The organism is Pseudoalteromonas sp. 1CM17D, assembly GCF_023161805.1.
In the GTDB taxonomy this organism is placed as follows: Bacteria; Pseudomonadota; Gammaproteobacteria; order Enterobacterales; family Alteromonadaceae; genus Pseudoalteromonas; species Pseudoalteromonas atlantica.
Window position 1 is genome coordinate 230,687 of sequence record NZ_JALNTP010000005.1, and the last position, 57,671, is coordinate 288,357.

Annotated in this window: 48 protein-coding genes (2 of these 48 running past the window's edge); 22 read left to right on the top strand and 26 right to left on the bottom strand. The window is 41.9% G+C overall.

The annotated features are described in order from the left end of the window. Nucleotides 1-1,165 carry the 3' portion of a glucan biosynthesis protein gene (locus MSC25_RS11350; protein ID WP_248443463.1) on the top strand. It extends 374 nt beyond the left edge of the window, so only the last 1,165 of its 1,539 coding nucleotides appear in the window; its start codon lies beyond the left edge, outside the window; the stop codon is at nucleotides 1,163-1,165. Nucleotides 1,166-1,877: 712 nt separating this feature from the next. Continuing rightward, nucleotides 1,878-2,429: a YrbL family protein gene (locus tag MSC25_RS11355; protein WP_064387085.1), complete on the top strand. Its 552-nt coding sequence runs from the start codon at nucleotides 1,878-1,880 to the stop codon at nucleotides 2,427-2,429. A 110-nt stretch (nucleotides 2,430-2,539) separates the two neighbouring features. Here the strand turns inward: MSC25_RS11355 and MSC25_RS11360 are convergent, their stop codons facing one another. The 7 genes from MSC25_RS11360 to MSC25_RS11390 form a co-directional block, all read right to left on the bottom strand. Further along, nucleotides 2,540-3,826 (bottom strand): allantoate amidohydrolase, encoded by a 1,287-nt coding sequence (locus MSC25_RS11360; RefSeq protein WP_248443465.1) that lies wholly within the window; start codon nucleotides 3,824-3,826, stop codon nucleotides 2,540-2,542. 14 nt (nucleotides 3,827-3,840) lie between these two features. Continuing rightward, entirely contained in the window at nucleotides 3,841-5,070 is a 1,230-nt protein-coding gene (locus MSC25_RS11365) for an alanine--glyoxylate aminotransferase family protein (RefSeq protein ID WP_004587084.1), read from the bottom strand. Between the two features lie 3 nt (nucleotides 5,071-5,073). After that, a complete protein-coding gene (locus tag MSC25_RS11370) occupies nucleotides 5,074-5,898 on the bottom strand; it encodes a sulfite exporter TauE/SafE family protein (protein ID WP_248443466.1) in 825 nt (274 codons plus the stop codon). Then, nucleotides 5,895-7,469: a gamma-glutamyltransferase gene (locus tag MSC25_RS11375; RefSeq protein ID WP_248443467.1), complete on the bottom strand. Its 1,575-nt coding sequence runs from the start codon at nucleotides 7,467-7,469 to the stop codon at nucleotides 5,895-5,897. Before MSC25_RS11375 ends, MSC25_RS11370 begins: the two co-directional genes overlap by 4 nt. Further along, nucleotides 7,466-8,674, bottom strand: a complete 1,209-nt coding sequence (locus tag MSC25_RS11380; protein ID WP_248443468.1) for an amidase family protein — start codon at nucleotides 8,672-8,674, stop codon at nucleotides 7,466-7,468. The genes MSC25_RS11375 and MSC25_RS11380 overlap by 4 nt, the downstream gene beginning before the upstream one ends. A gap of 346 nt (nucleotides 8,675-9,020) precedes the next feature. Beyond that, complete coding sequence (locus tag MSC25_RS11385; protein WP_054981718.1) at nucleotides 9,021-9,503, bottom strand: putative 4-hydroxy-4-methyl-2-oxoglutarate aldolase; 483 nt, start codon at nucleotides 9,501-9,503, stop codon at nucleotides 9,021-9,023. A 3-nt stretch (nucleotides 9,504-9,506) separates the two neighbouring features. Next, nucleotides 9,507-10,160 (bottom strand): TetR/AcrR family transcriptional regulator, encoded by a 654-nt coding sequence (locus tag MSC25_RS11390; RefSeq protein ID WP_248443469.1) that lies wholly within the window; start codon nucleotides 10,158-10,160, stop codon nucleotides 9,507-9,509. Nucleotides 10,161-10,335: 175 nt separating this feature from the next. On the opposite strand from MSC25_RS11390, the gene yddG reads away from it, so the two are divergent. After that, on the top strand, nucleotides 10,336-11,256 hold the full coding sequence (yddG, locus tag MSC25_RS11395) for an aromatic amino acid DMT transporter YddG (RefSeq protein WP_248443492.1): 921 nt from the start codon (nucleotides 10,336-10,338) through the stop codon (nucleotides 11,254-11,256). A gap of 19 nt (nucleotides 11,257-11,275) precedes the next feature. Here the strand turns inward: yddG and MSC25_RS11400 are convergent, their stop codons facing one another. The 3 genes from MSC25_RS11400 to MSC25_RS11410 form a co-directional block, all read right to left on the bottom strand. Further along, nucleotides 11,276-12,142, bottom strand: a complete 867-nt coding sequence (locus MSC25_RS11400; protein WP_248443470.1) for an alpha/beta fold hydrolase — start codon at nucleotides 12,140-12,142, stop codon at nucleotides 11,276-11,278. 393 nt (nucleotides 12,143-12,535) lie between these two features. Beyond that, entirely contained in the window at nucleotides 12,536-13,030 is a 495-nt protein-coding gene (locus MSC25_RS11405; protein ID WP_248443471.1) for an ankyrin repeat domain-containing protein, read from the bottom strand. 67 nt (nucleotides 13,031-13,097) lie between these two features. After that, the gene (locus tag MSC25_RS11410) at nucleotides 13,098-14,636 is read right to left on the bottom strand and encodes a catalase (protein ID WP_282448117.1); all 1,539 of its coding nucleotides are present in this window, start codon (nucleotides 14,634-14,636) and stop codon (nucleotides 13,098-13,100) included. A gap of 373 nt (nucleotides 14,637-15,009) precedes the next feature. On the opposite strand from MSC25_RS11410, the gene MSC25_RS11415 reads away from it, so the two are divergent. From MSC25_RS11415 to MSC25_RS11450, 8 genes are all read left to right on the top strand, one after another. After that, nucleotides 15,010-15,681, top strand: a complete 672-nt coding sequence (locus MSC25_RS11415; protein WP_029772306.1) for an HAD family hydrolase — start codon at nucleotides 15,010-15,012, stop codon at nucleotides 15,679-15,681. A gap of 382 nt (nucleotides 15,682-16,063) precedes the next feature. Further along, complete coding sequence (locus MSC25_RS11420; protein WP_029772305.1) at nucleotides 16,064-17,785, top strand: hypothetical protein; 1,722 nt, start codon at nucleotides 16,064-16,066, stop codon at nucleotides 17,783-17,785. A 36-nt stretch (nucleotides 17,786-17,821) separates the two neighbouring features. Beyond that, nucleotides 17,822-19,345, top strand: a complete 1,524-nt coding sequence (locus tag MSC25_RS11425; protein ID WP_024032787.1) for a mannitol dehydrogenase family protein — start codon at nucleotides 17,822-17,824, stop codon at nucleotides 19,343-19,345. Nucleotides 19,346-19,347: 2 nt separating this feature from the next. Then, the gene (locus MSC25_RS11430) at nucleotides 19,348-20,265 is read left to right on the top strand and encodes a carbohydrate kinase (RefSeq protein ID WP_024032786.1); all 918 of its coding nucleotides are present in this window, start codon (nucleotides 19,348-19,350) and stop codon (nucleotides 20,263-20,265) included. A 636-nt stretch (nucleotides 20,266-20,901) separates the two neighbouring features. Next, entirely contained in the window at nucleotides 20,902-22,368 is a 1,467-nt protein-coding gene (locus MSC25_RS11435; RefSeq protein WP_004589533.1) for a carbon starvation CstA family protein, read from the top strand. Nucleotides 22,369-22,459: 91 nt separating this feature from the next. Further along, nucleotides 22,460-23,152: a cupin domain-containing protein gene (locus MSC25_RS11440; protein WP_096042796.1), complete on the top strand. Its 693-nt coding sequence runs from the start codon at nucleotides 22,460-22,462 to the stop codon at nucleotides 23,150-23,152. 225 nt (nucleotides 23,153-23,377) lie between these two features. Continuing rightward, nucleotides 23,378-23,758, top strand: a complete 381-nt coding sequence (locus MSC25_RS11445) for an STAS/SEC14 domain-containing protein (RefSeq protein ID WP_004589535.1) — start codon at nucleotides 23,378-23,380, stop codon at nucleotides 23,756-23,758. 154 nt (nucleotides 23,759-23,912) lie between these two features. Next, nucleotides 23,913-24,365, top strand: coding sequence for a nuclear transport factor 2 family protein (locus MSC25_RS11450; protein ID WP_096042797.1), 453 nt, complete (start codon nucleotides 23,913-23,915; stop codon nucleotides 24,363-24,365). A 42-nt stretch (nucleotides 24,366-24,407) separates the two neighbouring features. On the opposite strand, the gene MSC25_RS11455 is transcribed toward MSC25_RS11450, so the two are convergent. The 3 genes from MSC25_RS11455 to MSC25_RS11465 all read right to left on the bottom strand — a co-directional run bounded on the left by MSC25_RS11455 (nucleotide 24,408) and on the right by MSC25_RS11465 (nucleotide 29,239). Next, nucleotides 24,408-25,355, bottom strand: coding sequence for a carbohydrate kinase (locus MSC25_RS11455; protein WP_096042798.1), 948 nt, complete (start codon nucleotides 25,353-25,355; stop codon nucleotides 24,408-24,410). A gap of 112 nt (nucleotides 25,356-25,467) precedes the next feature. Continuing rightward, nucleotides 25,468-27,858, bottom strand: coding sequence for a TonB-dependent receptor (locus MSC25_RS11460; protein ID WP_004589538.1), 2,391 nt, complete (start codon nucleotides 27,856-27,858; stop codon nucleotides 25,468-25,470). Between the two features lie 163 nt (nucleotides 27,859-28,021). Then, nucleotides 28,022-29,239: an MFS transporter gene (locus MSC25_RS11465; protein ID WP_248443473.1), complete on the bottom strand. Its 1,218-nt coding sequence runs from the start codon at nucleotides 29,237-29,239 to the stop codon at nucleotides 28,022-28,024. A 173-nt stretch (nucleotides 29,240-29,412) separates the two neighbouring features. Here MSC25_RS11465 and gtfA point away from each other — a divergent pair, with 173 nt between their 5' ends. After that, complete coding sequence (gene gtfA / locus MSC25_RS11470; protein ID WP_248443474.1) at nucleotides 29,413-30,885, top strand: sucrose phosphorylase; 1,473 nt, start codon at nucleotides 29,413-29,415, stop codon at nucleotides 30,883-30,885. 73 nt (nucleotides 30,886-30,958) lie between these two features. Here the strand turns inward: gtfA and MSC25_RS11475 are convergent, their stop codons facing one another. Both MSC25_RS11475 and MSC25_RS11480 read right to left on the bottom strand, forming a co-directional pair. Beyond that, a complete protein-coding gene (locus tag MSC25_RS11475; protein WP_248443475.1) occupies nucleotides 30,959-31,990 on the bottom strand; it encodes a LacI family DNA-binding transcriptional regulator in 1,032 nt (343 codons plus the stop codon). Between the two features lie 79 nt (nucleotides 31,991-32,069). Next, nucleotides 32,070-32,966: an AraC family transcriptional regulator gene (locus MSC25_RS11480; protein WP_248443476.1), complete on the bottom strand. Its 897-nt coding sequence runs from the start codon at nucleotides 32,964-32,966 to the stop codon at nucleotides 32,070-32,072. 172 nt (nucleotides 32,967-33,138) lie between these two features. On the opposite strand from MSC25_RS11480, the gene MSC25_RS11485 reads away from it, so the two are divergent. The 6 genes from MSC25_RS11485 to MSC25_RS11510 all read left to right on the top strand — a co-directional run bounded on the left by MSC25_RS11485 (nucleotide 33,139) and on the right by MSC25_RS11510 (nucleotide 38,355). Beyond that, nucleotides 33,139-34,659 (top strand): aldehyde dehydrogenase family protein, encoded by a 1,521-nt coding sequence (locus MSC25_RS11485; protein WP_248443477.1) that lies wholly within the window; start codon nucleotides 33,139-33,141, stop codon nucleotides 34,657-34,659. A gap of 436 nt (nucleotides 34,660-35,095) precedes the next feature. Next, the gene (locus MSC25_RS11490) at nucleotides 35,096-35,362 is read left to right on the top strand and encodes a hypothetical protein (RefSeq protein ID WP_007991272.1); all 267 of its coding nucleotides are present in this window, start codon (nucleotides 35,096-35,098) and stop codon (nucleotides 35,360-35,362) included. 154 nt (nucleotides 35,363-35,516) lie between these two features. After that, nucleotides 35,517-36,005, top strand: a complete 489-nt coding sequence (locus tag MSC25_RS11495; protein WP_121638351.1) for a hypothetical protein — start codon at nucleotides 35,517-35,519, stop codon at nucleotides 36,003-36,005. Next, nucleotides 35,995-36,807: a zinc chelation protein SecC gene (locus tag MSC25_RS11500; RefSeq protein WP_121638352.1), complete on the top strand. Its 813-nt coding sequence runs from the start codon at nucleotides 35,995-35,997 to the stop codon at nucleotides 36,805-36,807. The genes MSC25_RS11495 and MSC25_RS11500 overlap by 11 nt, the downstream gene beginning before the upstream one ends. 75 nt (nucleotides 36,808-36,882) lie before the next feature. Beyond that, nucleotides 36,883-37,248, top strand: coding sequence for a hypothetical protein (locus MSC25_RS11505; RefSeq protein ID WP_029773055.1), 366 nt, complete (start codon nucleotides 36,883-36,885; stop codon nucleotides 37,246-37,248). Between the two features lie 594 nt (nucleotides 37,249-37,842). Continuing rightward, nucleotides 37,843-38,355, top strand: coding sequence for a YetF domain-containing protein (locus MSC25_RS11510; RefSeq protein WP_121638353.1), 513 nt, complete (start codon nucleotides 37,843-37,845; stop codon nucleotides 38,353-38,355). Nucleotides 38,356-38,715: 360 nt separating this feature from the next. Here MSC25_RS11510 and MSC25_RS11515 read toward each other — a convergent pair whose 3' ends face one another. The 10 genes from MSC25_RS11515 to MSC25_RS11560 form a co-directional block, all read right to left on the bottom strand. Beyond that, nucleotides 38,716-41,649, bottom strand: a complete 2,934-nt coding sequence (locus MSC25_RS11515) for a TonB-dependent receptor (RefSeq protein WP_054981730.1) — start codon at nucleotides 41,647-41,649, stop codon at nucleotides 38,716-38,718. A 66-nt stretch (nucleotides 41,650-41,715) separates the two neighbouring features. Next, a complete protein-coding gene (locus MSC25_RS11520; RefSeq protein ID WP_248443478.1) occupies nucleotides 41,716-44,376 on the bottom strand; it encodes a glycoside hydrolase family 16 protein in 2,661 nt (886 codons plus the stop codon). Nucleotides 44,377-44,970: 594 nt separating this feature from the next. After that, on the bottom strand, nucleotides 44,971-45,762 hold the full coding sequence (locus MSC25_RS11525) for a sterol desaturase family protein (RefSeq protein WP_248443479.1): 792 nt from the start codon (nucleotides 45,760-45,762) through the stop codon (nucleotides 44,971-44,973). Further along, on the bottom strand, nucleotides 45,755-46,399 hold the full coding sequence (locus tag MSC25_RS11530) for a CDP-alcohol phosphatidyltransferase family protein (RefSeq protein ID WP_248443480.1): 645 nt from the start codon (nucleotides 46,397-46,399) through the stop codon (nucleotides 45,755-45,757). The genes MSC25_RS11525 and MSC25_RS11530 overlap by 8 nt, the downstream gene beginning before the upstream one ends. A gap of 27 nt (nucleotides 46,400-46,426) precedes the next feature. Then, nucleotides 46,427-47,065 (bottom strand): ATP-binding cassette domain-containing protein, encoded by a 639-nt coding sequence (locus MSC25_RS11535; protein ID WP_004589582.1) that lies wholly within the window; start codon nucleotides 47,063-47,065, stop codon nucleotides 46,427-46,429. A gap of 22 nt (nucleotides 47,066-47,087) precedes the next feature. Further along, nucleotides 47,088-48,842 carry an ABC transporter permease subunit gene (locus MSC25_RS11540; protein WP_248443481.1) on the bottom strand — a complete coding sequence of 585 codons (1,755 nt, stop codon included), beginning with the start codon at nucleotides 48,840-48,842 and terminating at the stop codon, nucleotides 47,088-47,090. Further along, entirely contained in the window at nucleotides 48,839-50,116 is a 1,278-nt protein-coding gene (locus tag MSC25_RS11545) for an ABC transporter substrate-binding protein (protein WP_248443482.1), read from the bottom strand. Before MSC25_RS11545 ends, MSC25_RS11540 begins: the two co-directional genes overlap by 4 nt. Continuing rightward, on the bottom strand, nucleotides 50,103-50,921 hold the full coding sequence (locus MSC25_RS11550) for a DUF547 domain-containing protein (RefSeq protein ID WP_248443483.1): 819 nt from the start codon (nucleotides 50,919-50,921) through the stop codon (nucleotides 50,103-50,105). The genes MSC25_RS11545 and MSC25_RS11550 overlap by 14 nt, the downstream gene beginning before the upstream one ends. Before the next feature lies 1 nt (nucleotide 50,922). Next, nucleotides 50,923-53,076 carry a bifunctional TVP38/TMEM64 family protein/FAD-dependent oxidoreductase gene (locus MSC25_RS11555; RefSeq protein WP_248443484.1) on the bottom strand — a complete coding sequence of 718 codons (2,154 nt, stop codon included), beginning with the start codon at nucleotides 53,074-53,076 and terminating at the stop codon, nucleotides 50,923-50,925. Nucleotides 53,077-53,092: 16 nt separating this feature from the next. Beyond that, on the bottom strand, nucleotides 53,093-55,447 hold the full coding sequence (locus MSC25_RS11560; RefSeq protein ID WP_248443486.1) for a TonB-dependent receptor: 2,355 nt from the start codon (nucleotides 55,445-55,447) through the stop codon (nucleotides 53,093-53,095). 348 nt (nucleotides 55,448-55,795) lie between these two features. On the opposite strand from MSC25_RS11560, the gene MSC25_RS11565 reads away from it, so the two are divergent. Beyond that, nucleotides 55,796-56,209, top strand: coding sequence for a hypothetical protein (locus MSC25_RS11565; protein WP_004589588.1), 414 nt, complete (start codon nucleotides 55,796-55,798; stop codon nucleotides 56,207-56,209). Nucleotides 56,210-56,294: 85 nt separating this feature from the next. Here the strand turns inward: MSC25_RS11565 and MSC25_RS11570 are convergent, their stop codons facing one another. After that, nucleotides 56,295-56,720, bottom strand: a complete 426-nt coding sequence (locus MSC25_RS11570) for a hemerythrin domain-containing protein (protein ID WP_004589589.1) — start codon at nucleotides 56,718-56,720, stop codon at nucleotides 56,295-56,297. Between the two features lie 316 nt (nucleotides 56,721-57,036). Here MSC25_RS11570 and MSC25_RS11575 point away from each other — a divergent pair, with 316 nt between their 5' ends. The 3 genes in view from MSC25_RS11575 to MSC25_RS11585 are tightly spaced (at most 57 nt apart) and all read left to right on the top strand, a layout consistent with a single transcriptional unit that may run on beyond the window. After that, the gene (locus tag MSC25_RS11575) at nucleotides 57,037-57,288 is read left to right on the top strand and encodes a hypothetical protein (RefSeq protein ID WP_248443487.1); all 252 of its coding nucleotides are present in this window, start codon (nucleotides 57,037-57,039) and stop codon (nucleotides 57,286-57,288) included. Between the two features lie 57 nt (nucleotides 57,289-57,345). After that, nucleotides 57,346-57,603 carry a hypothetical protein gene (locus MSC25_RS11580; RefSeq protein WP_248443488.1) on the top strand — a complete coding sequence of 86 codons (258 nt, stop codon included), beginning with the start codon at nucleotides 57,346-57,348 and terminating at the stop codon, nucleotides 57,601-57,603. A 26-nt stretch (nucleotides 57,604-57,629) separates the two neighbouring features. Beyond that, nucleotides 57,630-57,671: the 5' portion of a DUF6500 family protein gene (locus tag MSC25_RS11585; protein WP_064387059.1), read on the top strand. It continues 177 nt past the right edge of the window; the window shows 42 of its 219 coding nt (coding positions 1-42); it begins with the start codon at nucleotides 57,630-57,632; its stop codon lies off the right edge, out of view.

Genomic DNA, 57,671 nt, shown 5'->3' on the forward strand with positions numbered 1-57,671 from the left:
TGCCCACGACCTGCCAGAAGGGTTTGGGTTTGCAGGCTTTAGAATTATGCGCCCCGATATAAAACCAGATTGGATATCGTTTTTGGGGGCGTCTTATTTTAGAACTGATGGCCCTCAGGGGCAATATGGGTTGTCGGCTCGTGGTATTGCAATTAATACCGGTATGAGTGAGCCAGAAGAATTTCCACGCTTTTCGGCATTTTGGTTAGGCCCTGCAGAAAATAAAGGTGAGAGCATGTCTGTGTGGGCATTGCTTGAGGGGCCCTCTGTTACAGGTGCTTATCGGTTTGGTTTAAGTAAAGACAACAAAGAGGCCAAAGGGCATGTTACTTCTGTAAGTGCTAATTTGTATATGCGCGCCGATGTAGAGCGCTTAGGTATAGCGCCGCTAACCAGCATGTACTGGTACTCAGAAAAAGATAAAACGGTAGCGAAAGACTGGCGCCCAGAAATTCACGACAGCGATGGCTTAGCTATTCATACTGGGTCGGGCCAGTATATTTGGCGACCGTTAAATAATCCGCAGTCGGTGTCGACCAATAGCTTTATTGATGAAAACCCTAAAGGCTTTGGCTTAATCCAAAGGGATCGTGACTTTAATAACTACCAAGACGACGGCGTGTTTTACAATAAGCGTTCATCAGCGTGGATAAAGCCTACGGGCGATTGGGGGAGAGGCGCTGTGCAGCTAATCGAAATCCCAACTAAAGATGAAACGTTTGATAACATTGTTGCCTATTGGGTGCCTGAAAAAGAGGTACGTAAAGGCGATGAGTTTACCTTTTCTTATGATATTGAGTGGCGTCCACTCGATCCAAAATCAAAAAACCTAGCAAGTGTTGTTAATACTCGCCAAGGACAGGGCGGAATTCCTGGCCAGCCTATTCCTGAGGGCGTAAACAAAATGGTGATTGATTTTGAAGGCCCAGTATTTAAAGGCCTAGATAGAGAAAGTGGCATAAAGCCTATTGTTGAAGCCAGTAACGGCGAAATACTTGAGCCAATTGGTGCTTACCCAATAGTGGGGACCAACCAATGGCGATTAGCGTTTGACTACAAACAGAGCAATAACGACCCCGTAAGTATACGCGCGTATTTGGTTGATAGAAACGAAGAGGCGATAACCGAAACATGGGTAAGTGATGCAAAAGTAACGATTGAGTAACTAAGCTAAGGTTTAACAGGCTTAAGTAAAACAAATGGCTATATAGTTGTGCGGTATATAGCCATTAACATTCAAACCTTAGTAAGTATGTTGAATGGCGAAATAGACGAGAGATTACTTTCGATGCTTAAGTTTAGTCCAGCCAATTTTGATAATTACTACAGCAGAAATTATTAGCATTATTGAAAAAGTTTGTTGACCAAAAGCTTGAAAAACAAGCCATGCTGCAATAGTTATTAGTATGCAACCTATTAAAAATAAAATGTTTTTTAACATCCTATGGTCTCCATTCCCAAAATATCAAAGTATACGTATTCGTTTTTTATTAAGCTAATTATGAATGCTTATTATTAGGTCGAAGCGCGCTAATTAACAAATGTATGGCTGCATACACTTTTGGTTTATTTAATTATAACCCAGCCTAGTGTGATACTTATTTCGTAAGGCTATTTTAGTCGCTTGTATACCCACTGCTTTCTTAATTTACCTTGATAAACCCTAATTTATAGTTAAAATGGCCGGCTTATTTAACGAATGTGCCTACTTTATTACTGACATAGTAATAAAAGCTGCATTAATAGATGTAAATACTAAGCGTGCAATTTAAGGCGTGTTATTTACCTCGTTTTATACCAATCCTCAAAACAGGTTACTTAATTAAGCGAATTGGTATTTGTAAATTTACGTTAGGACGAAAATTGGTTTGATCTCATTGAACGACGATTTAATTGTAGGTAAAGGGGCGCATAGAACGTGTTACAGGCACCCTGAGGCACATAATTTATGTATAAAAGTAAGCCATGAAGGGTTTTCGCAGGAGCAAGACCAAGAGCTGGCTTATTATAAGCGACTTAGTAACCGAAATATTCAGTGGCAGTTGTTAGCGCGATACCATGGTACGGTACACACCAATATTGGCACAGGGTATGTGTTTGATTTAGTGATTGATGCAAATAATCAGCCGGCTAAAACGCTGGAATATTATTTAAATCAGCCAAATAGTGAAGCATTAGCTGAGCCACTATTAAATTTAAAAGATTATTTATTACACAATTTAGTGATCACCAAAGAAATAAAACCACGCAATATAGCGTGTGTTAATAATAACGGCACCATTGAGCGGTGTGTTGTTGTTGATGATATTGGTAATACTGAGTTTTTTCCTATTAGTAATTACGTGAGCTCATCGGCTAAGCGTAAAATAAATAGAAAATGGCAGCGCTTTGAAGCGAGTTTAAATGAGCTTGGTTTAAGCCTTAATTAAGTTTTAAACACCGACTTTAAATACTGGCTTTAATTAATAACCACAGCCTCGTTTAATACGCAGGGCTAAGCTAACAGCACATAACCTACCCTGCGCTTAATAACCGTTAGTTACTTTTCTAACTCTTTTACATACAGCATGAGTGCGCTGTACATTACGCTAAGGGCTTTTGTTACATCCTCATCAATAACAGCTTCTGCGGGGTGATGGCTTATCCCGCCTGGGCTGCGTATAAATAGCATGCCCACAGGGCAAATAGGGGCAATAGCCATGGCATCGTGCCCAGCGCCAGAGGCAAGTGAAGGCGAGGCTTGGTTATTCAATTTACAGGCACTGCTAAACAATTGCTGAATTTGAGTGTCGCACGCTACGGCGTCGGCCGCATGTGTCCATTGCCAATCAAGCGTTAAATTACGCGATGTTGCAATTTGATCGGCGCGGGTATGTATTGCATTAAGTAATACTGCTAGGTCGGCATCATTTTGTGCGCGTGCATCTAGGCTTATAGTCGTTTTACCGGCAATAACATTTGTAGCGCCTGGGCGAGCATGAATTTGCCCTACGGTGGCTACTTCACCATTACTCGCGTTTTTTGCTAGCTGCTCTATGGCAAGGGTAAGCTCGGCGCAGCCAACTAACGAATCTTGGCGTAAGTTCATTGGTGTAGTGCCTGCATGGCCGCTTTGGCCTGTTAGGGTGATCATAGCGCGTTTGGCGCCAGCAATAGCGGTTACTACGCCTAGCGCCTGGTTTACCGATTCAAGCACTGGGCCTTGCTCTATGTGGGTTTCCCAATAACCGAGTAATTCGTTTTTGTTAAGGGCGGCTTTAGCGTAATCATCAGGGGTTAGGCCAAAATCAAGCATGGCTTGGCGCATACTAATGCCGTTTGTATCTTGTATATTTAACCACTGGGGGTCAAACTCGTTCGCCAGTGCTTTTGAGCCAATTAACGTGGTGGCAAAGCGAGTGCCTTCTTCATCACAAAAGCCCACTACATCTAAATGAAATGGTAAATCAAGCTTAAGCGTGTGTGCAAGGGCGGCTACTTCAATACCTAGTAATACCCCTAAAATACCATCAAATGCACCGGCGTTTGGTACGGTGTCTAGGTGTGAGCCAATAATTAAACGTTTAGCGTTTGGGTTAGATGATGCTAAGCGCCCCCATAAATTGCCGACTTCGTCTTGCCACGATTGCATGCCCGCCTCAGCCATCCACGTTGCAGTTACACGGTTACACTCTTTGTGCTCTTTAGATAAATACACACGGTGAATGCCACCTTGCATTTGCGATAGGCCACTGAGCGTTTTACAGCGCAATAACGCGCGCGCGGCAAATTTATTAGCCAGCTCACTGTTTAATAATGGCTCATGGAGGGGGCTTGCAATCGTCATGCTAAATCCTTTTTTTATTTATAATGGGCTAGGGCGGCAATAGCGGCTTCGCCTTTAGGGCCTTTATAGCCGTTGGCGTGTAAGCAGGCATCTAGGCTTGCCAATGTTTGTAATACGGCATCTTTACGGGCGTTGTAACCCATGGTGCCAATACGCCAAATTTTGCCATGCAGCGGGCCAAACGAGGTGCCTATTTCAATACCAAAGTCGGTTAGCATTTGTCCGCGTACGTGGTCAGCATTAATGCCCTCGGGTATATAAACACCCACTACGTTGTTCATTTTATGGTTTAAGTCGCCAAATACGTTTAAGCCCAGCGCTTGAATACCCGTTAGCATGGCATCGCCGTGTAACTTGTGGCGGGCAACGCAGTTATCTACGCCTTCTTCAATAACAATGCGAGCACATTCTGATGCGCAATACAGCATGCTGGTGGCTTCGGTGTGGTGGTTAAGGCGCTCTTCGCCCCAGTAATTCATGATCATGCCTAAATCAAAATAGTTTGAGCGTACAAATGGCTCGGTGCCGTCGGTATGCTGCGCGGTACGAATACCCGCTTCTACTTTTTTGCGTTTTTGGATCCAATCGGCGCATTTATCGCTCAGTGTTAAAGGGGCAGAGCCAGACGGGCCACCTAAACATTTTTGCAAACCAACCGAAAGCGCATCGAGTTTCCACTCATCGGCGGGTAAATCGTTACCTACAATCGATGCGGTGGCATCGCAGTAAAATAATACGTCGTGTTTTTGGCAAATATCGCCAATGTGTTCAAGGGGTTGGTTCATGGTTGTAGAGGTATCGCCCTGTACCATAGCAAGTACATGGGGTTTTACATCAACAATGGCTTTTTCTATTTGTTCGGGGGTAAATACCTCGCCCCACGGAACTTCTATGGTGTGTACTTTTGCGCCTACGCGCTCGGCTATTTCAGCAAGCAAGTGGCCAAAGCGGCCCATAATGGGCACCAGTACTTTATCGCCTGGGCGTAAAATAGAGCATAAAACGGCTTCTATGCCTGCGCGCGATGTACCATCAACTAACATGGTCCATTCGTTTTTGGTTTTAAAAATTTCGCGATAGCGGGCCATGGTTTCGTTCATAAAACCGGTCATTACTGGGTCGTATTGGCCAATTAGCTGCGCCGACATAGCACGTAGCACGCGTGGATCTGCGTTTATTGGGCCTGGGCCCATGAGTAATCGCTGTGGCGGATTTAAAGTTTGAATTTGCGTGTCGCTAAACATGTTTTAGGCTCCCAGAGTCTGAATAAGCATACGAATGCCCGTTATCATTAATACAACGGCAAAGGCGCGTTTTAATTGTTTTTGATCTAGCTTGCTACCAATTTTTACGCCAATAGGGGCAAACAAAATAGTAAGCGGAATAATAAGTATAAAAGCAGGTAGGTTTACAAGGCCCCACGTGCCAAGCGGCGCATCGGTGGGTGTAGTACCAATACTTAATAAAGTAATAACGCCCGGTAACGCGATTAATAAGCCAAATACAGCAGCGGTGCCAACGGCAACATGAGCACGTACATTAAACGCGTTTAGTATGGGTACGCCAATAGTACCGCCACCTATGCCAATCATTACCGATAAACCACCGACAATACTTGCCATAATGCCTTGGCCAAATTTACCTGGTAAATTACTAACTAGGGCAGGCGCGCCGGCTCTAAATAACATGTTTAAACTTACTAAAATGGCAATACAGGCAAACATAAGTACCAACGCATTACCGCGTATAGAATGAGCTAAGTAGCTACATATCACGGCCATTACCAAAATAAACGGGGCCCAGTATTTAATTAAAGCAAGGTCGATATTGCCCTTGGCATGGTGCGAGCGAATCGACGAAATAGAAGTAGGCACTATGGTGGCAAGCGATGTCGCTGTGGCTATCATCATGGCCGACTCAGGGCTTACGCCAAAGCCTTGCAGTAAAAAGTACAGCACAGGCACAATTACTATGCCGCCGCCTACACCAAATAGGCCTGCTAAAATACCTGCAAAAATACCGGTTGCTATTAAGGCCGCTATAATTGGCCATTGATTTATTATTTCTGTCATTGTGTTCCTGCTGTAGTTACTGTTGCGCGACCATCTGAACGAGGATCGGTGGCTGCTTCAAGGCTGGTAGGCGTATCTAAAATGGCACCTGCATGACCCATCATTTCATTGTTATTATCAACGCTTACCCAGTCGTGGTCACGTTGATTTAATTCATGTTTAACTTGAATTACTAAGCTTTGCTCTACCTTTAAATTTGTGCTTGTATCGCCCCAGGTGCGCCCTAATAACCAACGCGGATCGCTTACTGCTTGGGTAATTGATTTATTACGCCATGCGTAACCACTAAATACAGCAGCTTGTGTTTGTGGTTGGCCTTCGCCGCCCATGGTGCCGTAGGCAAGGCGCCTACCATCGTCAAATTTTGCTAAAGCAGGGTTGAGTGTATGAGCCGGTTTTTTATGCGCTTTTAAGGCATTGGCATCGTTGCTATTTAAACTAAAACTTAAACCGCGGTTATTCCACACAAAGCCGCCTTCGCTCATCAAAATGCCGCTGCCAAATTCCCAGTAAACACTTTGAATAAAGCTTACTAGTTGGCCGTTTTTATCCCGTGCGGCCATCCAAACGGTATCGCCTGGCTCTGCATTAAATGGCCATTGCTTGGCTTGGCTCATATCTATATTGCTGGCAAGCGCATTTAAGCGCTCATCATTTAGTGCGTTTTTATAATCATCGCCAAGCGCGTCTGGGTCGGCCCAAAGTGTAGGGCGGTGAGTAAAGCTTTGTTTGGTTGCCTCAACAATTAAGTGCATCCAATCAGCCTCTGTTTTAGCTAAATGTTTTAGTTTATTAACAGCGCCAATTATTTGCAGAGAATGCACGCCTTGCGTGGGGGCGGGTAAGTTATAACACTGTATTCCCGATAAATTAGCACTGAGCGGCGTTACTAAATCGGCCTGGGTATTGGCAATATCAGCGCGTGTAATTGTACTGCCTGCGGCAGCTAAATCGTTTGCAAACGACTCTGCTAAAGGGCCTTGGTAAAAGGCGTTTAAGCCATGCTCGGCTAAGTGCTCAAAGGTACTGGCAAGTTTTGGGTTTTTAAAATGTTGGCCCGCTTGCAACGGTTTACCATTAGGTATGTAAAGTTCTTTAAAGGCAGCGTTAGTGTTTGAAGCGGTGGCAAGCTTTTCGCAGCCTGCTTGCAAGCTTTTAGATACTGTAAAGCCTTCGCGCGCGAGCTTTATGGCTGGGGCTAAAATAGTACTTAGCGAAAGAGCTGCGTGCTCATCTACCGCAAGGGCTTTTTGCCAGCCGCGAAGTGTTGCAGCCTGAGTAAGCGCGCTTAAACCGCCGCGCTCTGGTATGTGTGGCTCATTGCTGTAGGCGCTTATATCGTTTGGAGCGCGCCCGCAGGCATCAATGGCAGTGGGTATACTTTGGTTTGGGTTATCAATAAGCCAAAAACTGTCGCCGCCAATTGAGTTCATATGCGGATATACCACGCTAATCGCAGCCGCTGCCGCTACCATGGCTTCGGTGGCTGTACCGCCTTGTTTTAGTATTAAGGTGCCTGCCTCGGTTGCTGCAAAATGCGGGGCAGTAAAGGCAATGTTGTGTGTGCTCATGCAAGTGTGTCCTGTTTAAAGTGGGCAGCTAATTGTTGTACGCAGGCAAGTAGGCTTTTATCGTTGCCGTGGCTCATCATTAATGAAAACCCATACGGGTGGCCATTTTCTAAATTAGCCAATGGTAAGTGTACTTGCGCCGAGCGGCTCAAGCCCGCAATGGCCGATAAGGTAATTATTTGCATACGTAAGGCGCTTGTGTCGGCGCCCAATTTAGGTGCAGTTGTGGGTGTGGTTGGCAAAAATAAACAGCTGTTTGTGTTTAGGTTTTTAGCGATTAGTGTTTGCCACTGGGTTTGTACATTTAGTGCTTCTTGCTCTTCTTGGGCGGTTAGGGCAAGCGCCATGTTAAAACGTGCCGCAATTGCCGGAGCAAACTGGGGAAGTTGCCCTGGCAATTGAAGCCAATCTTTATGCGTTTTTGCGATTGCTCGCCCTTGCAGTATTCTAAAGCTGTCAGCCAGTTCGCTTAATAAGCTGCTGTTAGGCAGTTCAAATTCTTTATGGTGTTTAAAATAAGGTTTGGTTTTTTCAAGCAATTGTTTAAGTGGGGCTTGTAAAACAGGGTCAACCAGCTCAAATAATGGCTCGCAATTAACTAAAGTATCAACGTTATTAATAGCTTGATTTGGTAACAGTACATTGCCTACATCGCTTAGCAGCTCTGCATTTTGCGTAAGCCAGCCAATGGTATCAAATTGAGGCGCTAGCGGTATTAGGCCATCTTTTTCAATTACGTTATGGCTTGGCCTTATACCAAATAAGCCACAATAACTTGCCGGTATCCTTATAGAGCCACCAGTATCAGTGCCTAAGCCAATATCGGCTAGTTTAGCCGCCACAGCTGCTGCCGAGCCCATGCTTGAGCCGCCACTTGCATGGCCTTTAAGTTTTGGGTTTTGTGCTGCACCATAGTGAATGTTATTGCCCTCTAAGCTGTAGGCCAGCTCATCGGTATGGGTAAAGCCTGTGAAGCGACAACCCTCATTCATTAGTTTGTTTACGGCACTTGCTGTTTGCTGTGCAGGTTTTGCTGCTTTAAACCAGCTTGGGTTACCTGCGCTGTTGCGCTCGCCTTTAACAGCAAATACATCTTTTACCGCAAGGCGTTTATTTACAAGTGTGCCGTGGGTTTGTGTTTGCCATGCGTTAGGGCCATGGTCACAAAAAATACCGGTAAAATTATTATGTGTTTTGGTACTCATATCACCACTCGTAATAAAGTAAATCTGACCAACTGGTTATAATCAGATTTAGAGTGATTAAAAAGACGAATTAGTTATTATTATTTTTCAGCCCACTGCGTAACATCTTATTTTTATTTTACAGAGCCTGATCCGCTTTTTAATCGGTTAGCTATTATATTGCCTAAAAGCTAAGCAAAAGCAATGCCAAATGCAATAAAGTTGTCCGCTCGGTCAGGTTTTATTTGGTTTGTATAGGGTTTAGCAGATATTTATAAAAATATAAGTATTAAAGAAGGCGTAATTTAGAGGTGAAAACACACCAAGTTGGTGCGTGATTGCACCAACTTGGTTGCAAATATGGCGTTTATAGTAATGCGTTAGGGCTAATAATTAAGCCATTTACATCGGCGTATAGCCAATCGTTAGGGTTAATTGTGGTACTAAGCATGGTCACTGTTTGGTTTTTATCTCCAAAGCCACGCTTTAATGTACTGCGCGGGGTTGAGCCCAGTGCCATAACCGGTAAATCCATTGTGGCAAGTATTTCAATGTCGCGGCAACAGCCGTTAATAATCACGCCTTCCCAGCCGTTTTTTAACGCGCGCTCCGCCATAATATCGCCTATAAAAGCAAAGCGTTTGCTAGCAAAGCCGTCAATAACCAGTACTTTACCCTTGCCGTTTTCATGCAGTATGTCGGCGGCAAACGAGTTATCGTCTGGGCAGGTAACGGTAACTGCTTGGCCACTAAACGTGGTTTTTTTTCCAAAGTGGCGCAGGCCGCTGTCGGCGACTTGTACGCTATTGCGGTGATCGTCAAATAAGTCTGGGGTGGTAAAATTATCCATGGGTTAAGCCTCACTGTGCTCAGGTATTTTTAAACCAATACCTTTTAAAATTATGTGGGCAGTTGATTGCGTTATTTGTGCCACATCGGTTTCGTCGTATTCTAATTTGTTCATTACCAGTAGCACTTCGGCCTGAAAATCGGCGTAGTACTGCGTAGTTGACCAAATGGTAAATAATAAATGGTAAGGGTCAACATTATCCATTTTGTTTGCATCTATCCAGGCCTGAAACACGTCTACCTTTTGTTTTACCCACGGGCGTGTGTTGGTTCTAAAGTAGTTTTGCAAATAAGGAGCGCCGCGCAGTATTTCACTGGCAAATAAACGTGATTGCAGCGGCTGATTTATGGCAAGTATGACTTTGCTTTTAATATAGTGATACAGCACATGTGCAGGGTCGTCCTCAGGGGTTACGTTATCTAAGCCTAAGTTCCAGTGTGCAATAATGCGGTCTATTACGTTTTCGTATAGGCCGTCTTTGCTTTTAAAATAATATAAAATATTGGCCTTAGGAACGCCTGCTTCTTTGGCAACCATACTCATACTGGTGCCATCGTAACCAAGCTGAGAAAACAATTGCTCGGCGGCATCGAGTATTAATGTTTGGTTTTTTACTCGGGTGAGTTCTTTTTTATTTGGCTTTGTTTGTGTGCTCATTATGGCGATGCTGTTTTTAACGTGTTGAATGATTGTAACTTTACTGACCAAAAGGTCAAACACTTAAGTGCAGGCCAAAAACATCTTTATAACAATAAATGATGAGCAACAATTGTTTAACCCATTAATTACTGTTAGCGTAACGTCAAACGTAAGTAGTACTTTTAGGTTGTTAATGGACTTTTTTTCTAATCATAAATACACGCTTTATGGCATTGCCGCTATTTTATTATGGAGTTGTTTAGTGGCTCTGCTCAGGGATGTTTCGGAGTTATTTGGCCCCATAGGTGGGGCGGCACTTATGTACAGTGTAAGCGCGCTGTTTTTAATTTTGGTAATGGGGCGGCCCAAGTTTGCTGGGTTTAATAAGCGTTATATTATTTTGGGCACTGCTTTATTTGCACTTTACGAGGTGTGTTTAGCGCTGTTTGTAGGGCTTGCTAATAATCGCCACCAAGCGGTAGAAATGGCAGTTATAAATTATTTATGGCCCACACTTACCATTTTGCTCAGTATTCTAGTTAACCGTAGTAAAGTAAGTGTTTGGATTTACCCCGGTATGCTACTCGCTTTTTTTGGTGTGGCTTGGTGCGTTGGTGGCGATAGTGGGTTATCACTTAATAGTATTATGGGCAATTTTGCCAGTAACCCAACGGCCTACTTGTTGGCGTTTGTAGCACCTTTTATTTGGTCTGTTTACTGTGTAATTACTCAAAAAAATAGCAATGGGCAAAATGCCATTGTGCTGTTTTTTATCGCCACAGCACTAAGCTTATGGGTGTTGTATGGATTAAGTGACGAGCCAAAAATGACCTTTACACTGCACGCGACCGTAACGCTTGTGTTAGCTGGTGTGGTTGTTGGCAGCGGGTATGCTCTTTGGAACCAAGCTATTATTGGCGGTAACTTAATGTTGCTTGGTACGCTTTCGTATTTTACGCCGGTTTTTTCGGCGATTATTTCGGCGCTTTATTTGTCTATTACCCTTAGTGCCACATTTTGGCAAGGAGTAATAATGGTAACTGGCGGCTCACTCGTGTGCTATTTGGTAACGCGTGAGAAACCAGTTAAAAAGCAAATTAACGCCGTAAATTAACGGTGTAAACGCATCCTTTTTAACTGTGTTTGTTTAGCCAGTTAAGCGCAAGTGGCCATAATCCGTCAGATTTTTTGCTAAAAAATTTCATATGGCCAATTTCCTTCAAACCATAGTCGTGTGGGTTTAAGGTTAGGGTTTGTGCTTTTAACTTAGGAAAAACCGAGAGCATATCGGCAACATTTGCATTGTTAGCAATATCGTCATCGGTGGCATTAACCCATATTGAGGGCATAGAAAGCGTGTTGTAACAGTGTTGGAATACGGTATCACCAAATGCTGATTGCACATACCCTTGGGCGTTACACCATTTTCGCCATTGTTTAGCTACGCCTTTAGGTAGGGGCTCGCCCATGCCAAACCACTGCGATTTAGTATGACCAAACAAGGCATTACTAAAGGGTATAACCCCATTCATAAAAAAGTGCGCTTTAACCTGATACGCTAAGCTCATATTAGTTAATTTACCCGACGAGCAAGCAAAATTAAACGCGGAGCTTAGCTCGTTAGCGTTATGCATTAGCCCCACTAATTGCCCGCCGGCGCTATGACCCACTAGATGATACTGCGTATTAGGAAATACCCTTTGCAAATGCTCAAGCACCGCAGGCATGTCTTGCTCACCCCAACTTTGTAAACTGGCTTTGCTTTTTTTAATACTACGGTTAAGCGATTGGCCAATGCCACTGTTATCAAACGTAATAACGCCATAGCCATGTTGCTGTAAGTAAGTAGCAAAGTTTGCATAAAACTGCTGCTTTATACCGGTTGCAGGGGCAATCATCACCGCACCTTTAATAGGGCTGGTGGGTGTAAATACACGGGCGCTTAGGGTTTGCCTATTATTGCAGGTAATAGTGGTGTGCTCAAAGTGTGGTGCGGTCATTAGAATTATTATTTCCCATATAAAGTACACAGGTAAAAATAATAGCTGGTTAGACCAGTCTCGGCAAGAGGGGAGTGCGTTGTTTATACCAACCCCATTAAGTATGTGTTTTAAATTTTACGTCGAATAAACAATTCAGTCCTAGGCGTAAATTGATGTAAATGGTTGTTCCCTCGACGAAAATTACAACAAAAAAATGCGTTGATTTAGCAAGTAAAATAGATCAGCTATTTATTGGCGTTGGTATTAAACCACGCCCCAGATGAAATGGGGCGAGAGGAAGGTTTAAATAATTCAAGGGTACTACTTATTTTGCTAGAGCCTTGTTATTGGCTGCTAATGTAGCCTTATTGTCACTAACAATAACGGGCTAATGGGTATATTAAAAGTTGGTTAATTAGATTTACTGTTTACCTGTGCTAATAAGTCGAGCACTTTTTGTTGGCCAAATTTTTGTGCAAATTGCTCGGCTGTTTGACCGGCTTTGTTTTGATGTGCGTTGTCGCAATCAAGGCCTACAAGTGTTTTAGCTATACTAAATTCGCCTCTAAATATGGCGGCCATTAGGGCTGTGTTACCGCGGTTGTCTTCAAGGCAGGCATTAGCGCCTAATTGCAATAAGGTGTTTACCGTATTTTTATTGCCGTGGTAGGTGGCAATCATTAGCGCGGTGTAACCTTTGTTGTTGTAACTATTAATAGGAATGCCAGCATCTACAAATTGCGTTATTACGGCGGTGTCGTCGGTGCGTGCGGCTGCAAAGTAATAAGCAAGTAAGCTGTCGTATTGCGACTGGGTGGTGCTTTGTTCCGTTACAGGGCTTTGTGGCTCATTGGCAAAGCTTGAAAAGCTCATCACTAAAGTAAATATAATAAGTAATTTACGCATACTGTTTACCTTTTTAAAAAAGAGGAAAGCTAGGCTTTCCTCAATAACTTACAGGTTGGGTAAAATATTAAAGCTTAGCGGCTAGTTGCTTAACTTGTTTCATGTCGCCGTTTACAGCGTTAGTTAAGCGTGTACCGTATTCGCTATCTGCTTTGTAGAAGTGACTAAGCATTTTGTGCATAACTTTGCTGTCTTTCACTTTGCCTAAATCGCCGGCTAAGTTGTTAACTAAGTTAGTGCGCTCTTGCTTGCTAAAGCTGCGGTAAAGTACACCCGCTTGAGCAAAGTTTTGCTGCTTTTTAATTGCTGCTTGTTGTACGTAGCCTTTAAGCTCTGTGTTACTTCTGCGTGCAATTGGGTTTTCTGCAACGTTTTCGTGACTTGGTTGGTAGTTCACGTTACTTGTTGTATTACCGTAGTTCATTGCACCGTCTTGGTTGTAGTTAACCACTTCAACTTTTGCACGGTTAATTGGCAATTGCTGGTGGTTAGCACCTAAGCGGTACATTTGCGTATCGGCATAAGAGAAAACACGCCCTTGTAATAGTCTGTCTTCAGATGGCTCAATACCCGGAATTACATTTGCCGGTGCCATTGCAACTTGTTCTGTAGATTGGAAGAAGTTAGTTGGCATACGGTTTAGGGTCATGGTGCCTACTTTAGTTTCTTTAACGTCTAACCACATTTTTGTTGCATCTAATGGGTTGTAGTCAAAGTCATCTAACTGCGACGGATCAAGGGTTTTAATGTATAGATCCCACTTAGGGAAGTTGCCTTTACCAATCTCGCTGTATAGGTCGCGTGTTAAGTGTTGGAAGTCTTTACCTTGCACTTCGTTTACTTCTTTAGCATCAAGGTTGTCTATACCTTGTTGGCTTACCCAATGAAACTTAACGTATTTAACATCGCCTGACTTATTAATCATTTTGTAAGCATGTACGCCCCAGCCGTCCATTTTACGTAGGCTTGCTGGTGTACCGTAGTCGCTGTATACCCACGTTAACATGTGAGTAGAACCTGGCTCGTATGAGAAAAAGTCAAAAAAGCGGTTAGGATCTTGAATGTTATCTACCGGTGATGGCTTTAACGAGTGAACCATGTCTGGAAATTTAATCGCATCGCGAATAAAGAATACCGGTAAGTTGTTACCTACTAAATCCCAGTTACCTTGGTCGGTGTAAAACTTAGTAGCAAAACCACGTGGGTCACGCAGTGTTTCTGGGCTACCTTTTGAGTGAATTACTGATGAAAAACGTACAAATACGTCAGTTTCTTTGCCCGCTTCTGTAAACGGTGCAGCAATTGTTAAGTCATCTAATTCTTTAGACGCTACAAACACACCGTGTGCACCTGTACCACGCGCATGCACTACACGCTCAGGAATACGCTCACGTGCAAAACGCTGTAGCTTTTGAATTAGGTGTACGTCTTCAAGTAATACACTTCCGCGCTCACCTGCGGTAATAGAGTTTTGGTTGTCGCCAACAGCTGCGCCGTTGTCTTTAGTAAGGGTAGTTGCGGCACTTGCAGGTAATGCCATTGCTAAAGCTAATGCGCTTAGCGTTAACGTAGATTTATTATTAATCGTGTTTTTTTGAGTATTCATTGTCGACCTCATCTGTATAAAAGTGCCGGCAGTGTTGCTGGCTGTTTAACTGTTAACGAGTGTATTAACAAAAGTGAGTTCGGTAAAATTGATTGTTTAGATTGGAGTAATCACAAATTTAGATTGTTGTTTGCGTGCTGCCTTCTATTTTCTAAATAGCGGTTTTGTAATGTTCGACCTTAGTCGTAATTGCAATTTTGAAATCAATGAAAATACAGACAATTTCATATTTAATGAATAAATATTCACCACTGTGGTGCGTTTTTCACTAACAAGATGTTGACTTATTATAACAATAAAGAGAATATGCTCACTTGCTGGGCTTATGCTCAAGTTAAGGTTGCACCAAACTAGGTGCATAAAAAGGGGCAATATGAATACTAAAATAGAATTAGTTATTTTTGATTGTGATGGCGTTGTTATAGATAGCGAAATATTAAGCGCGCAAGTGTTAATAAACATGCTTGCAGAGATTGGCGTTAATATTGACCGAGCCTATGTACAACAATATTTTTTGGGCTGTAATTTTAAAACAGTCACCCAAAACTTATTCGATACCTTTAACGTGACCTTAGCTGAGAGCTTTGAAGCCGATTACCGAGAAGCATTATTAAACGAGTTCGAAACTGCATTAATGCCAACTAACGGGATTAAACACGTGCTAGAGCAATTATCTGTACCTTGTTGCATTGCAACAAGCAGTAGCCCTAAACGCACCGCTAAAGCGCTTAATGTGGTTAATTTATCGCAGCACTTTAATAAAGTATTTACCTCAAGTGAGGTAAAAAATGGTAAGCCCGCACCCGATTTATTTTTACATGCCGCTGAGCAAATGGGCGTAAAGCCACAAAATTGTTTAGTGATTGAAGATTCAAAAGCCGGCGTGTGCGCCGCACTTGCCGCCAATATGCAGGTTTTGCATTACAGCGGGGGTGGGCATATGCAAGATGCAGTGAACTTTGTTCACCAAGCTTACCCAGAGGTAGCGCATTTAACGCATTGGGATGACTTTTATAAGCAGTACCCAACATTACAAACACAGTAATAGAATATCAACGTTAAGCTTTATGACACTGACAAAGCTTAACGTAAAAATGCATTAATTATTAATTAGTTATAGTAGTAGCATTATAAAAAGGCACGGTGATTTACTCACTATTAATTTAAATAAAAAACACTTATTTAAATTAATAGTTAACCTGAACTTTGGTTAAGAGATTTACTAACATATTAAATCAAAAGTGATATCTATGTTTATTTTCTCTAGCCAGAGATTTACAGTGAAAACAAGGCGAAATTACGCGTCAATAGCTAGCCTATTGCAAGTAAATTTAACGTAGTTAGCGCTGGAAATAGCTGCTTGAGATAGATTTATTATCCAGAGTTCAGGTTAGTTAGGGCTGTGCTTAAAACAATAGGAAAATACCATGGCATCAAGTCCACACACACAAACATTTAACGATGTTAACGAAGAGCAATTGCCCGTTGCTAATCATAAGCTTCATGGTTGGAAGCACTTTGCTGGTTTATACGCTGGTGAACACGTTGCTGCAACCGAGTTTGTTATTGGTGCAACCTTTGTTGCATTAGGCGCATCGACCATCGACATTTTATTAGGTTTATTAATTGGTAACCTATTAGCTATGTGTTCGTGGTGGCTAATTACCTCTCCAATTGCGGTAGAAACACGCTTAAGTTTATACAACTACCTAAATAAAATTGCGGGTAACTCAATGACCAAGCTCTATAACTGGGCAAACGTGGTCATATTTAGTGTGATATCCGCCGCCATGATCACGGTATCGGCAACCGCAGTGCGGTTTTTGTTTGATATACCCGCGCAACTCGATTGGTACCCTAACAGCTTAGCATTTGTGGCCATTGTACTATCGGTTGGCTCTATTGTTGTATTTGTGGCTATGTATGGTTTTTCAACCGTTGCTGATTTTTCTAAAATTTGTGCGCCATGGTTATTTGTTATTTTTATAGCGGGCTCGTTTGCATTGTTCCCTGAGCTTTCTAATCATGTATTAGGAGTGACCACGCTAACAGGGTTTGATGACTTTATGGCGATAGGGGATTCTTCTATTTGGACCGGTACCACCGCTGATGGCGAAAAAGGTATTGGCTTATTAGAGGTTATTGGTTTTGCATGGGCTGCAAACTCTATTACCCACTTTGGCTTAATTGATATGGCAATTTTTAGATTTGCTAAACGCAAAAGCTACGGTTTGTTTTCAGGCGTAGGTATGTTTTTTGGCCATTACTTAGCATGGATCTCGGCCGGTATTATGGGCGCAGGTGTTGCGGTATTACTTAAAACAACTATTTCATCACTTGACCCAGGTGACGTTGCTTACCACGCATTAGGCTGGACAGGCTTTGTTATTGTAATTATTGCAGGCTGGACTACAGCTAACGCTAACCTTTACCGCGCAGGCCTTGCAGCACAATCTATTTTTGTTGACCAATCGCGCGAGCGCACTACCGCAATTGTCGGTGTTGTAACCGTTATAATTGCGTGTTTCCCGTTTGTATTTTCGCAAATGTTACCGCTTTTAACTTACGCAGGCTTATTAGTAGTACCTGTAGGCGGCATTGTATTTGCCGAGCATGTTTTATTTCCTAAAATTGGTTTAACCCGCTACTGGGCTAAATACAAAAACATTACACGTAGCGTACCAGCCATTGCCTCTTGGGCATTAGCACTTGTGTTTGGCTTTGGTTTAAATGCGATTGATGTAATGTCGTTTTACTACTTATTTATTCCTACTTGGATTTTCACCATTGTTATTTACACGCTACTGGCTAAAAAATATGGCGCAGGTGAAGACTACAGCAAAGAAATTGCAGCAGAAGAGCAAGAGCAGCAAGACATTAAAGAGTACCAAGCAGGGCTTGCAGAAAACGTTCAAGCTCCAGTTGTTGATAACTCAATGCTAACCAAAGTGTTAAATGGCGTGTCGACAGTTTCGTTACTTATTATTTTTGGCTTTGCCAGCCAAGTAATGTTTTTTAGTGACAGCATGAGCATTTACGCAGGAAATAAATCTCAGTTTGAAATTGCATGTTTTATTTGCACCATTATTTATTTTGCAACCGCTTACTGGTCGCTATTGCGCCATAAAGCACTCAATACTGCATCTTAATTTAAATTTTTAATATTGTTTTAGTAAGGCCGCACCATGACGCAACACCAGCACACTGACGCTCTTGTTAAAGGGCTAAACCAACAAAGCTTGGCAGATATGCCAAGCCATGTAGATACACCAAACTACGACCGTAGTAAGCTAAAAGCGGGTATAGTTCATATTGGTGTGGGCGGCTTTCACCGTGCTCACCAAGCGGTGTACATTAACGAGCTATTAAAAACGCCAGGTGCTGAACAGTGGGGTATTTGTGGTGTTGGCTTATTAGAGGGTAACCGTGGTCTGCGCGATATTTTAAAGCAGCAAGACTACCTTTACACGTTAACGGTAAGACACCCAAACGGGCAAATAGATAACAAAGTTATTGGCTCTATGATTGACTTTTTGTTTGCTCCAGAGGACAAACAAGCGGTTATTAATAAGCTTGCGCACAGCGATACGCATATTGTGTCGTTAACCATTACCGAAGGCGGCTATAACTTTAACCCAGTTACGGGTGAGTTTGACTACTCAAACCCAGACATTATTAACGACATTAACAACCCGAACGACCCAATTACGGCGTTTGGCTACATTACTGCTGCGTTAAAGCTACGTAAAGAACAAGGCCTTGATGCGTTTACAGTACAGTCGTGCGATAACATTCAGCACAACGGTAATGTAACGCGTAAAATGCTACTTGCCTTTGCGGCCGAGCAAGATAAAGAACTAAGCGAGTGGATTGCCACTAACGTAACTTTCCCAAATGCAATGGTTGACCGTATTACGCCAGTATCTAAAAAGAGCGATATTGACTACGTTGTTGATGCCTACGGTGTTAGCGATGAATGGCCAATTACCTGTGAGTCGTTTACTCAATGGGTAATTGAAGACTCATTTTGCTGCGGACGCCCAGATTGGGATAGCGTTGGCGCACAATTTGTAAGTGACGTAACACCTTTTGAGACCATGAAAATACGCTTATTAAATGCAGGCCACTCGGTACTGGGTTTATTAGGCTCTGTACATGGCTACGGCACAATTGACGAAACAGTATCAGATCCTTTATTTGCAAAGTACTTACGTGCGTTTATGGATAGAGAAGTAACGCCTAACCTAGAGAAATTAGAAGGCATTGACCTTGAAATCTACAAAGACACGCTAATTGAGCGCTTTGCTAATCCAAACATTAAAGACAGCTTATCGCGCATTTGTTCAGAAAGCGCAGCAAAGCTACCTAAGTTTTTAATTGCCACTATTAACGAAAATCTAGCCCATGGCCGTGATGTATCACTTGCGACCCTGGTTATTGCTGCATGGTGTTTTTACAGCGATAAAGGCGAAGATGAGCAAGGCAATAAGCTTGAAATAATCGATGCAATGCAAAGCGAGTTACATGAAGCCGCGGCTAAAACGGCGACTGATGACCTTGCATTTTTATCGCTAACTAGCTTATTTGGCGATTTAAACACGCAAAGTGCCTTTACGTCTCACTACAAAAACAATGTAGAAGCGTTATACGCACCGGCTAGCAAAATTAAAGCAATTATGAATAACGTGCTTGAGCCTAAAGGTAACTAATAATGAGCATTTTAATTGATTCTAAACAAGGTAAAGACGTAAGCGTAAGTTGCTTTGGCGAAGTACTATGGGATTGTTTTGCAAACGATAAACGCTTAGGCGGCGCGCCGCTTAACATGTGTGTGCGTATTAACTCACTGGGCATTAAAGCCGACATGATAAGCGCTGTAGGTAACGATGAACTGGGTACTGAGCTACTAGGCGAAATTAAAAGCAAAGGCGTAAGCTGCGAATACATTGGCGTTAATAACGACAAAAAAACCAGCACAGTACAAGTTACCTTAGATAAAAGCGGCTCAGCCAGCTACGAAATAGTTGCCGACACTGCGTGGGATAACATTGAGCTTACAGACTCACTTATTGAAAAAGTAAAAGCCAGTGATGTATTTGTATTTGGCAGCCTAATTGGCCGAAGCGAAGCCTCACTTGCTACATTAAACCAATTAGTTGATGTAGCTAACTTTAAAGTGTTTGACGTAAATTTACGTGCGCCACACTACACGTTAGACACATTAGTAGATTTAATGAATAAAGCCGACTTCATCAAATTAAACGATGAAGAGCTTTATGAAATTGCCAAAGCAATGGGCTGTAAGTTCCATTCACTTGAGCAAAACTTAGCGTTTATTGCACAGCAAACTAACACCGAATACTTATGTGTAACTAAAGGCAGCCACGGTGCACTACTAACCATAAAAGGCGAAAATTACTATAACTCAGGTTATTTAATTAGCGTTGTGGATACAGTAGGCGCGGGGGATTCGTTTTTAGGGTCGTTAATTTATCAGCTTTGTAGTAGCGATTGTGCACAACATGCTGTTGATTTTGCGTGTGCAGTAGGTGCTATGGTGGCCGAAAGTGCCGGTGCTACACCTACACTTACTCATGAACAAATTAACGAGTTTATGAGCCCAGCGTAACGTAAAAAATCACAGTTACACCCAATCATTGTGTGTGTAAGCGGTTTTACTTTTATAGTAAAGCCGCTTTTTTTTGCTTTAATTTTTATTAATGAAGCCGTTTAGATTAAGTGTTGAGCAAGGTGCATAAAAAGTAACTCAAATAGGGTCTGTTGACCTTTGCAGTTTGAAATTTGTTCAAACTAGGGGCGGTTTAATCGCGGCGCGAGGTTTGTAACCTAGTGGGCTCGATAACTGCTCCTGCGTTACCCTAATGGCTTACATCCATGTAAGAATAAGTCAAAACCGAGCAAAGCTTCCGCGTCCTGCTCACGCCCCTTACCTACATCCATGTAGGCAACAAAGAGTAAATCGCCCCTAGGCAGAACCCGAAGGGCAGCGCCTGTTTGGCATTAATGCTGCGTTATCGCCTACTTATGGGGAATAACCACACCACATAGGCTCTGCCTTGCCTAAATACCAAACAGGCTGCTGCAAATTTAACCTTGAAAGGTCTACAGACCCTTGTGTATTAGCTATTCGTCTTATAGCGGGGGGATTAATACTTTGTTAATGTTCGTCGATTATTCATGGATTGAAAGGCGGGGCGGCAATTAGGCGCTCTATACTCCAAATACAAAAAGAGAAACGTGCTTTATGATCATCTTTTTTATCTGCATAACAATCTTAATACTGGGATATAAGTTTTATAGCCCGTTTGTTGAAAAACAAGCAGGTATGGATACAACAGTTGATACACCGCAAAAACGCTTTAGCGAAGGTGTTGACTATGTAGCCATTCACCCTGTGCGTGCATTTTTAATTCAGTTTTTAAATATTGCGGGCGTAGGCCCTATATTTGGCCCAATTTTAGGTGCACTTTATGGACCGGTAGCACTTGTGTGGATTGTGCTTGGTAACGTATTAGGCGGTGCAGTACACGACTTCTTCTCGGGTGTGATGAGCATTAAAGAAGATGGCAAAAGCTTACCAGAAATAGCTGGGCACTATTACAACGTTGTGTTTAAAGGCTTTATGCTAATATTTACAGCCATGCTGCTATTTTTTGTGGGCGTTGTATTTATTATGAGCCCAGCAGGCTTATTAAGTAACTTAGATGTATTTGAAGGCACTTTTTTTGCTAATAATACCTTTTGGGTTTTGGCTATTTTAGCGTACTACTTTTTAGCAACCTTGCTACCTATTGATAAAATTATTACTAAGTTTTACCCGCTATTTGGCTTATTAATGATTGTAATGACTACATTAATAGCCGGTGCGTTATTACTAGATGCGCCACACTTACCAGTTGCAGGCGACTTTTTAGCCTACTTTGAAGCCGACCACGCGCATGACTTTTTAGAGCCAAACCCTGATGGCCTGCCAACCTGGCCGTTACTGTTTATTACCATTACCTGTGGTGCTATTAGTGGCTTTCACTCTACCCAAGCGCCTATTATTGCCCGCTGTTTAACAAACGAAAAATACGTACGCCCAGTATATTACGGCGCAATGATGTGTGAAGGCATTGTAGGTTGTGTATGGGCACTTGCGGGTATTGCTGCATTCCCAGAAGGTTACGCAGGCTTAAAAGCATTGCTTGATCAAGGTGGCCCAGGTTTAGTGGTTAACCATGTAGCAAATAGTTACTTAGGCGTAATGGGCGGTATTATGGCCATTATTGCTGTTGCGGTGTTCCCTATTACCTCTGGCGATACGGCGTTCCGTTCACTGCGTTTAACCGTGGTTGATGCGTTTAATATTCCGCAAAGCTTACGTAATCGCTTATTACTGGCAGTGCCAATTTTAACGATTGCCTTTTTTATGACTAAATTAGATTTCTCAGTTATTTGGCGCTACTTTGCATTTTCAAACATGCTGCTTTCAACCAGTGTGCTATGGCTTGCAACTAAGTACTTATTTGATAGACGTGCATTCCACTGGATCACCAGCATACCTGCCGTTATCGCTACTGGCGTAACACTTTCGTACATTATGACTGCTGCTATTGGTTTTAATTTATCGGCCGACTTAGGTAAACCAATTGGTGCCGCTGTGGTTGTTATTGGCTTAGTAGGTTTAGTGTTTGTACACTCTAAGCATAAAAAGCTAGATGTAGCGTAAAGCGTTAAAAATTAAATAAGCGAGCTTATTAAGCTCGCTTTTTTTATGCATAAAATTTACCCTCACACTATGCAATATTAAAGGTAATAAAATGAAAATAGCCGCCGATTTTACCCAGAGAGTCGTTGTTCATAGTGAGCAACTTAATTGGAACCCTTCGCCAATGGCGGGCGTTGATAGGCGCCCACTTGATAGAGTAGGCGCAGAAGTAGCCCGTGCTACAAGCATTGTACGTTATGCACCAGGGAGCGAGTTTTCGCCTCATGTGCATACAGGCGGCGAAGAGTTTTTTGTACTAGAAGGGGTATTTCAAGATGAGCATGGCGATTTTCCACAAGGCTCTTATATTCGTAACCCACCGCAATCAAAGCACAAACCAGGCTCCGATGAAGGCTGCATAATATTTGTAAAGCTTTGGCAATTTCAGCCACAAGATAGAACCCACGTACGCTTACAAACACAGCATATGGGCAGTGTGCAACACGCCACATTTAAAGGCCTTGCCATAACCCCTCTTTATAAAGATGACTTTGAAGATGTGAGCTTATTGCATTTTGAGGCAGACGCTAACATGCAAATTAGCGCAAGCGAGGGGGCTGAGTTACTCGTGCTTGAAGGCGAAATAAGTGAGCAATCAGACGTATTAGTAAAACACAGTTGGTTAAGGCTGCCTATTAATAGTGAACTTAATATAACCGCAGGTAAGCAAGGTGCAAAAGTGTGGCTTAAATTAGGGCACTTAACAGATGTAGATAAGCAAATAGAGCGCGTACAAAACGCTTAGCAAATAGCATTATTTAGCAGTATTGTTTGATTTAGTTCAGTACTAATTAACTTAATACGGTGTAGTTTTATAGTTTAACTCAGTAAGTGATGGGTATTTTTGGGGTTTTTATTTTTTAAAGGGAATAATTTCACTTTATAGGCTTTAATTAACTCCAACTTTCGTTATTAAACCCACTCACACAGGCTGTAAATAACATAAGCGCACCCGATTAAGGAGAGCAGCATGGTACACACAACACATGGTTTATCTATTGGTATTGAACGCGCAGGCCGAGAATTTTTTTTAAAACTAAAAGCTGTAGGAACGCTAACCCACGACGACTATAAAGTCATTACCCCCATGATCGACTCAGCGCTTGGCGAGGTTAAACACCCTATAGCAAACGTGCTTATTGATGCCAGCGAGCTAGAAGGTTGGGAGCTTCGCGCCGCGTGGGATGATTTAAAGCTTGGCGTAAGACACTCAAAAGAATTTAATAAAATTGCTATTTATGGCAATCAAGAGTGGCAAGCCCGCATGGCTAAAATAGGCAACTGGTTTATTTCAGGCGAGGTGCAATACTATGAAAACGCCACCGCCGCCATCGATTGGCTAGATGAATAGCTTGATTGATAAAGTTTAAGTTAAAGCACTCTTATAGAGTGCTTTTTTATATAGGAGCGTTAATAAGTTTTTGAATTTGCTTTATTTTAATTGTTAATGTTGCTTAATTAAAATACACTCCTTAGTACTACTAAAACTATACATTATAATAACAATGAAACACGTACTTGCCCTTTTTGTATTACTCATATTTTCTACATCAATACATGCAAAAGACAACACCATATTTTCGCCCGTAAGCGATTTATTTTTAGCTGTTTCTAACTTTGATCACGCAAAAATGCGCGCGGCTGTTGACGATTCATTCTTGCTTTTAGAGCACGGTGAAGTGTGGACTATTGATGACTTTGTAAACGTTGTTAAACCCGCTGATTACATCAGAACGAATTATTTTAGTGTTATAAATTCGCGTGTAGAAGGAAATGTTGCGTTTATTAATTACTGGAATAAAGCCAACTTTAAAAACGCCGATAAAAGCGGTGACATTTATTGGTTAGAAAGCGTGGTTGTATCAAAAGTGGGTGACAAATGGCTATTATCGCAAATGCACTCAACCCGTTTACCACAAGGTGAAACTCCTAAAGGCGTTACTTTTATTAAGCAATAATTATAAATTAGGTTAAGCCCCGCTATTTGGGGCTTTAACTGTTTATATTACATCAGCTAGCACTGGTAATGCCGGAAAAGCGCCTTTAACTAAACAGGCTTTAGAGCCACACTGAAGGGCAAAGTGCAGGGCGTTTTTTATGCTGGTTTCATCATTTAGTTTATCTGCCAGCACTAAATTACTCCCTAAGTTATTTAAATAGTATAAAACTCCCGCTATAAAAGCATCGCCCGCGCTTGTTGTATCTACTGCGTTTATTTTTGGTGCCGATTCGTTAAGTATAAATTCGCTGTGGTAAACCGTAGCAGGCTCAGGCCCGTCGGTTAAAAACACCAGTTTAACTCCGGTATTTAATAGCATTTGAATGTAATCTTCGCCCGTTGTTTCGCTATGCTTTGCTAAAAAATTAAGTTCATCACGCGAAAGTTTAACTATGTCGCAATAAGCGAAGCAGGCCTTTACATTGCTGGCTATATCATGGGTGTTTTCCCACAAGCTGTAGCGTAAATTCACATCAAAACTAACGAGCTTATTATGTGTTTTAGCAAGTTCTAGCGCTTTAACCGTTGTGCTAGCTATGGCTGGATCGGTTAGGGTGTTTGAGCAAAAGTGCAGGGTGCTTATGCTTTGCCAATTTATTTGCGCTAAATGCGCTTGGGTTAAAAGTACATCGGCTGTGTTATGGCGATAAAAGCCAAAACTGCGCTCGCCTGTTTCATCAAGGCTTACTATTACCATGGCGGTTTGTGAGCCAGCAATGGTAAATAAATAGTCTGTATTTACATTGTATTGCGCCAGTGCATTATTTAATTGATTGGCAAAATGATCGTCACCTTTACCACCACAAAATGCAGCCTCACCGCCAAGTTTTGCATAGCCAACAGCAACATTAGCAGGTGCACCACCAGGGATGGGTAAGTACGCTGAGTTATGAGCATCTTGTGGCAGCATATCAATTAAAAGCTCGCCTAAGCACAGGAGTTTGGTCATTTGGAATATCCTAAAAAGCCTAGCAAGGCTAGGCTAAAAACATGAAGGGTGTTATTTATTCATACTTTAAAAGGCGCTACAGCGATGACTCACTGCAGCGCAATACACACATTTAGTTAAAAGCGTATTTTAAAGTAACCGACGTAGTGCGGCCGTTAATAGTACGGGCACGAATAATGTCGTTTTCAGGTACTGAGCCTTCTTCGGCTTCTGTAATACCTACTGTATCGAATAGGTTGTTTACATTAAGCGCAAGGTTTAAGTTTTCTGATAAGTCGTAGCTTACAAACGCATTTACTTGCGTGTAGCCGTCAAACTTAAGGTCGTTGTTATCTTGTGCATAAGCATCGGTTGTACCAATAAAGCTTACACCTGCCGCACCGTTATCGTAGCTGTAACGCGCCATTAGTGAGTAAATTAAATCCGCTTGGCGACGTGGTGTGTTACCTACAACTTCAGGAGTTAGCGCATCTTTTGCAATTTCAGCATCGGTCCAAGTAAAGTTACCTCTAAAGTCCCATGCATCCATAAAGTAAGTTGATTCAACCTCAATCCCTTTTGCTTCGTATTCACGGTCGAAAAAGGTTTGCGATGTTGCTTCAAAGTTTTGCTCTTCTGTTTCTGCGTAAAAGGCTGTTGCAAATACCGAGAACGAATCAAAACGTTTTTTCACACCAATCTCAAATTGGTTTACTTCATCTACTGCATCTTCATCAGCTACGCTTCCGTCACTGCGTACTTTACCAAATAATAAACGGTCTGCATTTGCGCGCCCGCCTTTACTAATACGTGCAAACGTAGCTAGGCTTGGGTCAATTTGATAGTTAGCACCTACAGAATAAGACGAGTAGCTCCAGTCGTAATTTACTGGGCTTGCATTAGCTATATCAATACCTGCTACGTTTTGCTCAGGAATAGAAATAGTACCGTCGCGGTTCATATCTACTGTTGAGGTTACGGCACCTGCGTAGTTACCGCGTGCTTCACCGCTGTCGTAGCGGGCACTTGCATCAATGCTTACATCACCAAGTTTTGTTGAAAACGCAACATACGGTGCGCGAGTATCGTACTCGGTGTCGTAATCGCGCTGACAACAGTTACCCCAATAAGGCGTGCCGTATGCGTATAAACCGTTTTCTGAATACTCAGTGCCATCGGCTGCGGTTACATTTAAAAGTGCCGCATTGTCGCCTTTAAGCTCCATTAAGTACGAGTTCCATAACCACGACATAGCAATGTTTTGTGTAGAGGCAAAGTAACCAAAGGTTAGGCTAGTGTCATCGCTAAACGATTTAGTTAGTTTAAAATCGTTAACAATAGAGCCAAAGTCATTAAGCGTTACATCAAAAGTGTGAATACGCATGGCAAGTTCATCATTAAATGCTTCGCCTGTGTTTGCGTTACTCAGTGTTGCGCCTACACCGCCAATACTTTGTGCAATAGACGATGCGCTGCCAACCTCAGCAGGAATAAGCGAGTTAAAGTTGCCGCTAATTGACGATTTACGAAAACGGTTTTCGATACGCCAATCGTTATCTAAATCAAATACAGCTTCAAAACCTACCGCATCCACTTTAGGGTTCATGCCGTCGCGTAAATCGCCACTGCTAATTTGGTTTTCACCATTTAGGCGCACTGTTTTGGTAAATAATGCTGAATGCGGTGTATCTGATTGCGCATCAAAGCCAGCAATAGAGTCACCATTTGAGTACATTGGCATAGGAAGGTAGCCAACACTCTTATCGTCTAAGTGTTTGTAATAAAGGCGAACGTAGCCGTTTTCAAAATCTTTAGTAAGGTTTGCTTTAATTTGGCCACCTTTATTTGATGTGTAGCCTGTTTCGCGCGGGCCTTCGCCTTGGCGTACAAAGCCACCTACATGAAAACGCACGCTGTCGGTTAAATAGGTGCCGTATTCAAAGTCGGTGCGTACACTGTCGTAATCTAGGCCAACAGTAGTAGATACGCTACCCGATTCGTTTTCGCCGTTTTTAGAAATAAAGTTAATTATGCCGCCAGGTGCATTACTGGCTGATGTAGAGGCTGAGCCACCGCGAATTGATTCGATTGTTTGCACTGTGTTATCAAGGCGCATAAAAATATCGGCGTTACCAAAGGCAACATCACCAAACTGCATTACAGGCAGACCATCTTCTTGCAGTTGTAAAAACTTAGCGCCACCCGATGCTACAGGTAAGCCACGCACTGCAATATTTGCATTACCTTCACCGCCTGTTGATTCAGCGCGAACACCCGGAATAATTCTAAATGCTTCAGCCGTTGAGCGTGGCGTTGATACCTCAACTTGCTCAAGCGATAAACTGCTTACTGATGAGCTCGATGCCATAATAGTTGTGCGGCGAGGTACACCGGTAACAACAATTGTTTCAAGCCCTTGCTTAGCTTGCACTTTGGTTTCTTGCTCGTCTTGTGCATGAACGCCTTGACTTACTGCAAGTGCTAAGGCACTGATTAAATATAAAGGTGTGTGGTGTGTTGTCATGTTAACGCCTCATTGTGTTGTGTGAGTTTGTTATTTTTACTTAATCGATTAAGTAAAAATAACAAAGTTTTTACAATATGCAAATTATTTTTGTGTGTAATTTGCACTTTTTTTGTTTTTATATTGATTTTAAAGGTATTTTTATTCTGGCTTGAGCAGCCATTTATGCATTTTTAGTTAATGCTTTTGCCGCAGGGTCGCGGTAAAAGTTATAAAGCATGGCTAAAAATAAGATCACAGCAAAGCCGGTAGCTAAGTAAAAACCGTAGCGTACGTGGCCAAAGTAATCACTTATCATGCCCATAAATAAAGGCGCAAGTGCGGCCGAAAGCGCGGTAAAAAATAAAATAACACCCGCTACTGCACCATGTTGTGCAACAGGAAAGCACGATATACCTTTAGAGTTTAAAGTAGGGTAAACCATCGACATAAATAAACCCGAAAGCGGAAGCAAGCCTACCGCCCAATCAACACCGCCTACCAAAGTGCCTACATAACACAGCGCGATGCCTAAGCTTAAATAAGCCATGACCCCTTGCCAGCTAAAGTGATTTAAAAGCCATACAGCAATAAAGCGTCCAGCAGCACGTAATACAAAAAATATAGTAAGTGCGTAGGTTGCAAGTAAAGGCCACGAGCCTGTGTAATCTTTTAAAAGTGTTGGCATCCACACGTAAATAGCAACCTCGGTAGCCACATATAATGCAATAGCCAACGAAAAACCAAGTGCATACGGGTTTTTAATCATTTTCATGGTGGTGGCAAGTGAAGCGGGCTTTTCTGTGTTTTTAACAACACTTGGGTAGTCGGCGCGCCATGCCATTAACGCTAAAATTAAACACATAACGCCGGCAATAATGTACAGGTAAGTCCAGCTCACGTTTTGGGTAAGCAGTACGCCTACCAGCGCAGGGCCAACGATGGCACCAATACCAAAAAAGCCTTCTACTTTGTTCATGGTTTTAGTGTGCTCTGCGTTACTTGCAGATATATCGCCAAGTAGCGCTAGTGCGCCGGTTTTAAATAAACCAATGGCAAGCCCTATACAGCACAGCAAAATCAAAAACACCGAAAAGCTATTGCTAAAGGCAAACAAAAAACAGCTGAGCGAGAAAATAAGTAAGCCTAGCATTATGGTTTGTTTACGGCCTAGGCTGTCGGCTAAAAAGCCTAAAAACAAGCCACTAAAGGCAATAAGTGCCATAGGTGCATAATGAAAAGCACTGGCTTGGGTCATACTTAAACCAAACTCTGTGATTAGTTCAGGGATGATCATACCTACTGCATCTGAGGTCATCGCAAACATAAAAAACATCATGTAAGTGAGTATTCGTATGCGCTGCATTGGGTCGCTTTGCGAGTGTGTGTGTAAATTCGTCATGTGATTTTTCCTCGTTGTGGCTCAAGTTATAGTAATAACTCAATCACTTACTCTAGTTAGTATTACCGTTGCCACAACTTTTGTATGTAAAATATTTAAAAATTACTTGTAAAATTGTACGTGCTAGTTAAAGATATATCTTAATCGATTAAGTTTCAACTTGGTAATCACACATGATGAAGAATAAAGTTCAATTGATCACATATGCTGATCGAATCACAGGTCAAGATATAAACGCACTTACAACATTGTTAAAAGGTCCTTTGAAGGGCGTATTTGGTGGTGTGCACCTTTTACCTTTTTATAATCCTATTGATGGCAGCGATGCGGGCTTTGACCCGATTGATCACAGCGAAGTAGATTCTCGCATTGGTACATGGGCTGATATTCAAGCACTGGGTGAAAACCATGATCTAATGGCTGATTTAATCGTTAACCATGTATCGGCGCAGTCTTATCAGTTTCAAGATGTGCTAGCTAAAGGCAAGCAATCAGAATTTTGGGATTTGTTTTTAACAAAAGAAGACGTTTTTCCAAATGGTATGAGCGAAGCTGAGCAACAAGCAATTTATCGCCCGCGCCCCGGTAGCTGTTTTACGCCAATGCAGTGTGGCGATGGTCAAACGTATGACTTTTGGACCACGTTTACCGATAACCAAATTGATATAAACGTAAAAGTTGAAGCAGGTATTGCGTATTTAAATAACGTATTAACTAAGTTTTCTGAAAATAACGTAAATATTATTCGTTTAGATGCAGCGGGTTACGCAATTAAACAAGCCGGTACTAACTGTTTTATGCTAGACGAAACCTTTGGCTACCTAGATAACTTATCAAAGCAAGCAAACGAGCTTGGCATGGAAACCATTGCTGAAATTCATAGCCACTACCAAACACAAGTAGAAGTAGCAAAGCGTGTAAACATGGTTTATGACTTTGCATTACCGCCGCTTATTTTACATAGCTTATTTAATAACGATGTAGATGCATTACTTAAATGGTTACAAATTTCACCACGCAACTGTTTAACGGTACTTGATACACACGACGGCATAGGCATTATTGATGCTGGCCCAATGGGCGACAAGCCAGGGCTATTAAATGCACAGCAAATAGACACCCTTGTAGAAACCATGCATGCCAACAGTAACAACCAAAGCCGCCAAGCTACAGGTGCTGCTGCCAGTAACGTTGATTTATACCAAGTAAATTGCACGTATTACAATGCATTAGGCGCTAACGATTTAGATTATTTGATTTCGCGTGCCATACAGTTTTTTGCCCCCGGTGTGCCGCAAGTGTACTACGGTGGTTTATTTGCCTGCGAAAACGATATGGATTTACTTGCGCGTACCAATGTGGGCCGTGATATTAACCGTCCGTATTTAAATACTGAAACAATTGAGCACGCACTCAATAAACCTGTAGTAAAAGGTTTAATAGAGCTCATTAAATTACGTAATGAACACCCCGCTTTTGCAGGAGAGTTTAGTGCTCACGGTACACAGGGAATATGTTGTTTAACGTGGCAACTAGAAGATAAGTCTATTGCATTAAGTGTTAATTTTAAAACGCGAGATGCACTTATTACCCAAGTAAATGGTGATGAAGAAACAACGATAAGTTTAAACGCATTGTTAGCCTAACAGGCTATTAAAACATAAAAGCCAAGCTCTTGAGCTTGGCTTTTGTTTACCCAGCCCTTCTTAACGTAACCTATTAACCACTTGCGCCAATATCTAGCTCGTAACTTACATCACATATTTTTTCTTCTTTTGATATAAAGAGCTCGGCGGCCATTACGCCTTTTTCTTGGCTGTTTTGATGAATAGTGGTTAGTCGCGGCACAAAACGAGCGGCTTCATCTATTCCATCAAAGCCGACAATACGCAGTTCTTCACCTATTTTTATGCCTTGTTTTATCGCTTCTCGCATGGTGGCAAGGGCAATTAAATCACTCATACAAATTATAACGTTAGGGCGAGGGGAGGCACTTAACACCTCTTTAGCGGCAATGTTAGCAAAACGCTCGCTGCTCTCAGGTATATTCCAAATGCGGTCATCAGCTACGGTTATATTTGCCTCACTTAAAGCACGTTGATAACCCCGTAAACGTTGGTGCGAAATAGATTGCCCTGTTTCAAATTCGTGATGCTCATATACGCGGCACAATACGTTTTCATCAAGTAATCTTAAGCCTAAAATAGCGACTTTATCGCTTTGATTTTTTAAAACATGCTTGGCTATTTCGTAACTTGCTTGCTCGTTATTAATATTTACTGAGGCATTGCGGGCTATATCAAAATCAATAGTTACCACATGTTTAGAGACCGTTTTTAACTGCTCTACTAATGCGTGATTTCGAGGGCGGCCATAACAAATAAAGCCATCAACAAAGTCGACCACACTTTTAAGGTTATCGCTATTACCAGAAAACAATAAAACATTAATGCCGTTTTTTTCAAGCACCGAGGTTACACCCCGCATAAAGCTGCTGGCCACAGGGTCCGACACCATATATTCCACGCTATCTGGCAGCACTAACGCCACAATGTTAAATGTACCACTGCGAAGCGATTGCGCGGCTTTATTGGGCCCGTAATAGCCCAAGGTTTTGCACGCTGCAAGAATATCGTCTCGGCGTTTAGCCGATAGCTGATCAGGGCGGTTAAACGCATTAGAGACTGTTGCGTTAGATACACCTAACTCTTTAGCAATACTTTTTAGGGTCCAGCGGGTTTGCTTACTCATACCAATTCTTTACTCAATACTCATGTTAATAAACTAACATATTCAGAGCGTTAGCAAAGTAAAAAATAAGGTTTTACCCTTAATGCCGGCACTCTTTAGGCGCAATACCAAAGGTTTGTTTAAATACACGACTAAAGTGGCTCGCGCTATTAAACCCAACATCAAAGCACACTTGGCTAATTGCATGGCCTTGCAGTAATTGATTGCGCGCTTTTTTAAGTCTTAATTGTTGCTGCCAAAGGGCTGGGGTAGTGCCAAATGCCAGTTTAAACTGCTGATAAAACTTACTGCGGCTCATGCAGGCTATTTTGCACAAGGTATTTATGTCGAGCGTTTCGTTTAAGTGCTCTTCAATATAAAGCAGTGCATCGCTTATTTTTGTTTTAAGGCGTGGTTTATCGCTATTAGCGAGTAATAAGTCACGACTTTGTTGTTGTAACAACCGGGTGATCAATTCGTTTAATGACAAGTCAATTAAGTAATGTCGCTGTGCGCCTTGTTCGCTAAATAAATGCACCATGCGCTCTAATAATTGCTGTGTTTGACTATTATGTTGGCTGTGTACCAATTGCGGAACATACTCGAATAAGTCGCCATCGTGTGCAAAGCTTTGCTGCATGTTAAGCGCATTTGCCACAGCGTTTATTTTATCTTTGCTTATTTCAATTGCTAAACATGTGGTTGGGGCGTGCATTGATGCCTGTGGAAAATCAATTAATACACCTTGCTCTGGCGCTAATACAAACGACTCGTGGGGTAAAAATGCTTTATGGTATTGGCTACTTTCTACGTGCATTACTTTTTTACCGCTGAGCATGGCACAAAACAGTAACTCCTTTGAATGCAGTGCCACCTTTTGTGCGCTTTGGTACGTGTCGTAAATGCTCAACTCGCTGTTATCTGCTGCAAATGTCACTTTATTTTCTATTAAAACATCAAGTTGTTGGCGTTTTTTGTTTAACTGAGATGTGTGCATATCAATCCTTTAAATTTTTATTAGTGTGGACTCACAGACAACTTTTGTGGACAGCTAATCAAGTTTTTAGGTGCTCGTTAGGCTAATGTCAAACAACACTGATTAAATATAAAGCATTTTGTTTTATATAAATGTTCGACCTTTAGCTAACAACAATAAAGAGAGCACACACATGATATATGCAAATCCAGGCAGCGATGGCGCACTCGTAAACTTTAAAAAACAATACGGTAATTACATTGGCGGGGAGTGGGTAAAACCTGTAAACGGCCAATACTTTGATAATATAAGCCCAGTAAATGGTAAGGTATTTTGCCAAATACCTCGCTCCGACAAAGACGATATAAACCTAGCACTCGACAAAGCGCATGCAGTGCGAGAGCAATGGGGCACAACCTCGGTGACCGAGCGCAGTAATATACTGCTAAAAATAGCCGACCGAATTGAGCAAAACCTAGAGCTACTAGCTGTTGCCGAAACATGGGATAACGGTAAAGCAATTCGTGAAACACTAGCGGCCGATATTCCGCTCGCGGCCGATCATTTTCGCTACTTTGCAGGGTGCTTGCGCTCGCAAGATGGCAGTATTGGCGAAATTGATGAAACCACGGTGGCATACCATTTTCACGAACCGTTAGGTGTGGTTGGGCAAATTATCCCGTGGAACTTCCCTATTTTAATGGCCGCATGGAAACTTGCACCAGCGCTTGCTGCAGGTAACTGTGTGGTACTAAAACCAGCTGAGCAAACACCGGCCTCTATTTTAGTTTTAATGGACATTATTGGTGACTTACTGCCTGCAGGCGTGCTCAATATTGTAAATGGGTTTGGTAAGGAAGCAGGCGAAGCACTGGCCACAAGTAAACGTATCGCTAAAATTGCATTTACAGGCTCTACACCTGTCGGCTCACATATTTTAAAATGTGCTGCTGAAAACATTATTCCGTCAACGGTAGAGCTTGGCGGTAAATCGCCCAATATATTTTTTAATGATGTAATGGAAAAAGACGACGCGTTTTTATCAAAAGCAATAGAAGGCGCCGTACTTGCTTACTTTAACCAGGGCGAAGTATGTACATGTCCATCAAGATTGTTTATTCAAGAAGATATATACGAGCAATTTATTGAGCGCATACTCGAACGTACCCAACAAATTAAACGTGGTAACCCACTCGACAGCGAAACCATGGTGGGCGCTCAAGCTTCAAAAGCACAGTTTGATAAAATACTTAGTTACATAGACATAGGTAAAAAAGAAGGCGCTGAAGTACTCACCGGCGGAAACGTAGAGCAGCTAAATGACGATTTAAACGGTGGTTATTACATACAACCTACACTGCTTAAAGGTACAAACGACATGCGTGTGTTTCAAGAAGAAATTTTTGGCCCTGTTATTTCTATGTCGACCTTTAAAGATGAAGCTGAAGCACTCGAACTTGCCAACAGCTCAGAATTTGGCTTAGGCGCAGGGGTGTGGAGCCGAAACATGAACCGTGCTTATACCATGGGGCGCAAAATTGAAGCTGGCCGAGTGTGGACCAACTGTTACCACATGTACCCAGCACATGCTGCATTTGGTGGGTATAAAAAATCAGGTATAGGGCGCGAAACACACAAACTCGCACTCGATCACTACCAACAAACTAAAAATTTATTAGTGAGCTACAGCGAAGATCCGCTCGGCTTTTTTTAATAAAACAGTTCAAACTTAAACACAACAACCATTAAGTGATAAGGGCGCTGCATATTTGCAGCGCTTTTATTCACATTGCTCACAACACTATTTTAAGCGTGTTGTAATATATAAGTACAATACCAGCCGCATTCAAAACGTTAAAACCTAAGCGCGTTAAATAGCCCATTACCTGCGTCAAAAAACGATTTTACAATATTAATTTTTTATAAAAGTTGCTCTAAAAATGTGCTGTGATTTATGCATTGTCGGATATTACTGATCTCCCCCAATTTAGTGTGTTACTGCATTAATGGAAACTTCTTTATAGTTAACTAATTGTTTACAGGTGGTTATTTGCTGGCTAAGATAAAAGCATCGTAATATAGGGACATTTGTCGGTTTGTAAAACGACAAATGTCGTAGACAAAGTTGTTAGGTATACAAGGAAGGTTCAGTGCCAATTTATGTCAAAGTAGATGGTTCAGGTGAAAAATTAGCTCACCTTGCAGAAGGTGATTGGGAATTACCATCTCAGATAGAAGCACTAGAATTCTGGCTTCTCACAAATCCTCTCAATCTCGCACCAGCAAAGTACATAGCAGATCTTGGTTTTACTGTAAGAGAGAATGCATGTGGTGGCGGGGCAATATTGTCACCAGAAGCAATGTCTATAATGGGGCGTCTAGGTATCAAGCTGTACTTATCAGAGTACGGTGAGTAATGTATACCTAACAAACGCATTAACACTCGCTGCGCTCGCTAGGGACAAAAACACGTAGGCTCCCTGCGCTTCGCTTGGTATTGTAGCCTACGTATTTTTGCCCGTTATGCGGGCCGTTAGCCGTCAATACAAAACATCACCTATGGGGTATCAAATGGGGATTATGGATAGAAGAGATAATTTTAAAGTTCAGGACGAAAACATAACTTTTGAAGAGTTACTGGAAAAAGCCCCTGATGAAATTGCAAAACTGGTAGAAAAAGCAAATGTAATAATATTGCCCTCTCATGGAACAAATGATGAGTTTTATTCAGGCACATTAGATACACTTGATTTTTTTAACAATAGCGAGATAGCTACTGAAATATACTCTACTGATGACAATTATAAAGAATTAGGATTACACGGTGCTGACATTTGGCTTGGTACTTTTATAGTTAAAAATTTCCTAATTCCAATATTTTGTGGGGTTGCAGCTACATACATATATGAGAAATTGAAAGCAAAAAATGATGACAACATTTCTTTGAAGTTCATAGTTGAAAAGAAGGATGGAAAAACAACATCAGTTTCATATGATGGAAAGGTCGAAAACCTTAATAAGGCATTGGATGCTGTCAAGGAACTGAGTGATGAATCTTAAACTCATAAGTTATGAAGAAACGCAGCTCCCTGAAGTTAAAGAATATATAGGAAAGGTGTGTAAAGCTAAAGAAATAGCGATTGAGCAAAATAATGAAAAAGTTGCAAATGATCTCTGGAGAGAGCATGAAGCGCTTGAAGCCAACTTCCTATTTATTGGTGCATTCAATGAGTTAAAAAAGGGGAATTATAGACAAGCATGGGTGGATTTTGAAAAGTGCGAGATCAAGTGTAAATTTCTCGAAGAAAACTCAGATGATGATTTTTTATCAAGGAAAAGAATAAAATTCATTTCAAGTCAAATCCCTAAGTGGCAGGCTTTATATCCTTATTGTGTTTTTGTTAGTCCTGGATTCACAGTTGGTTATTACACGTGCAGTATTTGTAATCATAAAATAAGACCTAGATCCAGATGCGGGCATGAGAAAGGAAAACTTTACAATGGTAAACTTTGCCTGCATGTAGCTCATGATATGAATTTCAAAGAAATCTCTATTGTTAGCAGCCCTGTCCAAAAATATTCAGTCGTACACGATGATAGCACCTTGGATTTTTCAGTTCTCGAGCATTTGCTTAGCTTTCTTGAAAATGCTTATGAAGATTGGAATTACGAAAAGAAAACCAAGAAGTTCCCAAGGGCTAAATTTAATAGTGTTCAAGCTGACTCAGGATGTCCATGTAAAAGTGGTAGTGTGTTTAGAGAATGCTGTTTCAATAAAAGTGATATTGAAATACCTCACATAGATTTTATCTTTTATAAAGAAATCTCTGAAGAAAAACAAAACATTAAGTTCCCTTATTGAGGAACGGCTAACAAGAAAATCCAGGTGACGCCTACGGTGCACCTGATTTAGGCGTTAGGTGATTCTGAGAAATCAATGGCCAAATCAGAGATAAGACAGTTCTTAAAAGAGATCCGCACTAAATTTCCTGACGTTGTGCCTCTCATGGAAAAACATGAAAAATGGGCACTCACATTCCTAATGGAAGAGTTCGCAAATTTGACAACCATTTTGTTTAACCAAGGTAATTTAGAAGAAGCATTAGAACAGTTGCAGTACATGAGCGAAAAACTAGATACTGCAACCAAAGCAGAATTCGAATACATAGATGTATATTATACAGAGCACTTATTCTGGAAAGGTACAAAAGAAGGTATTGAGCGTGGCTGGCCTCTCGTGCCAGGTAATCTCAAAAAACTATACTTGGGCTTTCATGGTAAAGCCCCTAGGGTAGTGGTTTAAATATGCACGCACCTAACAACCTAATCAACACACTCACTTCGTTCGCTGGGATGCATACACATGGGCAGCGTCGCTTCGATCCAAATTATAGCCCATGTGTTTGCGCCCCTAAGCAGGGTGCTATGAGGTGCTCTAGATAGTATGCAGAATATAAATCCATGGCTTTGGTCAGCTTTTGTTTTGTCTCTTTCAGGAATCTTTTTTAGATGGGTGTTTGGTAATACGTTTGTGGGCTTTTTTCTTGCCGTATTGCTAGCTTTAGCGATAGTGCCTTTAGTTAAAAAAATTCAGAGAAAGAATTAACAAAACTCCCATCTTAAACTTTGCACTTTTTGATGCCCAGATTCTAATAGGCTAAATAAAGTGGGTCCCATCATAATTGGTTAGGGCCCATCATAATTTGATGCCCTGACATAAATTAAAAACCATCTGTAAAGAGACCCATTAATAAAAGATAAATCCTGAATCTGTATGGCAGATTTAGTTGCACAGTGTTGTTTGTTTTATTAAGGTGACTGCCTAGTTTGTGTGATTCAGGTGGCTGTTTAGTTTATATGATTATTAGTATATTCAGCACCTTAAGTAGAGGGAAATATGTTTTTTGAATCGTGGAGTGAAATAGCGCGCATTGTTACTACAACCTTGATTATTTATCCCTTTTTAATCCTAGCGACGCATTTATTGGGTAAACGCTCATTTGCTAAAATGAATAACTTTGACTGGATAATCACCGTTGCGGCAGGCTCCATCTTAGGTTCTGCTATCTTATTGAAAGACGTGGTTATAGTTGAGGTTTTAGTCGCGGTAAGCCTGCTCCTCTTTTTACAATATTTACTCACTTGGATCAGCGCCCATTTTTCGACGTTCGACAAAGTAGTCAAAACCTCTCCACAATTAGTCTTTTTCGACGGTGAATATATAGAGGCTGCTATGAAAGACACTCGTCTCACCAGCACCGAGGTGGAAGCGAGTGTTCGAAAAGCCGGTTTTGGTGATTTAAGTACAGTTATGGCGGTGGTTTTCGAGGCCGACGGTGAATTAAGTATTGTGCCGAAAAGTGAAAACTATGATCAACTGATTATGAAGTTACGCAATCCCCGAGATTAATTGGACAATTTTTAGTGGCCGAAGATTACCTTCAAGCACCAAAATTAATTGGCATGGTTTTTTTACTGCATGAAAATAAACGAGACACCCATCTTAATTTTGCAGTTTGGTAAACTATGCATTAGGATTTTTTTGCCTAAAAAACAGACTAGTTGTCTTGTGGTAATTGCAAGTAAGCTTGGTTAAAACAAAATACAATCACTATATTATGCGCTACATGGGGCAGGGGATTTTTATAAGCCCGATGTGGCATATAACGGCATTGATTGGACAACCAATGTATTGCTTGAGCAAATAAAAACGTTATAAAAAAGCCGCTTGTTTCAACAAGCGGCTTAACTATTCTAACTAGGGAATAGTTTAAAAGGTGTAACGGGCACCAATTGAGTAGCGTGGGCCGTACTGATTAGCAAATAAAAACTGCTCTTCGTAACGGCCGTAGCCTTCTTCGGTGGCATTATTTAAGTTTATGCCATCAAAAAATACGGTTACGTTTTCGTTTACATCGTAGTTTACGCTCATATCCCATTGGCCGTAGGCTTTAGCATATTGCGGTGGCGCATCGGCTGAGCCTTGTGCTTGGCCTACACCAATTAAGTACGAGTCGCGCCATGCGTAAGTAATTTTGATTGATAGGCCGTCTTTTTCGTAAAAGCCTTGAAAGTTAGCAGAGTCACTTAAACCTGTAAGCGGCGCTTGTTGGTCTAGGCTTTCGCTATCAAATTCTACATCGCCATCTACAAACGTGGCGTTAACACCTACACCAAAACCAGTTTCGCCAATTAAGTGCTGAACAGCCACTTCAAAACCATCTACCGATTTGCTGTCGGTGTTTTGTGGTTGGCTTATGTTCCATACCATAAGTGGGTCATCGCTATTTGGCTCAATGACGCCATTCGCATTGCCATAACCATTGCTAATCATTTGCGCAAAAATAGCATCGGTGGTTGCTTGCTCGCCGCGCGATTCAATATCGCTAACTGCTTGTAAGTAACGCGGGCCGTTTAAAATGTCGTATAGGCCTTCAATCGTGGTTTGCGTAATGGTGGTTTGAATAAAGTTATCTACGTCTTTTTTAAAGTAACCAACAGAGGCATAGCTGCCTTCTGCGTAGTAATACTCTAATGATAAGTCGAGATTGGTTGATTCAAACGGCAATAAATTTGTATTACCTTGGCTACCCGTGCGCGAGCCAGGTTTTGGGCTGCCTGTTAAGCTACGGCCACCGGCTAAATCACCCAGTGGTGCACGCGACATAGTTTTACCCCATGAAACACGGGCTACAACGTCTTCGGTTAAATCAACACTTACATCGATTGACGGTAATAATATGTCGTAATCGCCTTGCTGCTCTAAGAAGTTATCATCGCCGCCGGCTGCATATTGCATTATCCACTCTGAGGCGCTGATCCAGTTTACTTGTTCTTCAACACGCTGGCGTACTGTGCTGGTTACATCTGTTTGCTCGTAGCGCAGGCCTGCGTTTACTTTTACGTAGTAATCGCTTACATCAAACTCCCAGCTTGATTGAATATAAAAGCTGTTTGTAATTTCTTCTACGTAGCTTTCGCTATCAATACCATCCATGTAAGCATTGGCTGCGTATGCATCGCCACCGGTTACATCAGAAGTTAGGTAAGCCATTTGGCGAGCCACTGCTTCGTCAAAATCGTAGGTGTAGTAGTAACCTGGTTGTAAGTTGCTGCCGCCACCATCAAATTGATCTAAAAGGCCCGACGTATCGTGGCGAGTAAACATGCTATCTGGGAATATTTCTGTGTACGATGGGTTAAAACCAGGGCCACCCACTAAGCCACTCCAAGCAGTGTAACCGCCAGTGTTTTGCTCAGTGCGCGATGCACCAAATTTTACTTTAACTAGGCCAATATCAAAGTTTTCATTGTACCAAGTGGTATGTAATTGTAATTGCTCAATGTTTGATTCACCCGGCGAGTGCGTAAATTGGCTAAAGTTAGAGTCAATTTCGCCTGGCGTTAATTCGCTTGTGCCGTTTAACCAGTTAACTTGAGCACTTGGGATTTCGCCTGTGCGGTAATCGTAAATTTTGTTTGCTAGCTGATCAGAGCCTAAAATCACTTGGCCAGTACTACCTAGCCCATCATCGGCGCCGTTATCGGTTTCATTTTTAGAGTCATGGTAATCAAGCTCTACGTGCCACGTGTCGTTAATTTCCCACTCTAGGTTTAAACCAATAGAGCGTGCTTTTACTTCTGTGGTGCCTTTGTTAGCTGTAAACGAGGCATCGTTACCGCTAATATCGGCATAAACAGCGGTGCCGTTTTCATCAAGCTCGTAGCCATTAATATTGCTACCAAAGTCGTTCCAGATACCCCAACCAATACTTTCAGAGCCCGTAACCGCTTTACTTGCTGTGTAATCTAAGGTGGCTACAAAGCCATCAACCGGTTCAAATTGAAAAGTAACTTGGCCGTTAGTACGTTCACGCTCTACATCTTCAATAGAGTAGTTCATGTCTTTAGGGAAGTAGTAGTTACCTGATGGGTCAGTACGGTTATCAACAACATTACTGCTATCTAATTCAGGTAAATCAACATTGGCTTGCCAACCTTGAATATTGGCGCGTTGTTTTTGAAAGTCGCGTTCTTGGTGCGAAAACGAAAAACCAAAACCAAATCTGTCATCTGCAAATGTGTTGCTATAAACAGCAGAAAGCTCTGGGGTTACATCATCACCGGCTTCGTTTGATGAGTCATGATTTGCTTTAACCGTGGCTGAAAAATTTTGACCTGGCTTTTGAAAAGGGCGCGCAGTAGAAATGTTTACCGTAGCACCTAAACCACCGCTTGGTACATCGGCGCGCGCTGTTTTAAATACTTCTAGCGCACTTACGCCCTCTGAGGCAATGTTTTCAAGATTGTACGAACGCGTATAACCTGTGCCTGGCATTTGGCGGCCGTTTAACGTAATTAAGTTAAACTCTGGGCCAAAACCACGTACGGTAATTTGGCTACCTTCACCGTTTGCACGGCTCACCGATACACCGGTAATGCGTTGTAATGATTCTGCTAAATTGGTATCTGGAAATTTCCCCATTTCTTCTGCTGAAATGGCATCTACTACGCCCGATGAATCACGTTTCATATCCATAGAACGAATAAGTGAACCACGAATACCTTTTACTTCAATAACTTCTACATCAGGAGATGCTGCAGTGTCTGCCTCGGCAGCAATGGCCGTATTTAACGTGCTTGCAGCAATGATAAGAGACACAGAAGCCGCAAGTTGGCTCTTTTTAAAATTGAATGTGTTCATAATAGCTCTGCTTTATAAAATGTTGTTGTGTAGCAATAGGCGCCATGCGCCTATTGTAGTGTGTTTTTATGGATTCGCGATAATCACGTTATCTATGCGGTATAGTGCGCCGTTGCCCATATCCCACGTAGGAAATACCATGAGCACGTTTATAGCGCTAATATCTAAGCCCGCATCAAATAGTTCCTGAATAGGGAAGGTGTATGTTTGCCATTCGCCTGTAACAGGTGTTTGCCCTTCATTGCTTTGCGTTAATGCCAGCTCTACTGCGCTTGAAGCGCCAATTGATTCAATTTTAAATAACCATTGTGCATCCACGTTTGAAGGTGCTGTTATTACTTTTAAATCAAACTGTACAACGCCATTTTCTAACAGGGCTGATGCATCAAACGATACGTCTTCATCGGCTAAAAAGCCCATTACAGTAGGTGTTGCACCAATGCTAAACTGAGCCACTGCGCCGTGCTGATCATCGTCGGTTTCTGTAGTAGGTGTTGAACCACCACAGCAATCCCATATGCTCCACTGATCGGCGACTGTATCTGTAAATACGTTTAGCTCACCAGAGGCAACGGGCGCTGCATTAGGGTTGTAAATTTTAACATTATCTACACGGTAAACCGCGCCTTCACCTGCGCCCCATGCCGGAAAAATCATAAGTACATCAATTGCACTTACATCAAGGCCTGCACCTGCGAGATCTGATAACTTAAATGTATAAGTTTGCCACTCGCCAGTCACTGGCGCTACACCTTCAACACTTTGCGTTAGTTCAAGTTCTGCAAATGAAGTTGCACCATTTGCCTCTACTTTAAATAACCACGCAGTTGAAGGGTCGCTAGGGGTAGATGTTACTTTTAAGTCAAACTGTATAACGCCTTCATCTAAAATGCTGCTTGCATCAAATGACTCACCTGCACCACCTACTTCAACACGGCTGTTAAAGCCCATTACTGTAGGCTCTGCACCAATACTAAATTCAGCGGTTACACCGTGCGCTTCATCATCTACCACTTCGATAGGCGTTGAGCCACCACAACAATCCCACATTGGCCATGCTAGGTTTTGCTCATCTTCAAAAATAGTTAGCTCTGGTGATGCGCCTAGGTTGTCTTGTGTAATTTCAACGTCGTCAATTAAAAAGGTTGCGCCTTCGCCCGTGCCCCACTCAGGAAATACCATAAGTACGTCAATTGCGCTGATATCTAAATCTAAGTCAGCAAGGTCAGAAAGCAAAAACGTATAGGTTTGCCACTGACCTACTACAGGTGCTTGGCCTTCAACGCTACTTGTAAGCGGCATATCAGCATCGGTTGAGGCTTCTGTGCTTTCAAGTTTTACAAACCAAGGTGTGTCTGGCACGCTTGGTGCGCTGGTTACTTTCATTTTAAAGCGTACGTAGCCTTCTTCTAGCATAGGTGATGCATCAAAAGGCGTTGCAGCGCCGTTTTCGTCAGTAATAAATGCATCGCGGCTAATAAAGCCAACCACTGTAGGCTCGCTGCCTATTGTAAATTCAACAACGTCGCCTTGCTCTTCATCACTTACAATTGCAGGTGTAGAGCCACCACAACAATCCCATGCTGGCCAGTTAGGGTTAAAGCTGTCGCCAAAAATAGTTAACGGTGTAGCAATACCTGTAGATGGCGGGCTAGGAATAGGCGCTTCGCCCTCTAGCAGGGCATCGTCTAGGCTATCGTAACCTGGGCGAATAGTTTCACACCCTTTGCCGGTATCTGGGTTTGATGCACATTGATAAACACGTACGTAGTCAATTGCAAACGTTTGGCCGTTTTCAAATGCGCTGGCATCTACGCCTAACTCATTTACGTTTTCAGGCCAGTCGCCGCCTACTGCTAAATTTAACAGTAAGTGAAAGTCCTTATCGTAAGGAGCGCTATCCCAATGAGTTTCTAGTTCGCCAGAACCTTGTTCAAAATACTCTGCAAACCAACCGCGATGTTTCAAACCTGCGGCTTCGCCTTTGGAATTATATAATACTTCTGATTGGCGCTGTGTGGCATATAGGTAGCCATCAACGTACCAGCGTATTTCACCTTCTTGCCACTCTACTGCGTAAGTATGAAAGTCATCTGCTGGGTTGCTATCTTCAGGAAATTTGTACTCTTGGCCTGTGTAGCTGTTATCTGGCCAAGCGCGGCCGTAATGCAATGTGCCATGAATGCTTGATTCAACACCGCCATCTTCGTCAGCGGTTTTTAGGTTTACTGATTCTAAAACATCAATTTCGCCTGAGCGTGGCCATGTACCATATTCTTCATCGGTTGGTAGCATCCAAAACGCAGGCCAGCTGCCTTGCCCCGAAGGCAGCTTTGCGCGCACTTCAAAGCGGCCATAAGTAAAATCAGCATTGTAACGGGTATTTAAACGCGCAGAAGTGTAGGGCTTTTCAGCGCCTTCTGTCGCGGGTAGGGCAACAATGTTTAACACACCGTCTTGTATAAAGGCGTTTTCTTCGTTATCGGTGTAACATTGTTTTTCGTTGTTACCACCGCCATCGCAGTTTAATTCAAAGTTCCACTTATTAGTATCAATGGCTGAGTCTTCAAACTCGTCGCTCCATACTAGTTGCCAATCTGAAACTGGCTCAGAAGCGTCGATATTTTCAAAATTAGATGTTGTGGCAGAGTCGCCACCACAGCCAGCTAAAGACGCTAACGAAATAGCAGCCAATAAGCGAGCAATGTGTGTTTTTTCAATGTTCATAGCTGAACCCCGGTTTCACAGATTGTTGTCAGAATGTGTGTTTAAACTTATTAAAAAGAACCATATTTATTTTTGTAAGCGCTTACATTTATCATGTGTTTTTGTAAGCGCTTACAAATAATATTGCGCACTACGTAAATGGTCAACATATTTGTGTGTTTTATTTACATTTAGTTTACGGTAAGACCAGTTTACCAATTGGAGTTATTAACTAAATCGCTAACAAATTTAACAGCTTACATTATTTGTAATGTTGCATTTTTAATACATCTATTAATATTTTACTTAAGCGGTAAATATTAAAGTGACCTGCAGCAATTACGTTTAGTGCTAATTGCGATGATTTACCCGTATTAGGCTAACTATATGGCGTGTAATTTTGCTTTTTTACAAAAAACGAAAGTTAAAAAAGTGAAAGTGGTATAGCATTCAATAGGTTAGTAAACCCTTTAAAGCGCTTAGCTTGTAAAGGTTAAATTATAGGGAGTAAGGCTTTGGCGGGATTTAATAAGGTAAATGTGTAAATTTAAATACGCATTTACCCCTTAATTTATTATTTATTTTAATAGTATTGTAGCCACTTGAAATGGCAGCTTATTTACGTTTAAACGGCATAATTAGCAAGCCCCACAGCGAGGCGTTTTGCTGCGGGTTAGGGTATTCTTTTAAGCCTATATCTATGTCGTTATCGGCTTTTTGCGCTTCATTTTTGTAACTACCAAACAGTTTATCCCACCAAATAACGCTAAATCCATAGTTTGAATTGGTTTCGCTCACGCGCTGGCTATGATGAATACGGTGCAGTATTTGGGTCATTAATATGAGCCGAAGTGGTTTTTCTATTGCATTGGGTAAACGTATATTGGCGTGGTTAAACAGCGCTAATCCATTAAGTGCTATTTCAAATATTAATACAGCAATAGCAGGTACGCCCAAAGCGTTAACGGCAATTAATTTTATAAGTATGCTGAGCACAATTTCGATAGGGTGAAAACGCAAACCTGTGCTGGTATCTACATGGGCATCGGCGTGGTGCACACGGTGCAAGCGCCACAAAATAGGCACTTGATGAAACAGCCGGTGCTGCCAATAAATAACTATATCTAGCAGTAATATGCTTAAAATAATAGCAACACTACTTGGTGTGGCTATTTGATTAAATAAACCGATACCGTGCTCTTGGTTATAAAGCGCTACGGCAGTTAAGCCTATTGGCACACTTAAGCGAGCAATTACAGAGGCTGCAAACACCAGTCCAAAATTGGCCAACCACCGAGTGGTACTTTTTATCGGCGATTTACGGGCAGGCATGCGCGATTCTAGCAGCATCATAATAACCAAAATGCTAAAAAAGAACCCTAATCGCCACCAAATTTCATTACTCATTGGCTTGTTTAACCTCATCAGCTTCTTGGCGTTTAAGCGTGTTATAACCACCATGTATACGTGTAAAAATAGTAATAGCGCACGCAGTGGCAAAAATACTCGCCATTAGGGCAAAGTGCTGCGGCCAAATACAAAAGGCAATAAACAGCGCGATGGTTTCTGTGCCTTCGGTTAAACCATTTAAATAGTAAAAGCTTTTGTATTTAAACTGAGGTTTTTCGAGCTTAAATTTTTCGGCGGCTATGGCAAAGGCTAAAAAGCTTGAGCCAGTGCCTATAAAGGTGGCCAGTAATATGCTACCTGCAATCGCGTTTTGCTCAGGGTTTGCCAAAATAAAGCCAAGCGGAATTGCCGCATAAAATAAAAAGTCGAGGGTAATATCTAAAAAGCCGCCAGCGCTTGAACTTAAATTTGCATGGCGTGCTAATGCGCCATCTAGCCCATCTAAAATACGATTTAAAGCAATAGCCGTTAACGCTGCGTACCACATTTCATACGCAATTAATGGTACAGCTAATAGGCCTATTAAAAAGCCTGCCACAGTAAGTTGATCGGGCGTTATGCCGCGCTTGTGCATTAACGCTACAACAGGGGTTAACAGTGGCTTTATTACTGGGGTGATGTATTTGTCTAACATGCTTGGTGCCTTGTGCTTTTTGTGCGTTTACTTGGCTAAATTTAAGGTGATCAGTTTGCCATTTGCAGCCTCTGCATCGCTATGATCGTGAGTTACCATAATAGCGGGCAATTTATGCTCGCGTATTTGGCTAAATACCAGCTCGCGCGTATCTACTCTTAATTGGGTGTCGAGCTTGCTAAAGGGCTCATCAAGTAAAATAGCTTTTGGCTCGCTTAATAGCATACGCAGTAAAGCTACGCGTGCTTGTTGCCCACCAGAGAGGTTGTCGGGGTGGCGATTAGCCATGCCTTTTAATCCAACTTGTTCAAGGGCGTGCTCTATTTTTTCAAGGCGCTGTTTTTTATTGCCTTTAGGCATAGCAAAGGCAATGTTACCGCTTACCGATAAATGCGAAAATAATAACGCATCTTGATAAAGCACGCCTATGTGGCGTAAATGAGCGGGTAAGTTATTAATATTTTCGCCGTTAAGCCACACTTCGCCATTTGCGCTAAAACCACTGGGTAATGTGCCGGTAAGCCAGTTTAATAAACTTGATTTACCACTGCCTGATGGCCCCATAACAGTGAGTATTTCGCCGCCTTTTACCTGCTCGTTTAAGCTAAGTAATTGCTGGTTTTGACGATAAAGCTCACAATTTTTAATCTCTAAAGATGACTGCATTAAAAACCTTTTAATTTATGGGTTAGCGATGGGCGCTTTTAAAAAAGTACTTAGGTAACACCCACGCCAGTATAAAGCCAATGAGTGGCAATGCCATTTGCATAATGGCATACACTGCACTGGTGCGCCTACTTGCGCCATTAGCAAGGGTAACCGCTTCGGTTGTGATGGTTGCTATGCGCCCGCCACCGGCTAAAAGCGTGGGGAGGTATTGGCCAAAGCTAATGGCTAAACCAAGTGCCGCCGCAATTAAAATAGGAGCAAATAACTGGGGTAATTTCACTTGTAAAAATACTTTGCAGGGCGTTGCGCCAAGGCTTGCTGCTACATGAGCAAAGCGAGGGTCTAAGCGCCTATAACTGCTCGCAAGCGATAAAAACGCATACGGTAGTACAAACAATAAATGGGTAAATACCACATTAAAAAACGCGGCCTGGTTATTTACTAGTTGTTGCAGCCACACTAGGCCAAATAAAAACGCAATACTTGGTACAAGCAGCGGTAAATAAATAATTAAGCTGGTAAAGCGCGACATGGGTTTGGCACTTAATTGCTCTGACTCTAAGCACAAAAGGGTAATAATAATGGCAAATAACGTAGTAACTAGCCCTATAGCAAGGGTATTAAAAAGCGGGCTTTGCATTTGCATTAGCGCACTTTTAAAGTGAAGTAGCGTGAGCTGCTCGGGCAGTGCCGCCGGAAAACGCCAAAATCCGGCAACCGACCACATAATTAAGCCAGTTAACGAAAGCAAAATAAAGCCAATTACAAATACCGTTAATACGGTTGTTATTTTTTGCCAATAAACGCCACCATATTCTCGCTCGCCATTGGTGAGTAAATTACTAAATAATGCTTTTATCGCTTTTTCGCCGCCAAGCCAAAGAGCTAGTAAACCACCAGTAAGGACAAGCTGCAATAATGCCCCCGCAGAGGCTTTAATACGCAGGTTTAAATCTACATCGTTAAACCAGTGCATGATAGCTACAGCCAATGTGGGTGGTGTATTTGGCCCCAAAATAAGTGGCATTTCTACACTTGCACTGGCATAAGCCAATACTGCGAGAATAGGTAGACGCAATAATGGGTAAAGGCTTGGTAATACTACTTTAAAAAAAGCAGTCATAGGGCAGTAGCCTAAATTAAGCGCTACTTTATGTTGTTGGCGCAGTTTTTTGCCAAGCTCAGGTTGGGCAAGCACACCTAGCGCCATTAACAGTAAAAAAGGCAGCTCTTTAAGGGTTAAGCCTAAAATTATACTAATACCAAACGCGTCATGCGGAAACATGCCGTTAGGCGCAAGTTCCCACCCACTAAACCAAGGCGATACTAAACGCGAGATCATTCCCGAAGGCGCAATTAAAAAACCAACCGCTATAGCCGCTGCCGCGTGGGGAATTACCAGTATCGGGCTCAATAAACGCTGAATACGGTTAAGCCACGGGCTATTAAAAAATGCCGCTAAAATCATTAATGTAATGGTAAAGGCTAGTAAGGTACTTATTAATCCGCTGCCAACACTTAGCATAACCATGTGTGTTAGGCCGGGTGTTTGCATGAGCATAGTAAAGCCATGTAGGCCAAGTGTTGTATGCTCAAGTACCGGCGCATAACCAAAAGCGGGCAATAGCACGCTAATTAAGCCGCCTATTACAGGTAAAATAAGCAATGCCAGTAAAAAGCGTGGACTTAATGTAACTAATTTACTAAACATATCGGCGCTTTTATGTGGTTTAAGCGTTGAGCTCGCTGCTAACTTATTTGAAACAACACTCATTGGCTTACTCCAAAACGTGTTTGCCAACCTTGCAAAATAGCATTTACCCAGCTTGGGTGAGGCTCACTTAGCGTGCGTTTAATACTATTTAAAGGCAGGGCACTTGGATGCGGTTGCGTTGTTTTAAATAAAGCTTGTTGCTGTGGAGCTAGCGTTGATTGAATAAGTACGCTTTTATCGCCCCATATAGGCGCTTTTTGTTTTTGAGCTTGCGCCTCTGGACTTAATAAAAAATTAGCCACTAACTGCGCACTTTGTGCATGGCTTGCATTATAAGGTATGGCTACAAAGTGGGTGTTACTTAAACTGCCATCTTGCATTGCATAACTGCGAATACTTTTTGGTAAATCATAGCGTTTAACGGCTGCGGGCACTTCGGGTGCTGAAAACGTAAACGCGATGCTTAGCTCGGTGTCGCCTACTAAACGGCGCATTTGCGCGCCACTTTGCATAAAGTGTTTACCGCCGCGCCAAAGAGTTGGGTGCAGTTTATTTAAAAAATCCCATAACGGGTTTAATACTTGGGCTGTGTTTTGTGCAGTAGCTGGCTGATTTAACTGTGCTTTAAGTGTGTCATTACTTTGTTGATGTAGCATAACAAGCGCGTATTTTAAAAAGCTCATGCCTAAAAAGTCAGGCGGCTTTGGGTAGCTAAAGCGCCCTGGATTTTGTGCGCTCCAGCTAAGTAATTGGTTTAGGGTTGTTGGTAGTGTGTTATTTGCAGTGCCGCCAATTGCTAAACTGTCGTAGTAAAAGGTGAGCGATGCTTGGCCCCAAGGAGCTTCCATTCCATTAGTGGGTATTCCAAAATCAAAATTAACAGCGGGATTATTGCTAGGGTCGGTGTAGCTAAAATTAGGCAGCTTATTAGCCCATTGTTTAAGTAACAATGAGTGCTCGCTCATGGTGGCAAAGTTAGCACCGTTTATCCAAATTAAATCTACGCTGCCTTTATCGTTATTGTTTGCTGATTTTTCGGCAAGTACCCGGCTAACGGCTTCGCTGGTATCACTGAGTTTTACATGTACTAAGTTAATGTTGTATTTGGCTTTTACTTGCTGCGCAGCCCATTTAATATATGCATTTATTTGCGCATCGCCGCCCCACGCATAAAAATATACGCTTTGGTTTTTACCTAAGCTTTCTATTTGTTGCCAACGGCTTTGTAGTTGTGTACTTGCTAGGCTTTTGAAGCTAATAACAAGGCAAATGCAAAACGCGACACAGCAAAAGCTGTATCGCGATAATGTTTGCCAACATTTATTGGCGAGCATTTAAATCCCAGTTGTAGTCTAAAAACTTAACTTTCATGTCGTTATTTTTAAGCGCTTTTTGCTGAGCGGGTACCAGTTTTAGTGCTTTAGGGTATTGCAAAAAAAACTGCTGCAATGTGTTGGCGCCTTTAAAACCTTGTTCAAAATCCTCGCCATACCACTTAAATATTGAAGACACATTTAGCGTGTTATCTTGCGCTATATTGCGGGTTGTATCTGATAAAAAACGCACCGTTTGCGCTTGCAATTGGCTTTCTAAATCAGTGGCTGTGTAGGCTTCTTCACGTAGTGCTGGGCAGCCAATACTTGCGCAATTTACAGCAAAGTGAATACGTGGGTCGTTGTATTTACCACTGCCACGTACTAAACCATGCTCTATATCATCAAGGCTGCGCGTTTTACCAAGTAATGGCACAAACTCTTTGCTCCATGGTGAGCTAAAAAAACTGCCTAAATCTTTAATTGACTTAAGGTTTGGGTATTTTGTTAATATTAGCTCAACAGTAAAGGCGTTATATGCGTTAATTAAAAACGCCAGCTGCTTAGGTTTTTCCCATGTATCAAACTCATTTTGTGTAACAGCCGATAGTGAATCTAAATAGCTTTTAAGCTCGCTGTGCTTAGCTTTTATTGCTGAATAATCAACCTCTGTGCTGTGGCCATGATTAATAGCTACAACATGGTTGTTTAATAATGCGTTCCAGCCCTCGTGCATATTTTTAGCTTGGGCCGAAAATGACGTTGCAAACGATGTTGCAAGCAAAGCACTACCTAACAATAGCGCTTTTAAAGGTGTTTTAAACATATTAGCCTCTGCGCCATGTGTGGTATTTTTCAAGCATGTTAAGTACTTTTTCAGGTGCGTGAGCGCGTTTCCACTCACCCGCCGCGTACTTATTACCTTCAGCCCATGTAGGGTAGCTGTGAATAGTGCCCAGTATTTTGTTAAGGCCTAAACCGTGTTTCATTGCCAGTACAAACTCAGCTATTAAATCGCCAGCGTGCTCAGAAACCACAGTAACACCGAGTATTTTGTCTTTGCCTTTTGGTGTAATTACTTTAATAAAGCCTTTGGTGGCGCTGTCGGTAATGGCGCGGTCTAGTTCTTCAAATTCAAAGCGAGTGATTTCATAGTCAATGTCTTTATCAATAGCGTCTTGCTCGTTTAAGCCAACACGTGCTACTTCTGGGTCAATAAACGTAGTCCACGGAATAACACGGTAATCGACTTTAAACTTTTTAAGATTACCAAATAAGCCATTTACTGCTGCGTACCAACCCTGATGAGCGGCTACGTGCGTAAACTGATACGGACCTACAATATCGCCAGCGGCAAAAATGTTAGGGTAAAGCGTTTCAAGGTATTCGTTAGTGACTACAGTACGATTAGTTTCAATACCGAGTTCTTCAAGGCCGTAACCTTTAAGGCGAGCGCTTCGGCCCACAGCACATAGTAGCTCATCGTATTCAATATCGATTTCGGTATCGTTATGTTTTACTACAATGAACTTTTTGCCATCGCGCGCTTCACAGCGCAGTGCCTGATGCGATGTTAAAATGTTTACGCCGCTTTCAATAAGCGCTTCGTGAGCAAAGGTAGACACTTCTAGGTCTTCTTTGATCATAATACGCTCTGCCATTTCAATTTGCGTAACATTTGAGCCTAAGCGTGCAAAACTTTGTGCAAGTTCGCTACCAATTGGGCCGCCGCCAAGTACAACAAGCTTTTTAGGGGCTTCTTCAAGTTCAGCAAATTTAGTCCATAAAGTATCGCTTGTTACGTAGCCTGTTTCTTCAATACCAGGAAGTGGCGGTACAAATGGGCGTGCGCCTGTGGCAATAACAATCGTGCGAGCTGTTAACGTTTGCGTGCCACCGTCGTTAAGCTTAATTTCTACAGTCCACGGGTCTAATAATTTACCGTAGCCTTTTACTACATCTACGCCTAGGTTTGTGTAGCGCTCAACGCTGTCGTGCGGGGCGATGTCGGCAATTACTTTATGTACACGTGCCATTACTTTTTTAAACGAAAACTGCGGTGCCATGTTTTCAAGGCCGTAGTGTTCACCGTGGCGAATTTGCTCGGCAATTTTAGCACTTTTAATAACGGCTTTACTTGGCACACACCCGTAGTTTAAACAGTCGCCACCCATTTCGCCGGCTTCAATTAGCGTTACTTTGGCTTTAACCGCTGCTGCAATGTAGCTTGTTACTAAGCCTCCAGCACCTGCGCCAATAACAATCATGTTGCGGTCGAACTTTTTAGGTTTAGTGTAATTTTTGTATACGCGACGCTTTTTAAACACGTTTAAGATTCCTTTAGCAATAAAAGGGAACACACCCAATAAAGCGAATGATAAAATAAGATCGAGCGATAAAATGCCAGATAAGCTCTCTATTTGCGCAAGTTGCGTACCTGCGTTTACAAATACAAATGTACCCGCCAGCATGCCTACTTGGCTTACCCAGTAAAAGGTCCATGCTTTAATGGCGGTAACACCCATCAATAAGTTAATTAAAAAGAACGGAAATACTGGCACTAATCTAAGCGTAAATAAGTAAAAGCCACCTTCTTTTTCAACGCCCGCGTCAATAGCGTCTAAGCGCTCAGGAAAACGTTGTTTAATTGTATCGCGCAGTAAGTAACGCGATACTAAAAAGGCAAGCGTAGCACCTACCGTAGAGGCAAACGAGGCAACCAATAAACCTTCAACTAAGCCAAATAACGCACCTGCAGCCAGTGTTAATATAGCCGCCCCCGGTAATGAGAGAGCCGTTACCACTACGTATAATAAAAAGAAGCCACCAAAAACCAATAATGGTGATTGCTCTTTATATTGGCTAAATTGATCCATCGAGCCTTTTAAGCCTTCAAGCGTAAGTAACTGGTGTAAATTAAAGTGAAAGAACAAGCCTATAGCCGCTGCTGCAATCAATACCAAAAATAGTTTTTTAATCATGTTCTCTCAACCGCTCTTAAAAATTATGGGTTAGTGTTAATTTTGCGTTTATTGGTAGTTCAGGAAATGCCAATGTTGCACCAAAGTAACCCCCTTCAAATACTGGGCGCCAGTTTTTTTGATTAGTGACATTGTTTACATCTAATCGCAACTTAGTCCTAGGCGTAAAAGCGTAGCTAGTATTAACGTTTAGCGTGTATTGATCACGAATTTTAACTGTTGCTAAAAAGTCTAATGGGTAACTCTTTGTATATAGACCTGAAAAACCCATTTGCCATTTCGAATTAATTGAATAATTTCCGTTAAAACTGAACGACTGCTCAGGAATGCCCTGAACTTGGCGGTTTGAAGGTGCAAATGCGGTAAAACTTGGTGCGCCAACACCGGTACCGGCAATAATGTCTGGGCGTGAATTGTCAAACGCATCGATTACTTGAGCAGAATCTTGACTGCTTGCAGAGTTGTCGTAACGAGCGTCTATGTAGCTGTAACCCGCACTTAGCCAATAAGGGTAGGCATCGTAAAATACTTGGCTTTCAAAACCTGTAGTACGAATACCTGTATTGCTGCCGTCGCGATTACGTAAACTACGGCGCTGGCTAAATACCGCGCCATCAGCGTACCAGTCGCTGTCGGTTGGGGCGTACTTTAAGCCAAACTCGACTAAAGTGTTTTCGGTAGCAAAATTTTGTGCGCTAATCGTGTTATCGCTGCCAAGCGATGTACCGCCCGCCATACTGTTTGATGTGGCTTCGTTATAACTTGCTGCACCATAAGTGGTGTAGTCGGCATTTAATTTGTAATTAAAGCTAACTTGGCCAGAATGCAGTATTTCGTTAATGCTGTCGCTTGCGGCAACTTGACCTTGTGGTGCAATAGGGTCGTTTGCTTCTACATCGTAAAAGTCAACGCGGTAACCCACACTGGTATGAAGTTTATCGCCCCAATCTGAGTCTTGTTGAATGGCAAGCCCTGTTTGCCATGAGCGTGAGTCGGTGGTGTCTGATAAGTTAAAGTCACCGCTGCCATCGTTATCTAAATCGTATTGACCACCAGGCGATACAAATACACCTGGGCTTAGCTCTACTAAACGTGCTTTTTGTGCATCGGTTAAGGGAATGCGGCGGTTTGAAAGTGGGCCAGTTAAATCAATTGGTAAATCGGCCTCGGTAGTAAATTGGCTGTAGCCAAGTACTTTGTTATAGCGTACGTCAAAAGCAAAAATTGTTTGCTGGTCACTATTCCAACGGTAGGTAAGCTCAGTGCGGTTTTGCGCTGTATCGGCGCCGTCTATAATTTCTACAAAACTGTTTTGGGCTATTTCTTCACGCTGTAAATGCTGAAAGTACGTAATGTTTTTAAGTGAGGCATTAGCACTTAGCTCACGCTTATAAATACTGTGAATTAAATAAGTGGTTGCTTCGTTTTGGTTATCAGGGTCGGTAAGCACGGTGCTACGATCTATTTTTACTTGCCCAGTAGGCGAAACAATTGAACCCGCTGCTGGTACGGTACTGCCATTGGCTTGCACGCCTTGGCCGGTAATATAAAGGCCATCATCAATTAAGGCTTGGGTAGGGCGGTTAATACCGGCGTTATCGGTAAATTCAACTTGGTATAGCTCAAAGTTAATATCCCAACTGCTTTTATCATCCGGCAAAATTCTAAGCGCAGCAAATAAACTGTCGCTTTTAGTGCCTGAGTAATCGTAGTAGCTGCCTTCATCAAGGTGCTCGTAACTTACTCTAAGGCCCACTTTATCTTTTATAATGGGGGCAGTGTAATCTACTTGCGCACTGTATTGATCCCATCGCCCCGCTGAGATCTTAACTTTACCTTTACTTTCATCTGTAGAGGCAGCTTTAGAATGTAGATTTACAAAACCACCGTTACGTTGGCTTGAACCAAATAAAACCGGCGGTGCGCCTTTTACTACATCTATCTGTTCTACAGAATTGAACGATAACGGCACGCCAAAGCCATTATTACCTGCTTGGCGGCGTGTACCATCTTGAAAAAGCTCACCCAGTTGGCCACGAATAGTAGGTAAGCTGGGTGCACCAAAGCCACTTGCAGAGTAAGTGTTTGGGCTCACTGCTAGTACGTCTTGTAGGGTAGTAATATTTAGTTGCTCTATTAACTCGCTTGAAATAGGCGTTACTGAGCGTGCTATGTCTTGCAGTGCAAGGTTGTCGCCGAAGGGGCCGTTAATAGTGGCATCTTTTACAGAAAGCCCTTGAGATTTAATAGTTTGGCCTGCTACTTCAATACGTTCAATTGAGTCGGTATTAGCTGCAGATTGTGCCGCATTAGCATAAAAATTAGGTGTGAGTGAAGCGGCTATAAAAAGTGCCAAATATGAATGTTTCAAAAGGGTTCTCATTTTGGTTAGTGTGAATGTGGCAATAAAGACCTGCAGCTTTGTGAATAACTTTCAGTAAATATTAATTCTTTTTGTTTTTTAGAATGAAACGTTAAAAGTTTAGCACATTGCTCAAAAGCGTTATTCAGTTTTTGGCACTATCTTTTTGTTTTACAAATACTGTAGTTAGTTATTGCCATGATAAGGTCGTAATTTATAAATAGCGGTTTTATACGCAAACAAACGCAAAGCAGGGCACCGAATTTATTAAAAAATTATACATTAAGGTGAAATAAAATATGTGTTGAGCGGTCTTGCTAGTTTCAACATTAAATTATTTAGTTTTAAGGAAATTTTATGACTGGTACGACAGGTACTGACTTTCAAAATCGTTTGCAGTGGTCGCTTTTTTCGCTACGCCTAGGCGTATTTATTGTAATGATTATGTGGACGTTTGATAAGTTTGTTAACCCTGGGCATAGCGCACGAATTTTTGAGCATTTTTATGGTGTTAGCGGCTCTACAGATGTGGTTGCTTATGTACTGGGGGCGTTACAGCTTATTTTAGTGTTGGCTTTTTTAGCGGGTATTAAAAAGCGACTTACGTATGGCGTTATATTTGTAATGCACGGCCTTTCTACGCTTTCATCTTATAATCAGTATATTGATGGCTTTAATAACTTATTGTTTTTTACAGCGTGGCCAATGTGGGCAGCGTGTTTTGCACTTTATGTGTTACGCGAGCAAGACGTTAAATTTACCATTAAGTAGCACTGCAAAAAAAATGGTTATAAGCCATACGGCTTATAACCAATAAGTACACAAGGGAGTGTATGGAAGTCGGTTTAATTAATAACTAATGCATGGCATCGTTGTACTGTTTAGCTAGGCTTTCTTTTTGCCCTTCGGTTAGGGCTTTACCCGCTAATTGAAATACTTCATGTTCTTCTTCGCTTAAATGATGATGCACTAAATGGTGCAATTTTTTAGCAGCAACTAACCATGCCGATGAGCTCATTTCGGTGTCTTCAAGTTGTTCTATTAATTCGTCAATTTCATGGTGCTCAGCAACGCTGTGGCGTGCTTTTTCGTGCGTTAGATCGTCAAACATAAGTGGGTTATAAAAATAACGCTCTTCAAATTTTGCATGATCTTCTAATTCGGTTTTTAGCTCGTCCATTAGCTTGTGGCGCTGCTGCGTATCGCCGTGCGTTTGAATAAGGGCATCTACTAACTCGCGTTGTTTATCGTGGTCGTGACGTAGCGCTTCAAAAATATTCATAACTCTTTCCTTGCTGTAATTGCTTTATAGACTTTTAAAAGCAAGCGCAGTGCCAGATTTTAATATGTTGATATAGTTGACTTTAATGTACTTTTGGCTGGTTTGGATGGCGTTGCTCTGTAACTTTTACACACAAACAGCTGCAATTTTTTCAGATTAAAAGAGGTGATTGCTTTTGACGCTACATAAGCTTACATATTTTTATTGGTTGGGTATTTTATTGAGGTGGTAAAGTAGCGCATTATTTGGGTACAAGCTGTACATACTTGCCTTACCTATATTTTTATAAAACTTTAGATATTAGGATAGTTTAAGGATGAACTTAAAAAGCCCCACTACAGCATTATTACTGTGCGCGTTATTAAGTGCATGTAGTACAGCCGAGCATTCTGAACGACGTGTATGCATACAAGAGGCAGAAATGACTGAGCTAAATGGCGCTAAAACAAGCTCAAAGGTTTACAATGAATGTGTAAGCGCTCAAATAAAAAAGGATGCTAAAGGCGACACTTTTTTTGATGAAGTTGGTGTGTTTTTTATTGATCTACTTGTTTTAATAGCCGACTAAGTAAGCAAACTTACAGCTATAATTTAAAGCACAAGGGTGCGTAAAATAGGATTGAATATGAAAGCGTTTTTAATTGTATTTTCATTGTGTATATTTTTAACTGGCTGTGCGGCAAAGCCTTATGCGGGCTCTGCAAAATGTATGGAGCAAGCTGATATAGCTTATGAAACCAATATACATAAAAATGAGCCGCTAGATAATGAATGCAAAGCTACAAAAGTAAATACGCCTAATAAAGAGTTTGAGAATCATAGTATTGTTGATAGAAGTCTTTTACAGCTAATTGTTAGTTTTTTAAACGGTATATTTAGATAATTAAAATACAATTAAATAAGGTATGTATGCAGGAAGAACTAAAAGCAAAAATTATAGCTGTATGCGAT

Bases quoted from the DNA above. Each gene is read 5' to 3' on its own strand.
- MSC25_RS11450 (WP_096042797.1), top strand. From the start codon at position 23,913: ATGAAACACGTACTTGCCCTTTTTGTATTACTCATATTTTCTACATCA.
- MSC25_RS11530 (WP_248443480.1), bottom strand. From the start codon at position 46,399: ATGTTAGACAAATACATCACCCCAGTAATAAAGCCACTGTTAACCCCT.
- MSC25_RS11580 (WP_248443488.1), top strand. From the start codon at position 57,346: ATGAAAGCGTTTTTAATTGTATTTTCATTGTGTATATTTTTAACTGGC.
- MSC25_RS11540 (WP_248443481.1), bottom strand. From the start codon at position 48,842: ATGAGTGTTGTTTCAAATAAGTTAGCAGCGAGCTCAACGCTTAAACCA.
- MSC25_RS11400 (WP_248443470.1), bottom strand. From the start codon at position 12,142: ATGACCGCACCACACTTTGAGCACACCACTATTACCTGCAATAATAGG.
- MSC25_RS11495 (WP_121638351.1), top strand. From the start codon at position 35,517: ATGGGGATTATGGATAGAAGAGATAATTTTAAAGTTCAGGACGAAAAC.
- MSC25_RS11485 (WP_248443477.1), top strand. From the start codon at position 33,139: ATGATATATGCAAATCCAGGCAGCGATGGCGCACTCGTAAACTTTAAA.
- MSC25_RS11555 (WP_248443484.1), bottom strand. From the start codon at position 53,076: ATGATTAAAAAACTATTTTTGGTATTGATTGCAGCAGCGGCTATAGGC.
- MSC25_RS11545 (WP_248443482.1), bottom strand. From the start codon at position 50,116: ATGCTCGCCAATAAATGTTGGCAAACATTATCGCGATACAGCTTTTGC.
- MSC25_RS11500 (WP_121638352.1), top strand. From the start codon at position 35,995: ATGAATCTTAAACTCATAAGTTATGAAGAAACGCAGCTCCCTGAAGTT.
- MSC25_RS11565 (WP_004589588.1), top strand. From the start codon at position 55,796: ATGACTGGTACGACAGGTACTGACTTTCAAAATCGTTTGCAGTGGTCG.
- MSC25_RS11520 (WP_248443478.1), bottom strand. From the start codon at position 44,376: ATGAACATTGAAAAAACACACATTGCTCGCTTATTGGCTGCTATTTCG.
- MSC25_RS11505 (WP_029773055.1), top strand. From the start codon at position 36,883: ATGGCCAAATCAGAGATAAGACAGTTCTTAAAAGAGATCCGCACTAAA.
- MSC25_RS11445 (WP_004589535.1), top strand. From the start codon at position 23,378: ATGGTACACACAACACATGGTTTATCTATTGGTATTGAACGCGCAGGC.
- MSC25_RS11415 (WP_029772306.1), top strand. From the start codon at position 15,010: ATGAATACTAAAATAGAATTAGTTATTTTTGATTGTGATGGCGTTGTT.
- MSC25_RS11435 (WP_004589533.1), top strand. From the start codon at position 20,902: ATGATCATCTTTTTTATCTGCATAACAATCTTAATACTGGGATATAAG.
- MSC25_RS11410 (WP_282448117.1), bottom strand. From the start codon at position 14,636: ATGAATACTCAAAAAAACACGATTAATAATAAATCTACGTTAACGCTA.
- MSC25_RS11575 (WP_248443487.1), top strand. From the start codon at position 57,037: ATGAACTTAAAAAGCCCCACTACAGCATTATTACTGTGCGCGTTATTA.
- MSC25_RS11550 (WP_248443483.1), bottom strand. From the start codon at position 50,921: ATGTTTAAAACACCTTTAAAAGCGCTATTGTTAGGTAGTGCTTTGCTT.
- MSC25_RS11420 (WP_029772305.1), top strand. From the start codon at position 16,064: ATGGCATCAAGTCCACACACACAAACATTTAACGATGTTAACGAAGAG.
- MSC25_RS11460 (WP_004589538.1), bottom strand. From the start codon at position 27,858: ATGACAACACACCACACACCTTTATATTTAATCAGTGCCTTAGCACTT.
- MSC25_RS11510 (WP_121638353.1), top strand. From the start codon at position 37,843: ATGTTTTTTGAATCGTGGAGTGAAATAGCGCGCATTGTTACTACAACC.
- MSC25_RS11525 (WP_248443479.1), bottom strand. From the start codon at position 45,762: ATGAGTAATGAAATTTGGTGGCGATTAGGGTTCTTTTTTAGCATTTTG.
- MSC25_RS11455 (WP_096042798.1), bottom strand. From the start codon at position 25,355: ATGACCAAACTCCTGTGCTTAGGCGAGCTTTTAATTGATATGCTGCCA.
- MSC25_RS11365 (WP_004587084.1), bottom strand. From the start codon at position 5,070: ATGTTTAGCGACACGCAAATTCAAACTTTAAATCCGCCACAGCGATTA.
- MSC25_RS11535 (WP_004589582.1), bottom strand. From the start codon at position 47,065: ATGCAGTCATCTTTAGAGATTAAAAATTGTGAGCTTTATCGTCAAAAC.
- MSC25_RS11475 (WP_248443475.1), bottom strand. From the start codon at position 31,990: ATGAGTAAGCAAACCCGCTGGACCCTAAAAAGTATTGCTAAAGAGTTA.
- MSC25_RS11440 (WP_096042796.1), top strand. From the start codon at position 22,460: ATGAAAATAGCCGCCGATTTTACCCAGAGAGTCGTTGTTCATAGTGAG.
- MSC25_RS11385 (WP_054981718.1), bottom strand. From the start codon at position 9,503: ATGGATAATTTTACCACCCCAGACTTATTTGACGATCACCGCAATAGC.
- yddG (WP_248443492.1), top strand. From the start codon at position 10,336: ATGGACTTTTTTTCTAATCATAAATACACGCTTTATGGCATTGCCGCT.
- MSC25_RS11570 (WP_004589589.1), bottom strand. From the start codon at position 56,720: ATGAATATTTTTGAAGCGCTACGTCACGACCACGATAAACAACGCGAG.
- MSC25_RS11430 (WP_024032786.1), top strand. From the start codon at position 19,348: ATGAGCATTTTAATTGATTCTAAACAAGGTAAAGACGTAAGCGTAAGT.
- MSC25_RS11465 (WP_248443473.1), bottom strand. From the start codon at position 29,239: ATGACGAATTTACACACACACTCGCAAAGCGACCCAATGCAGCGCATA.
- MSC25_RS11360 (WP_248443465.1), bottom strand. From the start codon at position 3,826: ATGACGATTGCAAGCCCCCTCCATGAGCCATTATTAAACAGTGAGCTG.
- MSC25_RS11375 (WP_248443467.1), bottom strand. From the start codon at position 7,469: ATGAGCACACACAACATTGCCTTTACTGCCCCGCATTTTGCAGCAACC.
- MSC25_RS11390 (WP_248443469.1), bottom strand. From the start codon at position 10,160: ATGAGCACACAAACAAAGCCAAATAAAAAAGAACTCACCCGAGTAAAA.
- MSC25_RS11405 (WP_248443471.1), bottom strand. From the start codon at position 13,030: ATGCGTAAATTACTTATTATATTTACTTTAGTGATGAGCTTTTCAAGC.
- MSC25_RS11480 (WP_248443476.1), bottom strand. From the start codon at position 32,966: ATGCACACATCTCAGTTAAACAAAAAACGCCAACAACTTGATGTTTTA.
- MSC25_RS11380 (WP_248443468.1), bottom strand. From the start codon at position 8,674: ATGAGTACCAAAACACATAATAATTTTACCGGTATTTTTTGTGACCAT.
- gtfA (WP_248443474.1), top strand. From the start codon at position 29,413: ATGATGAAGAATAAAGTTCAATTGATCACATATGCTGATCGAATCACA.
- MSC25_RS11515 (WP_054981730.1), bottom strand. From the start codon at position 41,649: ATGAACACATTCAATTTTAAAAAGAGCCAACTTGCGGCTTCTGTGTCT.
- MSC25_RS11370 (WP_248443466.1), bottom strand. From the start codon at position 5,898: ATGACAGAAATAATAAATCAATGGCCAATTATAGCGGCCTTAATAGCA.
- MSC25_RS11425 (WP_024032787.1), top strand. From the start codon at position 17,822: ATGACGCAACACCAGCACACTGACGCTCTTGTTAAAGGGCTAAACCAA.